Raw genomic sequence first — 57,671 nt, 5'->3', positions numbered from 1 at the left:
CCGTGAGCTTCTATCACATTGTGGCGCAGGGCAAACCCCATGCGGGCCGCCAGCGTATGCATGATATCTTCCACCCCTTCCGCCGCTTCTTCTTTTACCACGCCGCAGCGGTCGCAGATAAACATGGCCGAGCTATGGGTCGGCTGGTCGAACAGATGGCACAGCACATAGCTATTGGTTGACTCTACCTTATGGACAAAACCCTGCTCGAGTAAAAACTCCAGCGCACGGTAAACCGTCGGCGGCTTCGCCTGCGGCTCTTTTTCACGTAGCAAGTCCAGCAGATCGTAGGCGCTGATTGCCCCTTGCTGCAGGCTCATCAGGCGCAACACTTCCAGACGCTGTGGAGTCAGGCGTACGCCGCGCTGTGCGCAAAGCTTTTCAGCATGCGCTAACATCTCTTGCGAAGGGGTCTTATCCATGAGCATCCTCGGATTGCGTGAATTTGAATCTGTTACTTTATCACGTTCCTCAGAAAACACCGAGAGCCGGCAGGTGATACGGGTCATACTTCAGGTTGTCGGCACCGGCGCCCGTCCCGGGCGCTGGCCGCTTATTCTCGAGCAGACTACGCCTTAGCCGCTCGCTAAAACCGCCATGTCCGATTTAATCACAACACGCCCGACCCTGGGTATGCTATATCTGAAGTGTCTCATTTTCGGGAGAAAACGATGAAACGACCTGATTGCATTCGCCACTGGCGCGAACTGGAAGGGCCCGACGATGCTACTTATCCCGACAGCCCGGAGCGTTTTTCAATCGGCGCGCCGCTGGGGCGAGGTTTACGTCTCAACCGGCTGGGGATCCACCACGAGCGGCTGCCGCCCGGGCGGCGCACCTCTTATCCACACGCGGAGAGCGATGAGGAAGAGTTCATCTACGTGCTGGAGGGCTATCCAGAAGTGTGGATAAACGGCTATCTCTGGAAGCTGGAGCCCGGCGACAGCGTGGGTTTTCCCGCTGGTACCGGCATCTGCCACACCTTTCTCAATAACACCGAGCAGGAAGTTCGTCTGCTGGTGGTGGGCGAGGCCAATAAGAAGTACAACCGCATTTATTACCCGCTCAATCCCGGCTATGCCGCGACGCGCCAGGATCGTTGGGTTGACCATCCGCCGCAGTTCTTCGGTCCACACGACGGTAAGCCGCGGAAAAAGTAATCATTTCAGGTGAGGGGCGAAGCGCGGCGCACTATGCGCCTGTGGTGTATCTTTATGCTATAGTAGCGCCCCTTTTTACCCGGATGCTTATTTATTCGCCATGATGCCTGAATCAACGTCACCTGTTTTCCCTGCTCACCGCTTCTCCATCGCGCCGATGCTCGACTGGACCGACCGACACTGCCGCTACTTCCTGCGGCTGCTGTCGCGGCATACGCTGCTGTATACCGAAATGGTGACCACCGGGGCGATTATTCACGGCAAAGGGGACTATCTGGCCTATAGCGAAGAAGAGCACCCGGTTGCTCTGCAGCTCGGCGGCAGCGATCCCCAGGCCCTGGCGCAGTGCGCGAAGCTGGCCGAGGCGCGCGGCTATGATGAGATCAACCTCAACGTCGGCTGCCCCTCCGACCGCGTGCAGAACGGGATGTTTGGCGCTTGCCTGATGGGCAATGCGCCACTGGTGGCCGACTGCATCAAGGCGATGCGCGATGTGGTGTCGATTCCGGTCACGGTGAAAACCCGTATCGGCATTGACGACCAGGATAGCTATGAGTTTCTGTGCGATTTCATTGAGACGGTCTCCGGCAAGGGCGAGTGTGAGATGTTTATTATTCACGCCCGCAAAGCCTGGCTCTCCGGCCTGAGTCCAAAAGAGAACCGCGAGATCCCGCCGCTGGATTACCCCCGCGTCTGGCAGCTGAAGCGCGATTTCCCCCACCTTACGATGGCGATCAACGGCGGCATCAAATCGCTGGACGAAGCCAGAGCACAGCTTGAGCATATGGATGGGGTGATGGTCGGGCGTGAGGCCTATCAGAACCCGGGCATTCTGGCCTCGGTCGACCGTGAAATTTTCGGCGTCGCCGGCGCGGATGCCGATCCGGTAGCGGTGGTGCGAGCCATGTACCCCTATATTGAGCGCGAGCTCAGCAAGGGCACCTATCTGGGCCATATTACCCGCCATATGCTGGGGCTGTTTCAGGGGATCCCCGGCGCTCGCCAGTGGCGTCGCTACCTGAGCGAAAATGCGCATAAAGCCGGCGCCGATATTGCGGTGCTGGAGCATGCCCTGAAGCTGGTGGCAGATAAACGTTAATTTCTGACCAAAACCTGGTGAAATTGACCACGCCTCGCGCACCGTCGCGGGGCGTTTTGTTTTAAAGTCAAAAGCTTATGGTTGGCATGCTTTTTGTAATACCTGCAGAGTGAAGTATTCATTCTTTGGGGAGAGAACCATGCTGGAACTGCTATTTGTCATTGGATTTTTTGTCATGCTGCTGGTTACCGGCGTATCGCTGCTGGGGATTATCGCGGCAATCGTGGTGGCGACGGCGCTGATGTTCGTCGGCGGGTTGTTCGCCTTGATGATCAAATTACTGCCGTGGCTGCTGCTGGCGGTGGCGGTGGTGTGGATTATTCGGGCGCTGAAATCCCCGAACGGAAACGCTTTTCGCGACAATAACCGTTGGCGTTACTAAGGTATTGAGGGGTGCGTCACAACCTGAACAATTTTGCAGACAACCGCGTAGGCATTGCTGCGCAAATCTGTCACTATTAGCGCGTTAACGAATTCATCGCGCTGTACCCTACATACAGCCGAACTAAAAAAAAGTAAGGGCTTCCCAGGTGGAAGCCCTAAACTTTTGCCCCTTCTGCCAACTTATGGCAGCAGCAAACTCGAACCCTGCGTCACCCGGCTCTCCAGAACTTCATGCGCCCGCCGCGCTTCGCTCAGCGGATAGATCTGACTTTCAGCCACGTCCACTTTAATCACCCCGCTGGCGATCAGCGAAAACAGTTCACTGCAGGCTTCCTCCAGTTCTTCCCGGTTGGTGATATAGCCCTGCAGCGATGGGCGAGTGACGTACAGGGAGCCTTTTTGATTCAGGATCCCCAGATTAACGCCGGTCACCGGACCGGAGGAGTTACCAAAGCTGACCATCAGGCCGCGGCGCTGCAGGCAGTCCAGAGAGGCCTCCCAGGTATCTTTCCCCACCGAGTCGTAGACGACGGCCACTTTCTTACCGTCGGTGAGCGCCTTGAGCCGCTCCACGATAGACTCCTCGCGATAGTTAATCACCTGCCAGGCGCCCGCCTCTTTGGCGCGCTGCGCTTTCTGCGCGCTGCCGACGGTACCGATAAGTTTCGCCCCCAGCGCTTTCGCCCACTGACAGGCTATCAGCCCCACGCCGCCAGCGGCCGCGTGAAACAGGAACATCTCATCAGGCTTAATTTCATAGGTTTTGCGCAGCAGATACCAGACCGTTAATCCTTTGAGGAACGACGCGGCGGCCTGTTCGAAAGAGATAGCGTCCGGCAGGACCGCCGCTTTGTCGGCCAGCACATTGTGTACCGTGCTGTAGGCGCCGAGCGCCGACTGGGCGTACACCACCCGATCGCCTACCTTAATATGCGTGACCCCATGGCCAACTTTACTGACGATGCCGGCCGCCTCGGTGCCCAGGCCGCTCGGCAGCGACGGCGGCGGATAAAGGCCGCTGCGAACATAGGTGTCGATATAGTTGATGCCGATGGCTTTGTTTTCGACCTGAATCTCATGTTCTGCGGGATCGCGTGGCGTGAACTCAACCGCCTGAAGCACCTCCGGTCCCCCGTGTTTCGAAAATTCGATGCGTGTTGCCATGTTCGCTCCTGTGTTGTTCCGAGATTATTCAGTAAGCTTAACAGCCTGCGCCGGCGGCGACGGATTTTCTTACCCGCCTCAGGCCTGCCACGCTTAATGGGTTCTTTAGCGGCAATGGCTTTCTCGCTATACTGTCACGCTCTTTTCCGGATCGGTGAAATGTTAGGCTATGGCAGGAAATAAACCCTTCAACAAACCACAGACAGAAACCCGCGAACGCGATCCGCAGCTCGCCGGGCTGAAAGTCCCGCCGCACTCGATTGAAGCGGAGCAGTCGGTGTTGGGCGGTTTAATGCTGGATAACGAGCGCTGGGACGACGTCGCCGAACGCGTCGTTGCCGACGACTTTTATACCCGTCCGCACCGTCATATTTTTACCGAGATGGCGCGCCTGCAGGAGTCCGGCAGCCCGATTGACCTGATTACGCTCGCCGAGTCGCTGGAGCGTCAGGGGCAGCTGGACAGCGTGGGCGGCTTCGCCTATCTGGCCGAACTGTCCAAAAACACGCCCAGCGCGGCTAACATCAGCGCCTATGCCGACATCGTGCGCGAACGCGCGGTGGTGCGCGAAATGATTTCGGTGGCCAACGAGATCGCCGAAGCCGGCTTCGACCCACAGGGGCGAACCAGCGAAGATCTGCTCGACCTCGCCGAATCCCGGGTTTTCAAAATCGCCGAAAGCCGGGCCAACAAAGACGAAGGGCCGAAGAACATCGCCGATGTCCTCGATGCCACCGTCGCCCGTATCGAACAGCTGTTCCAGCAGCCCCATGACGGCGTCACCGGGGTCAATACCGGCTACGACGACCTCAACAAAAAGACCGCCGGCCTGCAGCCGTCGGATCTGATTATCGTCGCCGCCCGTCCATCGATGGGTAAAACGACCTTCGCGATGAACCTCGTGGAAAACGCGGCGATGCTGCAGGACAAACCGGTATTAATCTTCAGTCTCGAGATGCCCTCGGAACAGATCATGATGCGTTCTCTGGCCTCGCTGTCGCGCGTCGATCAGACCCGCATTCGTACCGGTCAACTGGACGACGAAGACTGGGCGCGGATCTCCGGCACCATGGGCATCCTGCTGGAAAAGCGCAATATCTATATCGATGACTCCTCCGGCCTGACGCCGACGGAGGTGCGCTCCCGCGCGCGGCGTATCGCCCGCGAGCACGGCGGCATCGGACTGATTATGATCGACTACCTGCAGCTGATGCGCGTGCCGTCGCTCTCCGACAACCGTACCCTTGAGATTGCCGAAATCTCCCGCTCGCTGAAGGCGCTGGCGAAAGAGCTGCAGGTGCCGGTGGTGGCGCTGTCGCAGCTTAACCGCTCGCTGGAGCAGCGCGCCGATAAGCGCCCGGTCAACTCCGACCTGCGTGAGTCCGGCTCTATCGAACAGGATGCCGACTTAATCATGTTCATTTACCGTGATGAGGTCTATCACGAGAACAGCGATCTTAAAGGCATCGCGGAAATTATCATTGGTAAACAACGTAACGGCCCGATCGGCACCGTGCGACTGACCTTTAACGGCCAGTGGTCGCGTTTCGATAATTATGCCGGTCCTCAGTATGATGATGAGTAATCCTTCCGCCTTCTTTTATTAAGGAATTCAAATGCAAGCGGCAACTGTAGTTATCAACCGCCGCGCTCTGCGACACAACCTGCAACGTCTGCGTGAACTGGCGCCCGCCAGCAAACTGGTTGCGGTAGTGAAAGCGAACGCCTACGGACACGGTCTTCTCGAGACCGCGCGAACGCTGACCGACGCCGACGCCTTTGGCGTCGCCCGCCTGGAAGAGGCGCTGCGCCTGCGAGCGGGGGCATCGCCCAGCCGATCCTCCTGCTGGAAGGCTTTTTTGCTGCGGAAGACCTGGCGGTGATCGCCGCCCAGCGCCTGCATACGGCGGTGCATAGCCCGAACAGCTGGCGGCGCTGGAGCAAGCCGATCTCCCCGAGCCGGTGACCGTGTGGATGAAGCTGGATACCGGCATGCATCGCTTAGGGGTGCGCCCGGAGGAAGCCGAGGCGTTTTATCAGCGTCTGAGCCAGTGTAAAAACGTCCGCCAGCCGGTGAACGTGGTGAGCCACTTCGCGCGCGCCGATGAGCCGACCTGCGGCGCCACCGAACGCCAGCTGGATATCTTCACCACCTTTACCGAAGGCAAACCGGGGCTGCGCTCTATCGCCGCCTCGGGCGGCATTCTGCTGTGGCCGCAATCGCATTACGACTGGGTGCGCCCCGGAATTATCCTGTATGGCGTGTCGCCGCTGGACGATCGCTCCACCGGCAGAGATTTCGGCTGCCAGCCGGTGATGACTCTAACGTCCAGCCTGATTGCGGTGCGCGAGCATAAAGCAGGGGAGCCCGTCGGCTACGGCGGCACCTGGATCAGCGAACGCGATACCCGTCTCGGCGTGGTGGCGATGGGCTATGGCGACGGTTATCCGCGCGCGGCACCGTCGGGCACGCCGGTGCTGGTCAATGGCCGGGAAGTGCCGATTGTCGGCCGGGTGGCGATGGATATGATCTGCGTTGACCTCGGACCGCAGGCCCAGGATAAAGCCGGCGACGCGGTAGTGCTGTGGGGAGAGGGGCTCCCGGTAGAGCGCATCGCCGAGATAACGAAAGTAAGTGCTTACGAACTTATTACGCGACTGACCTCCCGCGTCGCCATGAAATACTTCGACTAAGCCTCTGGCGTACCGGATAGCACAGAGGCTGATCCGGTACGCACCAGGCCTGCGGCGCTCAAAAAAGCGGTTTATACCGCTGCGGGGTCACTTTCCCCTCAACATCCTCTCGACCTGCCGTCATATCCGGTTTATTGTGTAAGAACCTGCCCCATGTAAACCTGGAGATACATCGCGTGTTTCAAAAAGTTGACGCCTACGCCGGCGACCCTATTCTTTCTCTGATGGAACGCTTCAAAGAAGACCCGCGAAGCGACAAAGTCAACCTGAGTATCGGGCTGTACTACAACGATGACGGCATTATCCCGCAGCTGCAGGCGGTGGCGGAAGCGGAAGCACGCCTGAACGCCGAGCCGCATGGCGCCTCGCTGTATCTGCCAATGGAAGGGTTGAGCGGCTACCGTCAGGCGATTGCGCCGCTGCTGTTTGGCGCAGAGCATACCGCGCTTAAGCAAAATCGCATTGCCTCTATTCAGACGGTCGGCGGTTCGGGCGCGCTGAAGGTCGGGGCCGACTTCCTCAAACGTTACTTTCCTGAGTCTCATGTCTGGGTCAGCGATCCGACCTGGGAAAACCACATCGCCATTTTTGAAGGGGCTGGCTTCGAAGTAAGTACTTACCCCTGGTTTGATAAAGCCACCAACGGCGTGCGCTTTGAGGACCTGCTGGCGACGCTGCAAACGCTGCCGGCCCGCGATATTGTGCTGCTGCACCCTTGCTGCCACAACCCGACCGGCGCCGACCTGACGCCAGCCCAGTGGGACCGCGTGGTTGAGGTATTGAAAGCGCGTCAGCTGATCCCCTTCCTCGACATCGCCTACCAGGGCTTTGGCGGGGGGCTGGAAGAGGATGCCTACGCTATTCGCGCCATCGCCAGCGCCGGGATGCCGATGCTGGTCAGCAACTCGTTCTCCAAAATTTTCTCGCTGTACGGGGAGCGCGTCGGCGGTCTGTCCGTGGTCTGTGAAGACAGCGAAACCGCGGGCCGCGTGCTGGGGCAGCTGAAGGCCACCGTGCGCCGCAACTACTCCAGCCCGCCGAGCTTTGGCGCGCAGGTGGTGGCGACGGTGCTGAACGATGCCGGGCTGAAAGCCACGTGGCAGGCGGAAGTGGACGCCATGCGCGCGCACATCCTGACCATGCGCCAGGCGCTGGTCGACGCGCTGCAGCAGGTTGCCCCGGGCAGCAAAGTGGATTACCTGCTCAAGCAGCGCGGGATGTTCAGCTATAGCGGATTTAGCGCGGCGCAGGTGGATCGTCTGCGCGATGAGTTTGGCGTCTACCTGATTGCCAGCGGACGCATGTGCGTGGCGGGGTTAAACTCACGTAATGTTCAGCAGGTAGCGAAAGCTTTTGCCGCGGTAATGTAAGCCGCTCTCCAGCAGGTTGTCTCTGCCGGTCAACGGGCAGGGGCAACCCCCTCGGATGTGATCATCCTCTTTTTCTATGACATCTGCGCGAAAAAGGCTTTTCATCCATGCCGCCGGCGGGTAAGGTCGGGACGTTGATAAGCATGCACATTATTGAAAACAATAATGATTGATAGATTTAGGGATAAATATGCGCAAACTTACTCTCGCCCTTGCGGCGGCTTCTCTCCTGTTCACGCTGAACAGCGCCGTTGTGGCGCGCGCCTCCACGCCGCAGCCGCTGTGGGTCGGCACCAACGTGGCCCAGCTGGCCGAGCAGGCGCCGATCCACTGGGTTTCGGTGGCGCAAATTGAGAACAGCCTGCTGGGGCGGCCGCCGATGGCCGTCGGCTTTGATATCGATGACACCGTCCTCTTCTCCAGTCCGGGTTTCTGGCGCGGGCAAAAAACCTTCTCTCCCGGCAGCGAGGATTACCTGAAAAACCCGCAGTTCTGGGAAAAAATGAACAATGGCTGGGATGAATTCAGCATGCCGAAAGAGGTGGCGCGCCAGCTGATTGCGATGCATGTGAAGCGCGGGGACAGCATCTGGTTCGTCACCGGCCGCAGCCAGACCAAAACCGAAACCGTTTCTAAAACCCTGCAGGATGATTTTCTCATCCCGGCCGCCAATATGAATCCGGTGATTTTCGCTGGCGATAAGCCTGGCCAAAACACCAAGACCCAGTGGCTGCAGGCGAAGCAGATAAAGGTTTTCTACGGCGATTCGGATAACGATATCACCGCCGCCCGCGAAGCGGGCGCCCGTGGCATCCGCGTGCTGCGGGCCGCCAACTCCTCCTATAAGCCGTTGCCGATGGCTGGCGCGCTGGGCGAGGAAGTAATCGTCAATTCCGAATACTGATGACCGCCTGAACGCGATAAACGGCAGCGACGGCGCTGCCGTTTTTTTATGCAAAATCAGGGGTGGAAGGTTTTACCTTTTCACGTATTGCTGCACACTTAGAAGGATTCATTCGCAAAAGGAGTCAATGATGTGGTATCAGCAAACCCTGACGCTTGGGCCAAAATCCCGCGGTTTTCATCTGGTCACCGACGAAATCCTTGGCCAGATCCGCGGGCTGTCCGGGGTGAAGGTTGGCCTGCTGCACCTCCTGCTCCAGCATACTTCCGCTTCCCTGACGCTCAACGAAAACTGCGATCCCACCGTCCGCTATGACATGGAGCAGTATTTTCTCAACGCCGTACCGGACAATGCGCCGTATGAACATGACTATGAAGGCCCTGACGATATGCCGTCGCACATCAAATCATCGATGCTTGGCGTGTCGCTAATGCTGCCGGTCGAGGACGGACGCGTCAGGCTGGGAACCTGGCAGGGCATCTGGCTGGGGGAGCATCGGATACACGGCGGTTCGCGGCGCATCGTTGCGACGCTCATGGGGGAATAAAAGATGACAATTTCGGAGTTATTACAGTACTGCATGGCGAAACCGGGAGCAGAGCAGAGCGTCCACAGCGACTGGAAAGCCACGCAGATTAAGGTCTCAGACGTGCTGTTTGCCATGGTGAAGGAGGTTGAGGACCAGCGGCCGGCGGTCGCGCTGAAGGCGAGTCCGGAGCTGGCTGAGCTGCTGCGTCAGCAGCATCGCGATGTCCGGCCCAGCCAGCATCTCAATAAAGCGCACTGGAGCACCGTCTATCTGGATGGCTCGCTGCCGGATTCGCAAATCTACTATCTGGTCGATGCGTCTTATCAGCAGGCGGTGAAAATGCTGCCGGAGCCGGTCCGGCAGCAGCTTACCCGCTAATTATTTCAGCATGGGCTTGAGGAAGCGCGCGGTGTGCGAGGCTTCGCACTCGGCGACGGTTTCCGGCGTACCGGAGACCAGGATTTCGCCGCCGCCGCTGCCGCCTTCCGGGCCGAGATCGACAATCCAGTCGGCAGTTTTAATCACATCGAGGTTGTGCTCAATCACCACGATGGTATTGCCCTGATCGCGCAGCTGGTGCAGCACTTCCAGCAACTGCTGGATATCGGCGAAGTGCAGACCGGTGGTCGGCTCATCGAGGATATACAGCGTCTGGCCGGTACCGCGCTTGGACAACTCGCGCGCCAGCTTCACGCGCTGCGCCTCGCCGCCGGACAGGGTCGTCGCCGACTGGCCAAGGCGGATATAGGTCAGGCCGACGTCCATCAGGGTTTGCAGCTTACGCGCCAGCGCCGGTACGGCATCAAAGAATTCACGCGCCTCTTCAATGGTCATATCCAGCACTTCGTGGATGGTCTTACCCTTGTACTTAATCTCCAGCGTTTCGCGGTTATAGCGTTTGCCTTTGCACTGGTCGCACGGCACGTAGATATCCGGCAGGAAGTGCATCTCAACCTTAATGACGCCGTCACCCTGGCAGGCTTCGCAGCGCCCACCGCGAACGTTAAAGCTAAAGCGCCCCGGCGTATAGCCGCGTGAGCGAGACTCCGGTACGCCGGCGAACAGCTCGCGCACCGGGGTAAACACCCCGGTATAGGTTGCCGGGTTGGAGCGCGGCGTCCGGCCGATCGGGCTCTGGTCGATATCGATCACTTTATCGAAATGTTCCAGCCCCTGGATATCGCGATACGGCGCTGGTTCGGCGATGGTCGCGCCGTTGAGCTGGCGCTGGGCAATCGGGAACAGGGTATCGTTGATCAGCGTGGATTTACCCGAGCCGGAGACGCCGGTGATGCAGGTAAACAGGCCCACTGGCAGGGTGAGCGTTACATCCTTCAGGTTGTTGCCGCGCGCGCCGGTCAGTTTGAGGACTTTCTCCGGGTTGGCGGGCACGCGCTGTTTCGGCACTTCAATTTTGCGTTTACCGCTCATGAACTGGCCGGTCAGGGATTCCGGGACCGCCATAATGGCCTCCAGCGGCCCTTCCGCTACTACCTGGCCGCCGTGAACGCCAGCGCCGGGACCGATATCGATCACATGGTCGGCGGCGCGAATGGCGTCTTCGTCGTGCTCAACGACGATCACCGTGTTGCCTAAATTACGCAGGTGGATCAGGGTGCCGAGCAGGCGTTCGTTATCACGCTGGTGCAGGCCGATAGAGGGTTCATCCAGCACGTACATCACGCCAACCAGCCCGGCGCCAATCTGGCTTGCCAGACGGATACGCTGGGCTTCGCCGCCGGAGAGCGTTTCCGCCGAGCGGGAGAGCGTCAGGTAGTTGAGGCCGACGTTGACGAGGAATTTCAGACGATCGCCAATCTCTTTCAGCACTTTTTCGGCGATTTTCGCCCGCTGGCCGGAGAGCTTCAGATTGTTGAAGAAATCCATCGCATGGCCGATGCTCATATCGGAAATGGTCGGCAGCGGGGTGTTTTCCACAAACACGTGGCGCGCCTCGCGACGCAGACGCGTGCCGTCGCAGCTGGCGCACGGACGGTTGCTGATGAACTTCGCCAGCTCTTCGCGCACCGCGCTGGATTCCGTCTCTTTGTAACGGCGCTCCATGTTATGCAGCACGCCTTCGAACGGATGGCGGCGCACCGAGGTATCGCCGCGGTCGTTCATGTATTTGAATTCAATACTTTCTTTACCTGAACCGTACAGCACCACTTTCTGCACGTTGGCGCTGAGGGTGCCCCATGGCGCTTCGACGTCGAATTTATAGTGCTCCGCCAGCGACTTCAGCATCTGGAAGTAGTAGAAGTTACGCCGATCCCAGCCGCGGATGGCGCCGCCCGCCAGCGACAGCTCGGGATTTTGCACCACGCGATCGGGATCGAAATATTGCTGCACGCCGAGGCCGTCGCAGGTCGGGCAGGCGCCCGCCGGGTTGTTAAAGGAGAACAGACGCGGCTCCAGCTCGCGCATGCTGTAGCCGCAGATCGGGCAGGCGAAGTTGGCGGAAAACAGCAGTTCTTCCGCTTTCTCATCATCCATATTAGCCACAATGGCGGTCCCGCCGGAGAGCTCCAGCGCGGTTTCGAACGACTCGGCCAGGCGCTGCGCCAGATCGTCGCGCACCTTGAAGCGGTCGATGACTACCTCAATGGTGTGCTTCTTCTGCAGCTCCAGCTTCGGCGGATCCGACAGATCGCAGACCTCGCCGTCGATCCGCGCGCGGATGTAGCCCTGACTGGCGAGGTTTTCCAGGGTTTTAGTGTGCTCGCCTTTGCGCTCTTTAATAATGGGCGCCAGCAGCATCAGGCGCAGGCCTTCCGGCTGGGCGAGGACATTATCGACCATCTGACTGACGGTTTGCGCCGCCAGCGGCACATCGTGATCCGGACAGCGTGGTTCGCCGACGCGGGCGTACAGCAGACGCAGATAGTCGTGAATTTCGGTAATAGTACCCACCGTCGAGCGGGGGTTGTGAGAGGTTGATTTCTGTTCGATGGAAATCGCCGGCGACAGCCCTTCGATATGGTCGACGTCCGGCTTCTCCATCAGCGACAAGAACTGTCGCGCATAGGCGGAGAGCGATTCGACGTAGCGACGCTGGCCTTCGGCATACAGGGTGTCGAAAGCGAGTGAAGATTTGCCAGACCCGGAAAGCCCGGTGACGACAATGAGTTTGTCGCGCGGGATAACGAGGTTGATGTTTTTGAGATTATGGGTGCGGGCGCCCCGAACTTCGATCTTATCCATTCACCTTTCCCGGTAGGTAGATACACGGATTGCCTGGTTTGCTTGAAGGACAAACGGCAGAAACGGCTAATTATGACACAATTTAACCTGAATGAATATACAGTATCGGAATGCAAATTCGGGTCGAGTGTGCAACAATGTCGTAGCCGGGTACTATCTCTGGAATCAGCCTCGCAGCTATTAAAATGCTACGTGGAAATGGTACACTCGCGCGTTTACACTATTAAGAAACGTATTCAGGAGACACGAACATGGCCAGCAGAGGCGTAAACAAGGTGATTCTCGTCGGTAATCTGGGGCAGGACCCGGAAGTACGCTACATGCCAAGTGGCGGCGCTGTCGCCAACTTCACGCTGGCAACTTCCGAATCCTGGCGTGACAAGCAGACCGGCGAAATGAAAGAGCAGACCGAGTGGCACCGCGTTGTGCTGTTCGGCAAACTGGCGGAAGTCGCTGGTGAGTATCTGCGTAAAGGCTCACAGGTGTACATTGAAGGCCAGCTGCGTACCCGCAAGTGGACCGATCAATCCGGTCAGGACAAATACACCACCGAAGTGGTGGTGAACGTGGGCGGCACCATGCAGATGCTGGGCGGCCGTCAGGGCGGCGGCGCACCGGCAGGCGGCGGCCAGCAGCAGGGCGGTTGGGGTCAGCCGCAGCAGCCGCAGGGCGGCAACCAGTTCAGCGGCGGCGCGCAGTCCCGTCCGCAGCAGCAGGCCCCGGCAGCGCCTTCCAACGAACCGCCGATGGACTTCGACGACGACATCCCGTTCTAAGGCTTGCCTTAGGCGCACTGTCTGCGTAGTCGAAAACAGAAAGCCCCGGTTTCGCCGGGGCTTTTACTTTATTATTCCTGCTCCGTCATTTCAGGATGAGATTTGACCCGCGGTGACGGGCGATTCAGATGACGGGCACCTGAGCGGTGGCGGCTGTCGCCACGCTGGGCTGCGGTTTGACTGGCTGCGCCACCGGCTCCTGCCGCGGTACGGCCGTCGCTTTCTGTTTGCGGGCCATGTCATCGACGATCAGCCGATAGGCGATGTAATACTTATAGATATTGCTGACGTAGGTTACCGTCTCGGCGCCAATTTTTTCTGCCGCCATATTTTCGACGTTACCGAACCAGACGTTCGGGTCAAATCCTCGCTGTTTAGTCATGGTGCGCAGGCGGGCGATACGCGCCGGACCCGCGTTATAGGAGGCAAAGGTAAACAGCGCTTTATCGAGCCGGGTCATGGGCTCATCGGCATAGTACCGATCCATCATCCAGCGCATGTATTTCACGCCGGCATGGATATTGGGATCCAGCTGTTTAATATCACCCACCTTCAGCTCTTTTCCAGTGCTGGGCATCACCTGCATAACGCCGATGGCGCCGACGTGGCTCCGTACCGACTGATTCAGCCGCGACTCCTGGTATCCCTGGGCCGCCATCAGCAGCCAGTCGACGTCATAACGATCGCCGTACTTGCGGAAGACATCTACCATCGCGAGGAATTTGCGTCGTTCCTTATTCGCTGCGGCATTTTTGACATATTTAGCATTTTTCAGGTAACGCAGCAGGAGAGTATTGCCCAGCGTGGTGCCCTGACGATTCTTTTTGACGAAGTTGTTCAGTACCGTCAGCAGCTGCGGGCTGTCTTTGCGTACCGCCCAGGCAATGTCGCCGCCGTCGCGCAGCACCACGTTGTCATGGACTTGAATTTTTGGAAACACCTGTTTCCAGAACAACGCCTTATGCTGATCGACGACGATCAGCGGAATCAGCCCGGCGTTGAGCATTTCCAGCAGATCTTCATCCTCCAGCGCTTCCGGCGCCGCCTCCAGTATCACCGGTGGGCGCGACTCACCGGCAAATCGGGCGTTCAGCGCTTGCAGGCTGTCGTAATAGCTGGAGGAGCGGCGAACAAAGACGGTTTGACCAGAGAGTTGCTCCAGGCTGTCGACCTTCGGTGAAGCCGGGCCGGAGATCAGTAATTCTTTCACGTTGCTGTAGAGCGGCTGGGCGAAATCGACCTGGGCTTCCCGCGAGGGCGTGATAGTCAGATTGGCAGCCGCAATATCGCCTTTACCTTCATTAAGCGCGATAAAGAGATTATCCCGACTGACCGGCACAAAAACGATATGCAGCTTCAGGTGGCGCTGTTTGAGCTTTTTATCCTTCGCTAGCTGTTTATTCAGATCGTTTTCCAGCGCGATAAAAATGTCGTGCGTCGCCCCGCGCTGGGTGCCTTTATCAATAAAAAAGAAGGTCTTGCTGTAGGTGGTTAATACCCGAATGGTACGACGGTCGATCATGCCAGGCAAATCGCCTCTCCATGGCCGTAGCATATCGTCAATATGAATCGACAGTGTGTTGTCTTCGGCTGCTGCCGGCGGCGCTTTTTCCGCCTCTACTGCCGGCAGCAGAGGAGCGAATAACAGTGTCGCGAGGCAGGTGAGCCAGGCGATAAACAGACGTGATAGCGAGTAGGCGTTCATGGAGGAATACTCCGCAGGGGATGTGATTATTTTAGCAGAACGGCCGCCGTTAGCTGGGAACGACAAGGGCGTAAAAAACATAACAATGCCGACAAATAGTTTTCTCCCATTTTATCGCTTACTATTAATGTGTTTTTATCTTTAATTTAACTATGGAGATAATATGGCGAAAATGTGTGTTTTTAATGATAAATAGAAAATAATGATGATGTTTTTATTTTATTTCTCCCCATCTGTTTTGTTGTAACATTTTGATTGTTAGTGTTTATTTTATTTTTCTCCGATATTGATTATTATCATCTTGATAATGAATCTCATTTTTATTACCGTAACACGGCACATTACTCTAATGACACGCTGTCTGGATTACGCTATCAAAGAATAGCGCGCAGCGCTTTTTCTCTAATGATGAAACAGGGCACTTAATTTTATTATGCCTCACGCTTTTTTTATTCCCATTAATGCCGGGAAGGCGCTGACCTGCGCCAAAATCTGGCGACGCGCTGAGGCAAGTATTTTATCCCATTGTTTTTTCAATTGGGGAAGGCGTTATGCCCGACAGCAACAGAAAACAGGGCATATTCTATGAAATACACGTCTCACTTCCCGCTGGGGATCGTCATTCCTCTGCTCGCCTGTAGCGTGCCGCTGCAGGCGGCAGAGAACATGACCGAACAATCGACGCCTGACGAGAGCGCCGCCACTGCCGAAAATCACGAGGAGACGATGGTCATAACCGCCGCCAGGCAGAACCTGCAGGCGCCGGGCGTGTCGACCATCACCGCAGAAGAGATCCGCAAACATCCCCCCGCCCGCGATGTGTCGGAGTTAATTCGTACGCAGCCCGGGGTAAACCTGACCGGCAACTCCACCAGCGGGCAGCGCGGCAACAACCGGCAAATTGATATCCGTGGCATGGGGCCCGAGAATACGCTGGTGCTGGTCGATGGTAAACCGGTGACCAGCCGTAACTCGGTGCGGTATGGCTGGCGCGGCGATCGTGACTCCCGCGGCGATACCAGTTGGGTGCCAGCGGAGATGATCGATCATATCGATGTGATCCGCGGCCCGGCGGCGGCGCGCTATGGTAATGGCGCGATGGGCGGGGTCGTCAACATCGTGACCAAACCGACCACGCGAGAATGGCACGGGTCGTGGAATACCTATATGAATGCTCCGCAGCACCGTAAAGAAGGGGCGACGAAACGTACTAACTTTAGCCTCAATGGTCCGCTGTCGGACAGTGTCAGCTTCAATCTCTGGGGTAATCTGAGTAAAACCCAGGCCGATGCACAGGATATTAACGCCGGGCATGAAGCGGAACGTACCGGTTCCTACGCCGGTTCTTATCCCGCCGGACGTGAAGGGGTGGTGAACAAAGATATTCACAGTAAGCTGCGCTGGGAGTTTGCCCCGATGCAGGCCCTGGAGTTTGAGGCCGGTTACAGCCGCCAGGGTAATCTCTATGCCGGCGACACACAAAACACCAATACCAGTACGCTGGTGAAGAGTATGTACGGGAAAGAGACCAACCGTCTCTACCGGCAAACTTACGGCGTAACATGGACCGGCGGCTGGGATAATGGCGTGACCAGCAACAGCTATGCCCAGTACGAACACACCCGTAACTCGCGAATGGATGAAGGGCTGGCGGGCGGTACGGAAGGGATCTTCTCCAGTAGCGAGTTTTCAGATATCGATCTGGCCGATGTCCTGCTACATAGTGAAGTGAATATTCCGTTTACGCTGGGGGTCGATCAGAATCTGACGCTGGGGGCAGAATGGAATCAGCAGCGGATGAAAGATGGCGTATCGACAACCCAGGCGCTCTCTTATGGCACTATCGATGGCGTATCGGCTACCGGTCGTAGCCCGTACTCCAGTGCCGAGATCTTCTCGCTGTTTACCGAAGATAATATGGCGCTAACGGACAGCACCATGCTGACACCCGCTCTGCGCTTCGATCACCACAGCATCGTCGGCAATAACTGGAGCCCCTCACTGAACCTGTCTCAGGAGCTGACGGACGACTGGACGCTGAAGCTGGGCATTGCCCGTGCTTACAAGGCGCCTAACCTCTACCAGTTGAACCCGAACTATATTCTCTACAGCAACGGTCAAGGCTGTTACGCCAGTAGTTCCGCCTGCTATCTGATGGGGAATAGCGATCTGAAAGCGGAGACCAGCGTTAATAAAGAGATTGGTCTTGAGTACAAGCATGATGGCTATCAGGCGGGGATCACCTGGTTCCGTAACGACTATCACAATAAGATTGAGTCAGGGTATGCGGCGGTGGGTACCGCCAGCAACGGCACCACCAATATCTATCAGTGGGAAAACGTACCAAAGGCGTTAGTGGAAGGCCTGGAAGGAACGCTGAATCTGCCGGTGGGGGAGGCGGTTAACTGGAGCAATAACCTGACCTGGATGCTGCAGAGCAAGAATAAGACGACCGGCGACCGGCTGTCAGTGATCCCGCAGTTTACCCTGAACTCGACTTTGAGCTGGCAGGTTCGTGAAGATCTCTCCCTGCAGAGCACCTTTACCTGGTATGGCCGACAGAAACCAAAACGCTTCAATTATAAGGGCGAGGCGGTCAGCGGCAGCGAACTAAACGAAGTCAGCCCATACAGCATTGTCGGCCTCAGTGCGACCTGGGATGTGAACAAAAATCTGAGCTTCACCAGCGGGATAGATAACCTGTTTGATATTCGCCACTACCGGGCAGGGAATGCGCAAACGACCGGCAACGCGACGACGGGAGCTTATCTGTATGGCGCGGGTGCCGAGACCTATAACGAATCGGGGCGGACCTTCTTTATGAGCGTTAATACTCATTTCTGATGATCCTGATGAGGAGTAAACCGGGTGCAATGCGACCCGGTTTTTTTATTTCAGATGAGAGCGGAGGAGGCGGTTATAAATCGTGACAAAATCTTCACGCCCTCTACATTATTAGCTCAACATATCCTTTTATACTGATTTCCGTCGCGCAAGGTCGTTGATCCCGACCGGGTTCGATAATAGCATCCTGCTATTTCCCTTCTGTAATATCCCCTGTCCCCCTTCCATTCCCAACCGCAGCGATGCGGAGGAGGGGGACCTCCTTATTTTTGCCGCGTGATCTGATAGCGATACTGAGTGGGCGTGAGCGCATGATATTTTTTGAAGGTACGATTAAACGCACTGAGATCGTCATAACCGACCATCATACAAATATCGACGATTCGGTAACCAGGCGTTGTCAGCAATAAACGGCGACACAGCGACATGCGCTGCTGGCGGATATATTCCATTGGCGAACGATCAAAATAATGACGGAAGAGCCGAAACAAATGCCAGGGGGAATAACCAGAGATATCGCTCAGATCGTCGACGGTCAGTTTCTTATCCAGATTATTATCGATCCACAAGAGCAGGTCGCTTAAGACCGATTGCTGGAGCGTTTTGCTACGCATAATTGCGGCCAATCCCATAACGCAGGGCTCCTCAGTGAGGAGCCCAGGGGTTTATTGAACAGTGAGTATGCCGTGGCGAACCTGATAATTTTTTTGATTATCAGGGCCAATATAGTCGCTGGCGGGTTTTGCCAGCTGCAGATGACCAAAGGCGGTAGTTTGCTCTGCATGATAATTTTCGCCGTCATTCACGTCGCCGCGCCCGTTATAATGGGCAATGGCCGGGAAGGGGTACACCGGGCGAGTCGCGATAACGGCCGGAGCGGCGTCAGCGTAAGGCTGACTGACTTTCTGCACGCCGTGAAACTGCGTTTGCGCATCTGGTTTTTCTGTCATCGGCGGCAGGTCGGCAGCGGCTGTTGCCCGTTTGCCGGCCATGATCTCCTGCGGCGCGATACCTTCCTCGGTCCAGCGCATCAGCGGAGTAAGGAGATCAATTTGATCGTAACCTTCGCCATTACCGCAATGGGCTACCCCAGGCAGCAGGAATAACCGCAGGAAGGTATCCGTTGCGGCAAGGCCCATCTCTGCTTCTACGCCGCGATAATAGGCGATAGAAAAGGCCGGACTGACGGAGTCATCGGCCAGACCGTGCCAGAGGATAAGCTTGCCGCCGCGCTGTTGATAGGCATGAAGATTGGTATTTGCCGCGTTATAGAGCGGCGCCAGTTGGGCGACGGCGTCAAAATTCTGCTGGTTAAGCGGGAAATCCCGCATCGATTGGATCTTCTGTTTTTCTCCTGGCAGGAGCACGGATTGCAGAGCCGGTAGTACCATCATTTCCGACATTGAGTGGCCGGTCGGCGTCTCGGGCACCGGCCAGCGTAGCTCGGAACCCAGCGGCAGACCGCCCGCGACGAACTGGGCGCCGTGGCTGTCGTAAGCGCCGCGGTAGAGCTTTTTCACCACCTCGATCTCTTCCTGCGTCAGGCAGGTAGAACGGTCCCGAGCATCGGCAGGACAGCGGGGGAGCCATGACTCAGAGAACTGACAGGCATACGGATTTTGCAGGATACCATCCTGCACGCCGGAAAGCGTCGGGCAGTGAGCCAGCACGGCCTGGTGAATCAGAGGAAGGCGATTTTTCAGCAGGATAGCGGTACCGTCCGGGCGCTGATTGGCGGCCACATTCCAGCCGTGGAAGAAGGAGTTCTGAAACTGGAAAAAGGCCGCTGGCGCGCCAGCGCTGATACCGTCAAAATCCTGCGGAAAGCGCTGCGCTTCCATCAATGCTTCGCGACCGCCGTCTGAGCAGCCCATAAAGTAGGCATACTTTGGCGGCTGGCGGTAAAGCGTCTGCATCACCGCTTTGGCCAGCACGGCGGTCAGGTGGTTGGCGCGCCAGGCAAAATCGATGCGCTTTTGCGGATCTTCGGCCCATGACGCATCCATCATACTGCCATGGTGCCCCATATCGGTTGCTGCCACCACAAACTCGCCGTTCATTGCCGGCAGGCAGCCGCTGGCATTCGACAGACTCAGGTTAATACTCCCGCACAGTCCGCCACAGCCGACCTGCAAAAAACGTTGACTCCAGCGTTGGGTCGGCAGGGCAATCTGCACGCCAATCTCAGGGGCGATAGTGGCGCTCACCTTGCACCAGCTTCCCTGCGCGGAGGTCTGCATTTCAGTGTGATTGATAGTGACCTTTGCGCCAACGGCCGCGCTGAAGTCGGTAGCGCTTAGCGCATCGCATGTCAGCGCGGGAAGAACGATCGGCAGACTGGCGACAGCCTGTGTGGGTGAAGCGAACGATAACCCGAAGAGGGCGCAGAGGATGATGGGCAAGATTGTCTTGAGTAAGCGTGTCATACGCAGTTCCCTGTGGCTGATGATGGGAGGCGGCAGGATGGCGAAACCTATGCCTCACCTTCCCTGGCGAGGCGCCACTGCTTGGCTATTGTAGATAACGATAGACTTTCCTTGATGCCTTGATAAGGCGACCCTACTGTATTCTGCTATTTTGAGGAAAATATGGAGATGTTTGCCAACGGCGTCTGGCGGTGAATTCGGGGTAGAATGTTGTGATATCAGTTGCATAATTTATTCAATTTCTCTTCATTAAATCTGCTGGGTTGCAGGTTATTTTTCTCCCTGTTCCTGGTGATCCCAGAGAGCATCATTCCTAACGAGATCCTTCCCCCTTCCATTAATAAGAAAGGGGGCTTTTTATTAATAAAACGTTCAGGCAAATCTAAATATAGTACTGGTGTTGGCCATTAGAACCATGCGCTTCAGAAAAAGTTCCATCATTAAATATATTTTTAAAGATGCTTTAACATCCATTTTTTCTCCATTTTGTCGCCATAATTGCATGTAATTCTGCGCCTCGCTCAGGTTATTTTCTGTCGCATATTTTAGAGATGCATCCTGAACAAATAAGCTCAACGCCAGCAGGACACTGCTATTGCTCATTATCTCGTAGACGACACATTCATGTTAAAAAAGACTCATATCATCAGCGGATTATTGATCGCCCCTTTAACGTTATATGCCGCAACATCATATCAAGTTGATGATATCCGTTTTGAAGGGCTACAGCGCGTGACCGTCGGGGCGGCGCTATTAAGTATGCCATTGCACGCGGGAGATGCGGTGACGCCAGAAGATGTCAGCGAGGCAGTGCGCGCGCTGTATGCGAGCGGCAATTTCGAAAATGTGCAGATCCTGCGCGATGGGAAAACGCTGGTGGTGCAGGTTAAGGAACGGCCCACTATTGCCAGCGTCAGTTTTTCCGGGAATAAGGCAGTGAAGGATGATGCGCTAAAGGAAAATCTCACCGCGTCCGGTATTTCTGCAGGTAGTGCACTGGATCGAAATTCGCTTAGCGAAATAGAAAAAGGGTTACAGGATTTCTATTACAGCGCGGGGAAATACAGTGCGCAGGTTCACGCGGTGGTGACCCCGTTACCGCGTAATCGCGTTGACTTAACGTTCGTTTTTCAGGAAGGCATCTCGGCGAAAATCGCACAAATAAACATTATCGGTAATCAGGCGTTTCGGGAAGAGACGCTCCTGGACCAGCTTCAGCTACGTGATAATGTGCCGTGGTGGAACGTGGTAGCCGATAAAAAATACCAGAAGCAGAAGCTGGAAGCCGATCTGGAAACGCTGCGCAGTTTTTATCTCGATCGCGGCTATGCGCGCTTTGCTATCGAGTCCACGCAGGTCAGTATGACCCCAGATAAAAAATCCCTGTATATCACTATCGCCCTCAATGAAGGCGAACGTTATCGGGTCGACCGAACTCAGGTGACAGGCGATCTGGCTCAGCATGGGCCGGAGATCGAGGCGCTTGCCCAGCCGCTGGCGGGGGCATGGTATAGCGGGGCGCAAGTCACCACGGTTGAAAATGAGATCAAAAAGCATTTTGGTAAGTATGGTTATGCCTGGCCGCAGGTGACGACCACACCGGAAATCGATGATGCGCATCACCGCGTGGTGCTGCATATTCAGGTCAACGCGGGCCGCCGCTACTCGGTACGCCAGATCCGCTTTTCCGGTAACGACACCTCCCGGGACGCGGTGCTGCGTCGTGAAATGCGCCAAATGGAAGGGGCGTGGCTCAACAACGAAAAAGTCGATCAAGGGAAGGTACGTCTTGATCGAACGGGTTTTTTTGAGAACGTTGAACAGCAGATCGTTCCGGTCAATGGAACGGCGGATCAGGTCGATGTGGTCTACAAGGTGAAGGAGCGCAACACCGGTTCATTCAACGTGGGCCTGGGATTTGGTACGGACAGCGGCGTGAGCTATCAGCTTGGCGTGACGCAGGATAACTGGCTGGGAACGGGTAATAGCGTTAGCTTCAACGGGACGCGCAACAGCTACCAGTCTTATCTTGAACTGGGGGCGACGAACCCGTGGTTTACCGTAGATGGCATTAGCCTGGGCGGAAAGATTTTTTATAACAGCTATGATGCTTCTGATGCGGATGCCGGGAGCTACAACCAGCAGAGCTATGGTTTAGGTAGTACGCTAGGGTTTCCCATTAGCGAAAATAACTCCCTGAACCTGGGACTGGATTATGTCCATAATCGCCTGACCAATATGGATCCGGAGCTGACGACCTGGCGCTACCTCAGCTCTCGGGGAATCGAGCCCAGCGTGGTGACGAAAGATGGCGACAGCGGCGCAAAATATAGCGCCAACGATTATTTTGTGAGTCTTGGATGGGGCTACAACGATCTCGATCGCGGCTTCTTCCCGCGTGCGGGAAACAAGAGCAGCCTGAGCGGTAAAGTGACGCTCCCCGGTTCGGATAATAGCTACTACAAACTCTCTTTTGACACCGCCCAGTATCTGCCGCTGAGCGAGAACAAGCGCTGGGTCTGGATGGAACGCCTGCGCGCAGGCTATGCCGGCGGGTTAGACGGCAAAAGTGTGCCGTTCTACGATAACTTTTACGCAGGCGGTTCGTCGTCAGTGCGCGGATTTTCTTCTAACACTATTGGGCCTAAAGCGGCCTATTACCGCTGTAACGGTAGCGAAAGCAGCTATAGCGCCTGCCCGCTGGACGCCTCGTCTGATGCGGTCGGCGGGAATGCCATGGCGGTGCTGAACAGCGAATTTATCATTCCAACCCCCTTTGTGAATGACAAATACGCCGATAGTCTGCGAACCTCGCTGTTTGTTGACGCGGGGACGGTCTGGAGTACATCCTGGCACAACACCGCGCAGACGCTGGCGGCAGGGATCCCTGACTACGGCGATCCGAGTCATATTCGTCTCTCCGCGGGGATTGCCGTGCAGTGGATGTCTCCCCTCGGTCCACTGGTCTTCTCCTGGGCAGAGCCGTTTAAAAAGTACGATGGTGATAAAGCAGAACAGTTTCAGTTTAATATCGGCAAAACCTGGTAGGGCTCCAACGGGGCCTGATAGACCGGCGTGGCTATATTCTGTGGACTGTCCTCCGACATAGCGATTGAGCAGAATATACTCAACCGCTATGTCGATATTATCGCTAAGGAATGCGATCTGGCGGGACACCCACGACATTTACCCGAGCGCGGTCTGCGGGCCTCGCGGACCTGGTGACGTACGACGAGGTAACCGCGCAATAAATAGCTGCCTGCTATGGTCCTCTCTTCTTGCCAAACCGCGGGTAATACTCAATGCTGCATCATCTAATACCAATGACTGAGGCCTCATCCAGAGGGACTAAGACGTATTGTAAATTAAGTTTATATTATCTTATTTTTTATTATATTTTCTTTTTTAAGGGTAATTTGGCTGTTTTTCATCAGGCCTAACCATAAATTTAGAGAGGGAAATGAAACGTTACTAATAATGGAGTATGTCGTTAGGAATTGTCTTAAATCACATAATTGTCAGGGTGCTTGCGATTTATAACAATGAATGCTATCACTATATATTGTAATAATTTGTAGCATCTTTATAAGGAAGGAATATGAAATGGACTATTCTTAATACCCTGATCTGCCCGCAATCTGGTATCGCCTTCTCGGCTATATCCAGTCTGCGTTTCTTGAAATTTATCATGTGGTACGAGGCCGATGTAATCCTGTTGCCCGGTGAGTCGATAAGACTCTATTCCTCGAGAGTTTTAATTAATGACCAGTATCATTCATTAAAAATCTATAATATTACGGTGTACGACGAGGCGCAGTGGGAAAAATTACGCGAGCGACCATCGTGCCCTTACCATGCCGGTGGCGAGCGGTCTGACTCCTGTTTTTACCAGTCCTTTTGCACGATTAAGCGTTGCCCGAATAATATTCCCCGCAGTGAACCCTGGCGTTAGCCAGTCCACGCCGCCGGTCAGATACCGACGGCGTGGCGTCATTTCGCCAGCAGGGCGGCCAGTCGAGGCTGGACGCTTGCGCAGCCGGCCAGCACGAGGTTGCCTCGCCGCAGGCCCGCATTGGCGAGAAACGCATTGCACGTTCCGCCCGCCTCCTCAATCAATAGCATGCCTGCCAGCGCATCCCAGCTGTTCATATGCGCTTCATAATAGGCGTGGAGCTGACCGGCGGCGACATGCGCCAGCATCAGGGCGCCCGCGCCAAAACGGCGATACTCCAGACCGGCGTCGAGCAGCGTGTCGATGGCCCGGGCGTAGTCGCTGGCCGGGGCCCGGCTGGAGCGCCCCATGCCGATCACCACCGCATCGGGCTCCGGCTCGCGTAGCGTCAGGCGCCGACCGTTGAGATACGCGCCTTCGCCGCGGGCGGCGAAGAAAAATTCATCGCGATCGGGGGCGTAAATGATGCCGAGCGACAGTTCACCCTGGCACACTCGCGCCAGTGAGATGCACCAGTAATCCATGCCGAGGATAAAGTTGGTGGTGCCATCGACAGGATCCAGCACCCAGACGGTCTGGTCGTCGCCTTCAAAACCGCTCTCCTCGCCGAGGAAACCCTCCTCGGGAAAGTGGGCCTGCAGCCAGCCTTTAATCTCTTGTTCTACCGCGAGATCCGCCTGCGACACAAAGTCCTGGCGCGCTTTTTTATCGACCTGTAATCCCGCATCGCGCAGCGCCTGGGCGTGGGCGCCTGCCTGGCGAATCAAGGCGCATAATGACTCTCGTTGTGCTTCCGTCATAGTCCTGCTCTCAGATAACAAAGGGCGACGTGCGCCGGTGAATTAAGGTTACCTCCACCCAGGTGGTGCGTGAAGGTTGCGAAGGGTCGGCGGCGCGCTCCAGAAGCCGGGCGAGCGCCTGGCGGGCGATCGCCGCCACATCCTGATGTAGCGTGGTGAGCTGATAGCTATATTGCGCGGTCGTCGGCGTGTTATCAAAACCAATCAGCTGAAAATCCGCCGGAGCCTCTCTGCCGCGCTGGCGCATTCCATCGAGAAAGCCACAGGCAAGCTGGGCGTTGGCGCAGAAGATCCCCTCCAGCGCCTCGTCGGCGAGCGCCGCAGCCTGTAACCCGCCCGCGTAACCTTCTTGCTGACAGGCGAGGATCGCCAGGTGGCGTTCGACGTCCACTCCGCGCGTTTGCAGCGCCCGGCCGAACGCTTCCCCGCGCATGCGGCCGGCCCAGGTGGAAGGATGGTGGTTGAGCCAGCCAAAGCGCTGACAGCCGCTGCGCAGCAGCTGGTCGGCGGCCAGTTCGGCGCCGGCGGCGTTGTCAGAACAAACGTAATCCACACCGGGGATCGTCGGCTGACGATTAATGCCCACGACCGGAATATGCTGCTGGACGCACTCGTTCACCAGCGCCTCCGGTGGCTGGCCGGAGGTGACGATAACGCCGGAGACGCGAAACTGAGCGAAACGGCGCAAGGTCTGCGCCAGATCCTGCTCGCTGTGGATCTCGCTCACCAGCGCCTGAAAGCCCTGGCGCTGGATCTCGTTAAGCAGCGCATCAAGCAGGGTACTGCGAAAAGGATCGCTGATGCGCGAGACGATCACGCCGATTAAGTGGCTGCGCTGACGGTTCAGCCCCTGGGCGAGGAAGTTAACCTGATACCCCAGCTCTTCGGCGGCGCGCAGTACCCGCGCCCGGGCGTCGGGAGAGATGCTGCCGTTGTTGCTCAACGCCCGGGACACCACTGCCCGGGAGACGCCCGCTCGCCGGGCAACATCCTGGGCGGTGACGCTGGGTTTGCGTGGGTTCATAGGAGGTACGTCTCGTCAGTGGGCGTGGGGCGCGGCAGCGTTAAGGTGAGTCCATCCCGGGAAACGAATAAGCCCGGCCACGGCTGACAGGCCTGCTTTAGCGCCGACAGGGAAGCATCCTCGCAGTGATAGAGCCCCATCGCCGGGAGCTGCAGCGTTCTGAACAGCATCAGGCAGGAGGGGAAATCGCCATGCGAGGCGTCATCGTCCAGGGCTGCTACCGAGGCGCACTCCTGAAACGCCAGCCCGGCGCCGGCCATCAGGGCTATCGAGTCGGCGGTCGGTCGGCCATCGCCGCTGTAAAACAGCGTCTGCCCGGCAATGGTGATGCGGATGGCGCGATTACTCAGCTCATGCTGGGTGGGGGCAGTGCGGATCTGCCAGTCCTGCCACGTCCAGGCTTCGCGGCATTCCTGCCAGTCGATGGTGAAACCAAGGTCCGCCTGCGGCCAGTTCGCCAGCGCGGCCAGCTGCATGAGCACCGGCTGCTGCGCCGGCTGGCAGTAGATAATGACTGGCTTCTGACGGGAATAACTTTTCCAGTGGTTCAGTAGCGCCGTCAGGCCGGTGCAGTGGTCCGGGTGAACGTGGGTGAAGTAGATCGCGTCGATATCGTTGACCTCGCCGCCGCGCTGCCAGAGCGCGCGGGGAACGGTGGGGCCGCAGTCGATTAACCACTGTTTGTTGTCCGCATCGATCACCCGCAGCGCGGAGGTATTTTGCGTGCAGGAAAAGGCGCTCCCGCAGCCAAGCACATCTATTTTCATTTACCCTCGCCAAAATTTTTTGCCGCTTAATTAAATTGTCATAAATACCCGACAAAGTAGGCTCACATCATGTCGAGTCAACGTTGCATTTTTTTTACAGCCAAATGAACACGTGTTCACCTTGCTAAAAAAAATGCCGCAGCAGCGCTTTCAGGTAGCGAATATGAGTTATTTACAGATCTCCGGCCTTAAAATTAGTTATGGCGATAAGGTGGTTTTACATAATATCGATCTGGCGGTAGAGCAGGGAGAGATGATTGCTCTACTGGGCCCGTCGGGATGCGGAAAAACCACGCTGCTGAACGCCCTCTGCGGCTTTATTCCGGTGCAAAGCGGCGAGGTGGCTATTGCCAGCCGAACGATCACTCATCTTGCGCCGGAGCAGCGCAATATCACCATGGTATTTCAAAGCTACGCCCTGTGGCCGCACCTGACGGTAGCGCGCAATATCGGCTATGGCCTGAAGCTGCGCAAATGGCGCGGGGCGGATATCGCGCGGCGGGTGGCGGAGCTGCTGCGAATAGTCAATCTCGAAGGGCTTGGCGAGGTGAAAGTGACCGAACTGTCGGGCGGCCAGCGGCAGCGGGTGGCGCTGGCGAGAGCCCTGGCCATAGAGCCCCAGGTGCTGGTGTTGGATGAGCCGTTATCTAATCTGGATGCCAAAGTGCGCCTGAATGTGCGCCATGAAATTAAATCTCTGCAAAAGAGACTGGGGTTCACGTCATTAATTGTCACCCACGATCAGCAGGAAGCCTTAGTGATGGCGGACCGCATTGCGGTATTAAATCAGGGGCGTATTGAACAAACCGGCACGCCGGAAGAAATATATCAACGCCCCGCGACGCCCTTCGTCGCTGATTTTATGGGGGCCGATAATAAAATAATTTCCGGTGAATTATCCGCTGCCGCAATATCCGGTTTATCTGCCGCTCAGCAGGGTGACAACGTTATTTATTTTCGCAGCGCCGATGCCGCGCTCGCTGAATTAACGCAGCCTGCGCCGCAGGAGGGACTCGCTCTGGAAGGCGTGGTGGAGCAAAGCGCGTTTCTGGGCAATCTGTATCGTCACAGCGTGCGCTGCCATGACCGCCTGCTGCTGGCGGATACCGCGCAGTGCTGGCCGACAAAAAGCCGCGTTCGGCTCCATGTGCCAACGCCGGCCCTGCATATTTTTCCTTTACCACTATCACAGTGATATCAGCGTGTTCATTCTGGGGACAATCCATGTTGACTAAGACGAAAGCAGCGATCGTAACGACCCTCTTCCTGAGCCTTGGCGCACAGGCCGACACCATTCTCAACATCGCCACCGCGGGCGATCAGAATATGGTGGATTATGTAAAAACCTGGCTGGGGCCAAAATTTGAAGCCGCTCATCCCGGCGTCAAGGTGCGGGTGATCGGTACCGGCCCCGGCGACGCCGGGTCGAATAAAATTAGCGAGAAGCTAACGGCCCAGCAGGAGAGCGGCGCGCAGCAGTGGGATATCGACGTCGCGGTAGTGCACCAGAAGGCGGGCGGTGAGCAGGTGGCAAAGGGATTGCTGCAAAAATACCGTCAGGATATTCAGACCGGCGGCATGGTGAGTTCGCCGAGCGCCACTCAGGCGCTGGGCGTTAACGTTGACGGATACGTGATGCCGATGTTCTTAAGCCAGACCGCTATCGCCTGGAACAGCGATCTGGTCACTACCCCGCCGGCGTCGTATGACGAGCTGGTGGCTTGGACGCAGAAACACCCGCAGGCTTTTGGCTATAACGGCATCAAGAACGGCATGTCCGGCGTCAGCTTTGTGGTGGGCTGGATCTACGCCTACGGGACCGACGCCCAGCGTCTCTCCGCCGGGCCCTATGATAAAAGCGTCGAAAAAGGCTGGCAGCAGGCCTACGAGAAGCTAAAGGCGTTCAATAAAAACGTAACTTTCACCCCGGGCAACGCCGGGACGCTCGATATGCTGAGCCGGGGGGAAATCGCCATGGGCCCGGTGTGGGTCGATATGTTCTATAGCTGGAAAGATCAGGGCAAGCTGCCGCCGTCGATCAAGCTTGCTTTACTGGCGCCGGGCATGCCGGGCCAGCCGATGTATTACGTCATCCCGGCGAAGGCGGCGAATCCGCAGCTGGCGCGCGACTTTATCGCGCTAGCCACCAGCCCGGAAGTGCAGGCGCAGGGGATCGTCAAGCAGTTCAACTGGTATCCGGGCATCGACGCCGGGCAGGTGAAGCCGAAGCTGGATGCGGCGACCTGGCAAAAGCTGTTTGCCGAAATCTCGCCGGAAGCGCTGGCGAAGTATGGCAAAAGCTTCCCGATCGCCCCCTACTTTGACGATATCAAAGAGGGTTACGAAAGCCAGGTGGCTAATTAAACCTTTTTCCAGCCCGGGCCGCCGTCCCGGGCGCTTGCTTGTGCTGACGCCAGGTTTATTATGTCCAGTTCATTAAAATATCTGCTGCTGGTTGCCCCGGCGGCGCTGATGATCGCGATCCTGTTTTTGTATCCGCTGGGGTTTTCGCTGGTCTCGGCGTTTACCGCGCCGGGACAGCCGTTCACCCTCGATCACTTCCGCAAGGTCTATGCGCTCTACGCCAGCGATGTGCTCTTTTCGCTGCTTATCGTGCTGATCTCAGTGGCGCTGTTAGCGCTGCTCGCCATTACCCTGTCGGCAGTGATTGCGCTGTCACCCTGCCGACCCGTTGTGCGTTTGCTGGGTTTTTTGTATCGCCTGCCGCTGTTTATTCCTTTTATCGTTGTTGCCCAGATGATGCGCACTTTTCTCGCCAAAAATGGCCTGATGAACAATGCGCTGGTGGCGGCCGACCTGGTCACGCCGCTGGAGACGCTCTCCTGGCTGGGATGGAAAGGGATAGTGATCACCTTTGTCTGGAAGCAACTGGCCTTTGCCACGCTGCTGATCTGCGGGGCGATGGCGGCGCTGGAGTCGTCGCAGATCCTTGCTGCACGTAATCTTGGCGCCTCCCGGCCGCGGATCCTGTTCGATATCATGCTGCCGCAGGTCCTGCCGACTATCGGCGTGGCGCTGGTGCTGTCGACGGTGACCATGATGTCGGTGCTGTCGGTACCGTTGATGATCGGCGTGGGGACCCCGACGATGCTAACCGTGGATATGGCATTTCGCGTCAATTCCTATGGTGATTACGCGGTGGCGAATGCGCTTGGCGTGGTGTCGCTGGCGATCTGCGGCGCGCTGTCGTGGTTTTACCTGCGCCACAGCCTGCAGCAAAAAGGCGGTGAATCATGAAAGCGCTGGCCCTCGTATCAACCCCGGCATGGTGGGTGAAAGGGCGCCGTAAAGTGCGCGCCAGTCCGGTGCTGCAGACCCTGCTGCTGCTGTTTATGCTGCTGGCGATGTTTGGTCCGCTGCTGAACCTGTTGATCTGGACCGTAGCGGAAAGCTGGTATTTTCCCCATTCGCTGCCCAGTCGGTGGGGGCTGAAGTACTGGTATCAGGTTTTCAATCCATACAGCGATGTCTCCAGCTCGCTGTTAACCAGCGTGCTGATCGCTCTGTTATCGGTGGGGGTCTGTTTGCTGATTTCCGTACCCGCCGGCTATGCGCTTTCCCGGCGGAAAATGCCATTACGGATGCTGTTCATGCTGCTATTTCTTATCCCGCAGGCCTTTCCTAACCTGACGGTATACATGAATGTTGCCCGATTGTTTTATCAGTGGGGATTGAACGGCAGTATCGCAGGGGTGGTGCTGGTGCATAGCGTCCACGGTCTGATGTACTCGGTGTGGATCTGTGTGGCCGCGTTTTCAGCCATCGACCCGCTGCTGGCGCGGGCATCGCGTAACCTGGGCGCCGGGCCGGTGTATACCTTCTGGCACATTGTGCTGCCGCAGGCGGCGCCGGGGATCGTTGCCGCCAGCATCTTTGTTTTTCTGGAGTCGCTGGATGAGTTTACCGGCACTTTCTTCGTCGGGGCGCCGGATATCACCACGCTGCCGCTGCTGCTCTATAACGCCAGCATGTCGGGTAACTATCAGGTCTCGTCGATTACCGCGCTGATTTTGCTGGCCCCATCGCTGCTCTTTATGGTGGTGATCCATAAATTTATGCGTCCGGAGATGATGGCGAAATTAGGGAAATAAGGGCTGCAGAAAACGAAAAAGCTTCCCGTCGGGAAGCTTTTTAACCTCAGGTCATCATCATTGGCCATTCTGGCGGTGTCTGACTCATGACTTCAATCATCACATCTTTGATATTGCCCCAGATTTTGGCCATATCAAGCAGGGTGATACCGAGCAAACCGGTGGCGAACCAGCAGGCGGCGGCCAGGCCGAGGCAGCTGCAGATCACCGCCAGACCGGCGTAATCGCTTTTGCGAAGCTGAATATTCAGTGAGCTGGCGAGAAACATCAGTACCGCGCTCACCAGGGGCCAGCGCAATAATACGACACTGGTAGTAATGGAAGCCATTAACCTATCCTCAAAGAAAGTCGGGAGCCATGGACGACCTGACGCGACTGACGATGGCATAGCGCTCTGGTCTCAACTGGCGTACTAGAGAGTGATGAAACGCCATTTCTGTTTCATCAACTTGTGTGAACTATATCACACTTGGCGCTTTATTCACCAGTCAAAAAATGAGCTTTTGCTGCGTTTAATAACCATGAATTTTGTGTGGATATTGGTGAGCAACCCCGGGAAACATATTTTCATTCACTGCCTAATGATTATTATTCTGCGGGTTTTATTACCTGTTCTTGTTTATTACACGGAGAAACCGAGTCAGATGCGCGTCTATTCTTAATCTTGCCGGAATATCTTCCGAATACCTGATAAATAAGTATTATTCATCACCATCAGAGGTAAAACTGACGCTCGTGAGGGCTGTCGGATGTCAGCTGATGTCTATCGCAATCGCGATTGCTAACGTGTTCGGGCTACCTTAATTAAGGCATATCGCATGGATGTAAGCGTAAATGGGTGACAGTGCGCCGCATAAGGCGCTAAGACTCATCGGAACAGGTTTGGTTATTTTATTGCCAGTGGTGCTGGCATTGTGGTTTGCCCAGCTGCGGGCTAAAGCCGAAACCATTGATCAATTACACTCATTTTCGCAGCTGGCGCTGCAAAAAACGGAAATGGTCATCCGGGAAGCGGATCAGGCTCGGGCTAAAGCCAGCCAGTATCGCGGTGAGTTGTGTTCAGCGGATCACCAGCGTTATTTACTGCATATTGTGCGCGGCCTGCTGTATGTGGAAGATCTGATCTACGCTAACGGCCAGCGCTTTATCTGTTCAACGTCCGTTCATCAGCAAACCGGCTGGCGGATGCCGGCGGCTAATTACACCAAAAAGCCGGATGTCGCGATTTACTATTACCGGGACACGCCGTTTTATCCGGGCTTTGCCATGAATTATATGCAGAAGGGGCCCTATGTTGTGGTGGTTAATCCCTTCTCGTACAGCTCGGTGATCGCCAGCGACCGCGATTTAGCCTATGGCGTTTTCGATACCAAAACCAACCTCTTTTTCTCGGTAAGTAACAATGTCGAGCCCGCGGAACTCCATGCGTTAATTCGCGAAGGCGATACCTTTTTTAATCAGAATGGCCGGGTGTATACGATCGCCCGCTCCGCTATTCGCCCCATCGCCGTCATTATGTCCACCTCGCGGGCCAGCTACTATCACAACTTTTGTGACCAGGCCAGTCTGACGCTGCCGCTGGGGATAATTTGCAGTATTTTACTGGTGCTGGTGTGGTCGCGCACCCGCCGACAGTATCACTCGCCGCGCAATATGCTGCAGCGGGCTCTGAGCTGCCGCCAGCTGCGCCTGCACTACCAGCCGATTATCGATATTAAAAATAACCGCTGCGTTGGGGCGGAAGCGCTGCTGCGCTGGCCTGGGTTTGACGGTCCGGTGATGAACCCGGCGGAGTTTATTCCGCTGGCGGAAAATGAAGGCATGATTGCCCAGGTCACGGACTACGTGGTGGATGAACTGTTTTATGAAATGGGTGAGTTTCTGGCCAGCCATCCACAGTTGTATATAGCCATCAATCTCTCTGCGTCGGATTTCCATTCGGCGCGGCTGATTTCACAGATCAGTGAGAAAGCGCACAGCTACGCGGTCTGTATCGGACAAATCAAAATCGAAGTGACCGAGCGCGGGTTTATCGACGTACCGAAGACCACGCCGGTGATCCAGGCGTTCCGCGAAGCAGGCTATGAAATTGCCATCGACGATTTCGGCACCGGCTACTCGAATCTGCATAATCTGCACGCGCTGAACGTCGATATCCTCAAAATCGATAAAACCTTCGTCGATACGCTCACCACCAACAACACCAGCCACCTGATTGCTGAACATATCATCGAGATGGCGCGCGGGTTGCGGTTAAAGACGATTGCAGAAGGCGTGGAGACGCCGGAGCAGGTAAGCTGGCTCTACAAGCGCGGCGTACAGTATTGCCAGGGCTGGCTGTTTGCGAAAGCGATGCCGGCGCGGGAGTTTATGCAGTGGTTAGCCAATGCTCCCGCGCCCGCGAACGTGCCTCAGCCGCCGCGTCACGCGGAGATCTGATGGCGATAGTCGCTGGGAGTGCGGTCAAACTCGCGGCGGAACACCCGGGAGAAGGTTTGCTGCGAGACGTAGCCCAGATCCATGGCGATATCAAAGATCGGCCGCTGGGTGGTTCGCAACGCTTCCGCCGCCAGCAGCAGGCGGCGCTGGCGAATATAGTCCCCCAGCGTCTGATGCATCACGGTACGGAACATCCGCTGCAGGTACCACTTCGAGTATCCTGACTTTCTGGCGACTATATCAATGTTAAGTGGTTGATCGATATGTTCATCAATCCATTCAATCAAAGTTTGAATAATATCCTGATGGGACATAAAGCGGCCTCTCTCAATTCTCGATTCGTCGTTTTGTCTGCAGGCGAGTATAATTCCTCAAGTTAACTTGAGGTAAAGCGCTTTATGGAAAAGAAATCACCCCGCATCAAAATGCTGTTGACGCCTGGAGAAGTGGCAAAACGAACCGGCGTGGCGGTCTCGGCCCTCCATTTTTATGAGAGTAAAGGATTGATCCACAGTCAGCGGAATGCCGGCAATCAGCGGCGCTACCGGCGTGACGTTCTGCGCGCGGTGGCGATTATCAAAATTGCGCAACGTATTGGCATCCCGCTGGCCACTATCGGCGACGCGTTTGGCGTGCTGCCGGAAGGGCACAATCTCAGCGCAAAAGAGTGGAAGATGCTGTCATCGCAGTGGCGTGAGGAGCTGGATCGGCGCATTCATACCCTGACGGCGCTACGCGACCAGCTCGACGGCTGTATCGGCTGCGGCTGTTTATCGCGACGCGACTGCCCGCTGCGCAACCCGGGCGATAAACTGGGGGAAGAGGGAACCGGCGCCCGGCTGCTGGAAGACGAGTGATAAAACTAAAGCGCCACAACTGGGCGCTTTAGTTGTTTTCCGGTCTTGGTCTTTCGCATTATCTCGCTGGTTCGCGAGAGGGTTTCCCCCGACGTCGACGTCCCTCAGTATTGCGCAATCTGTTGATGGAGGTTCCGGTTTGCGTCGACACTTTAACTATGGCATCTGCCGTCGCTTTTTCCTCACTATTTTGCTGAAATTTTCCCGGCAATGAGCGCCTGTTCCTATAGTTAATTTGAACAAACTACGGGAGAGGCTCATGCTGACGGTTCATCATCTTAATCAATCACGATCGCAACGCGTACTGTGGGCACTGGAAGAGCTGCAGCTGCCTTATCAGATAGTCCGCTATCAGCGGGAGAAAACGATGCTGGCGCCGGCGGCGCTGAAAAAAATCCATCCGTTGGGCAAATCACCGGTACTGGAAGACAACGGCTATGTGCTGGCGGAGTCCGGGGCGATCCTCGAGTATTTGCAGGAAACCTGGGACAGCGGCGGGTTGTTGAAGCCGCAGGGAATTGACGACAAACTGCAGTACCGCTTCTGGCTGCACTATGCCGAAGGCTCGCTGATGCCGCTGTTGTTAATGAAGCTGGTGTTCGCCAGCCTTGGCAAACCCCCTGTGCCCTTTGGCGTTCGCTCGCTGGGTTCGCTGCTGGGCAAGGGGATACAGAAAACGTGGCTCGATCCGCAGCTGGCCACCCATGCGCGGTTCATTGACGACCATCTTGCCGCACGGCCATGGTTCGCTGGCGAGCGGCTGAGCATGGCCGATATCCAGATGAGCTTCCCGGTGATGGCATTGTTGGCGCGCGGCGGCATGCATGACCTTGTCCATATCGAGGCCTGGCGTCAGCGAGTGGAACAGCGACCGGCCTGGCAACGCGCCATCGAGCGCGGCGGCCCCTTCACCTTACCCGGCGCCTGAGATATCAGCGGATCCGATGACGTCGATAAATGAAAGCAACTCACTAAAAAATTGTTAGCGGATTGCGCATGGACGATAACGTTTGCGCATCGTCTGGTCATTTTCTGTTCGTCATAAGCGAAATTTAGCGAAATACGATAAACATCGGTTGAAAAGGGTTATCTAAAGGCCGGATAATCGTTTGCCTTTCTGTTTCGCTCCCCCTTTTTTCTGCTGTCCGGGGGAGGCGATAAGGTTGACCACCGTAGTGTATGCGCGGAGTTAAACGTTTGCTTTTTTGCGGCCCCCCTGGCGCTGCGATTCGGTACATGGAGATCGCGTTTAACTGGCAGTGGACGGTCCACCACGCATATCAACGAACGATAAAAATTTTCAGGGGAAGTTTTCTATGTCTACGCCTTCAGCGCGTACCGGCGGTTCATTGGACGCCTGGTTTAAAATTTCGGCGCGCGGCAGCACCGTGCGTCAGGAGATTGTTGCAGGTCTTACTACCTTTCTGGCGATGGTGTACTCCGTCATCGTGGTGCCGGGCATGCTCGGTAAAGCGGGCTTCCCGCCGGCCGCGGTGTTTGTCTCGACCTGTCTGGTAGCGGGCGTTGGCTCGCTGGCGATGGGATTATGGGCGAATCTGCCGATGGCGATCGGTTGCGCTATCTCGTTGACCGCCTTCACCGCCTTCAGCCTGGTGCTGGGCAGCAGATCAGTATTCCGGTAGCCCTCGGCGCAGTATTCCTGATGGGGGTCCTGTTTACGGTGATCTCGGCAACCGGCATCCGCAGCTGGATCTTGCGTAACCTGCCGCAGGGCGTGGCGCACGGTACCGGGATCGGCATTGGCCTGTTCCTGCTGCTGATCGCCGCCAACGGCGTTGGTCTGGTGATCAAAAACCCGCTGGACGGTTTGCCGGTGGCGTTGGGCAACTTTGACAGTTTCCCGGTGGTGATGTCGCTGATTGGCCTCGCGGTGATCATTGGTCTGGAAAAAATGAAGGTGCCGGGCGGCATTCTGCTGACCATTATCGGCGTGTCGATTGTCGGCCTGATTTTCGATCCCAACGTCCATTTCTCCGGCATTTTCGCTATGCCATCCCTGAGCGATGGCCAGGGTAATTCCCTGATCGGCAGCCTGGATATCGTCGGCGCGCTCAACCCGGTCGTGCTGCCAAGCGTGCTGGCGCTGGTGATGACGGCGGTCTTTGACGCCACCGGTACCATCCGTGCCGTGGCTGGCCAGGCGAACCTGCTGGATAAGGACGGACAGATCATCAACGGCGGTAAAGCGCTGACCACCGACTCCCTGAGCAGCGTCTTCTCCGGTTTAGTCGGGGCGGCGCCGGCGGCGGTTTATATCGAATCGGCGGCGGGTACCGCGGCCGGTGGTAAAACCGGTCTGACCGCAGTGACGGTCGGTGTCCTGTTCCTGCTGATCCTGTTCCTCTCCCCGCTTTCTTATCTGGTGCCGGCCTACGCGACCGCGCCGGCGCTGATGTACGTTGGCCTGCTGATGCTGAGCAACGTGGCGAAAATCGATTTCAATGACTTTGTTGACGCGATGGCTGGCCTGATCACCGCGGTGTTTATCGTGCTGACCTGTAACATCGTGACGGGCATCATGATCGGTTTCGCGACCCTGGTTATTGGCCGTCTGGTCTCCGGCGAGTGGCGCAAACTGAACCTCGGCACGGTGATTATCGCTGTGGCGCTGGTGGTGTTCTACGCCGGCGGCTGGGCGATTTAAACCCTTCGTGCTCCTCACGGGCGGCTCAGGCCGCCCGTTTTATTTTTAAGCCACATCCTGTTTCCATTTGCGTTAATCTGGGTAGCGTATGATTCACAGGCATGACGCCTTACAGGTATAAAAGAAAACGCAGCAAACAGGGAACACATGGAAATATTCTTTACCATCCTCATCATGACCCTTGTGGTCTCACTCTCCGGGGTAGTGACGCGCGTACTGCCCTTTCAGGTTCCACTTCCACTGATGCAAATCGCCATTGGCGCGCTTCTGGCGTGGCCGACCTTTGGTTTGCACGTTGAATTTGATCCAGAGCTGTTTCTGGTACTGTTTATCCCGCCGCTGCTATTCGCCGACGGCTGGAAAACGCCAACCCGCGAATTTATTGAACACGGGCGCGAGATCCTCGGCCTGGCGCTAGCGCTGGTGGTCGTGACGGTGGTCGGCATCGGCTTTCTGATCTACTGGATTGTGCCGGGCATTCCGCTGATCCCGGCGTTCGCGCTGGCGGCCGTGCTGTCGCCGACCGACGCCGTGGCGCTTTCGGGCATCGTTGGGGAAGGGCGGATACCGAAGAAAATCATGGGCATTCTGCAGGGGGAGGCGCTAATGAACGACGCCTCCGGCCTGGTCTCGCTCAAGTTTGCCGTCGCGGTGGCGATGGGCACCATGGTCTTTACCGTTGGCGGCGCCACCGTAGAATTTCTGAAGGTAGCGATTGGCGGCGTGCTGGCCGGGTTTGTGGTGAGCTGGTCGTATGGCCGCTCGATGCGCTTCCTCAGCCGCTGGGGCGGGGATGAACCCGCCACGCAGATTGTCCTGCTGTTCCTGCTGCCGTTTGCCTCCTATCTGATTGCCGAACATATCGGTGTCTCCGGCATCCTGGCGGCGGTGGCGGCGGGGATGACCATCACCCGTTCCGGCGTGATGCGCACCGCGCCCTTGGCCATGCGCCTGCGCGCCAACAGCACCTGGGCAATGTTGGAGTTTGTCTTCAACGGCATGGTCTTCCTGTTGTTGGGCCTGCAGCTGCCGGATATCCTCTCCAGTTCGCTGGTGGCGGCGGAGGCCGACCCCAACGTTGAGACCTGGATGCTGTTTACCGACATTATCCTGATCTATGCCGCGCTGATGCTGGTGCGTTTTGGCTGGCTGTGGTCGATGCGTAAGCTCAGTCAGCGCTTCCTGAAGAAGAAGCCGATGGAGTTTGGCTCCTGGACTACGCGCGAGCTGCTGATCTCCTCCGTTGCCGGGGTGCGCGGGGCGATTACCCTCGCCGGTGTGCTCTCCATTCCTCTGCTGCTGCCTGACGGGAATGTCTTTCCGGCGCGCTATGAGCTGATTTTCCTCGCCGCCGGGGTGATCCTGTTCTCGCTGTTCGTCGGGGTGATTGCGCTGCCGATCCTGCTACGTCACATTGAATCGAGCGATAATGTGCAGCAGCGGAAAGAGGAGCGTCTGGCGCGCGCGGCAACGGCTGACGTGGCGATTGTGGCGATCCAGAAGATGGAAGAGCGTCTGGCGGCGGATACCAAAGAGAATATCGATACCCAGCTGCTGACCGAAGTCAGTTCGCGGGTGATCGGTAACCTGCGCCGGCGCGCCGATGGGCGTAACGACGTGGAAACCTCTATGCTCGAAGAGAGTCTGGAACGCCGCTTCCGCCTGGCGGCGCTGCGCTCTGAGCGCGGCGAGCTGTATCATCTGCGCGCCACCCGGCAGATCAGTAACGAGACGCTGCAGAAGCTGCTCCACGATCTCGACCTGCTGGAAGCGCTGTTAATCGAAGATCAATAACCTGTAATCCGGATAGCGCGACGCTTATTCGGACTACTGGCGAGACTGCAGTAAATGTGTAGCCCCGGTAAGCGTTAGCGCGACCGGGGGAAACCCGGGCAGCGGCGCAAGCGCCTGACCCGGGCTACCCCTTCCCTTGCGGAACGCGTTGTCACCAGAGAATTATTCCAGCCAGAACGCTTTGCTGCACGTCAGCCAGGCTTCAGCGCTGCGCGACATATATACGCCTTCCCGCCAAATCATCCCCAGCTCCCAGCGCAGCTCGCTTTGCAACGGGATCCAGCAAAAATTCTGCCGGTCGAGACGCTGGCAAATCGGTTCCGGCAGGATCGCTACGCCAATGCCCGCCTGCACCATGGCGGCGAGAAAATCCCACTGGCCGCTGCGCACTGCGATACGTGGCTTCACGTCATGCTCGGCAAACAGCCGCATCAGCTGCTGGCTAAGGGCAAATTCCTCGTTGTAGATAACCAGCGGATGCGACGCCAGCTCGGCCGGCGAGAGCGAGGTTTTACCTTCCCACTCCGCGGTCCTTGGCGTCAGGACGCACAGCGGGTGATTGAACAACGGCAGAATGGTGAGGCTGCTATCCTCCTCGACAGGCAGGGCGGTCATCGCCATATCAAGTTCGCCATTGCTGACCGCCTGCTGGACCGTCAGGCCGCCAAACTCGGCGATCTTCAGCTCGACGCCCGGATAGCGCTGGCGGAAGCGACTGATCGGCTCGGCCATCAGCATCCCGACCATCGGCGGAATGCCAAGCCGCAGCACCCCTTTATGCAGGTGATTGATATCGCTCAGCTCTGACTCCAGCTGGCTGAACTCGCCCAAGATCGCCTGGCCGCGTTCAAAGACGACGCGCCCGGTATCGGTGAGCAGCAGTTTGCGGCCGTCGCGGATCAACAGCGTGCAGTTCAGCTCATCTTCGAGATTCTTGAGCATCTTGCTGATGGTGGGCTGTGTGACAAACAGCTTTTCCGCCGCGCGAGTAAAACTCTGCTGACGAACCACTTCAACGAAATAGCGCAGCGTTCGGATATCCATAATTATTCCCTGAGACTATACCTGCGATGATTTTAATTCATTTCTGTCCGCTTCGGCGGCTCTCTATACTGCTCGCCTGACTTCTTTTTTTCAGGACTATCGCACATGGCCTTCGCGCCAGCTCGCGTTGCCCCCGCCGTGGCGCAACGACTTCAGATCCCGGTACAGGTACTTCTCTACGTCGGGTTATTCATCTTCGCACAATATCTGGTGAACAGGTGGCAGGTACCGCTGCCGGCTAACCTGGTCGGCATGGTGATGCTCCTGCTGCTGATCGTCTGCCGGGTGATACCGGTAAGCTGGGTGCGCGCCGGCGCCCGCTGGCTGCTGGCGGAGATGCTGCTGTTTTTCGTCCCGGCGGTGGTCGCGGTGGTGAACTACGCCCAGCTGTTGATGGTCGATGGTTGGCGGATTTTTCTGGTGATTGCCTTAAGCACGCTGATGGTGCTCGGTGCCACCGCCTGGGTCGTTGACAAGGTCTATCGTTACGAAGTGGGCAGGTTAAAAAAATGAGCGATGCCGTGCTGAGTATCCTGTGCCTGGTGGCGACGCTGGTCCTCTATTACGCCAACAAAAAACTGTATCGCCGTTTTCATAAACTCCCTCTGATGCCGCTGGTGTTCACGCCGATCCTGCTGGTGCTGATTCTGGTGGTAGGCCACATCTCTTATCAGAGCTATATGGGAGAGACCCACTGGCTGCTGTGGCTGCTGGGCCCGGCGACCATCGCCTTTGCCGTTCCGGTGTATGAAAATGTCGCGGTGATTAAACGCCACTGGATGTCGCTCAGCGCCGGGGTGGTGACGGCGGTAGTGGTGGCTGTCACCAGTTCCGTATGGCTGGCGCGCGGGTTTATGTTGTCTGATGAAATTCAGCGTAGCCTGGCGGTGCGCTCGGTGACCACGCCCTTTGCGCTGGCGGCGGCGAAACCGCTCGGCGGTCAACCCGATCTGGTGGCGCTGTTTGTGGTGATCACCGGCGTGTTTGGCATGGCGGTGGGAGATATGCTGTTTTTACGTCTTGCTATCCGGGAGGGGATGGCGAAAGGAGCCGGGTTCGGCGCGGCTTCCCATGGTGCGGGAACGGCGCGCTCGTATGAGCTGGGCCAGCAGGAGGGCGTGGTGGCCAGCCTGGTGATGATGCTGTCAGGCGTAGTGGTGGTGCTGGCTGCGCCGGTCGTGCGCTGGCTGCTGTTTTAACATTATCGCCAGAGTGAATGTTAATAAATATTGAGGAGAGGAATAGCTATCGGCTATTCCCTGTTTTTGTTATTGATGCATTTAACGGTTCATCATAAAAGATTAAGCTAATTCTTATATCAGCGTTGACTTTGTAACTAAATGTTTCTCTGCATGCCCGTATTTAATTATGGGGCAAATATTATATAAATATCCAATTATCTTTGCGAATTTTATAACTTTATAACTCTTTGATTTTTATGGTTTTGAGTATGGCCACGCATGCGTTGCGATGTTATGTCGCAAAAAATCAATTTTTACATTAATAATTGAGTTCTTACCTCATGCTAGTTATTATTTTTACGCGAGCTTGTATTATTGAATGGATTCAAATGCTGGTCGTTTATTTATGAATAATATTAATTGTCATAAACCATATGTCATGTAAATACATGCATGACGCCGCGCTGCTTGAATTTCATTCTCTAATATCGCTGCATAAAGCAATTGACGGACTGATTGTCGTTTATAATGGATATGGGAATAAATATGAAGATGAGTAAAAAATTTATGGCGGGTGCCCTGATTTTCTCTGCCTGCAGCGCGCTGTCTACCGTTGCGCAGGCTGATAACACCATTACCTTTAATGGTATTGTTTCCGATACCACCTGTACGGCGACCATTGATGGCGGTGTAACGGCTATTGATATGGGCACCACCTCAGTGGCGGATCTGAAAGCGTATACCTTCGGCGCTGCCAAGAACTTCTCCTTTAGCTTAGCTGATTGCCCGACCGCGGAAGAAGGTGGCAACAGTATCGCCCGCGTCACTTTTGGCGGTGTTTCCGATACCGCGAACAGCGATTATTTTAAAAACCAGGCAACTGATGAGCCGGCAACCGGCGTCGCTGTGGCCCTTTTCGACGAAGCGGGCAATGTGATGAAGAATAACGAAGAGGGTTCTGATGTTGATATCTCTTCGGGTGCAGCAACCATTCCGTTCACCGTAAAAATGGTGAAATCGGGTGATGCCGATCCGACGAAAGGTACCGTTCAGACAACCGTGACTTATAACGTGACCTATCATTAATTCGGCTTCTTGTTGAATGGAGAAAGGGGAATCGCCTGCTATTCCCCTTAAATTAAACATATGAGATATCCTTTTTTTGCGATCGGTTTATTGCTGTCTTCTTCCTTCGCGCAGGCCAGCGTGGTCGTTGGCGGTACGCGTCTGGTTTTTGATGGTACGAAAAATAACGCTGTAATAACGGTTGAGAATAAAGATCAGAACAGCAATATCGTTCAGTCCTGGCTCTCGGTGGTTGATGCAGCCTCACCCGCCAAAGACGCATTTATTATTACGCCGCCGCTGTTTCGTCTCAAAGCCGGGGAGAAAGGATTTGTCCGCGTAGTTCGATCAGGAAAGAAATTACCCGACGATCGCGAGTCGATGTTTTGGCTCAATATTAAAGGGATCCCGGCAACAGAATATGTACCTGATAAAAATGTCGTACAGTTTGCGATTAATTCGAAAATAAAATTGATTTATCGACCCGCTGCGTTAAAAGGTAATACACCGGAAGCGTACGCTGAAAAATTACAGTGGGGGAAAGAGGGGACGTCGGTGACGGTAAAAAATAACTCACCGCTGTATATGAATTTCTCACAGGTTAGCCTTAACGGTAAAAATATTTCTGGCGCATGGTTTGCTGCCCCGTTTTCCACCTTAAAAATACCCGTGCAGAGTAGCCTGTCGGCGACAGGAAAAAAAGAGATCACATGGAGCGTGATTAATGATTATGGTATGTCAGGGAAGAAATATACCGCTATCATTCAGTAGCGTTGAGCTGCTATTTTCAACTAAAAGTATCTGCGTCGCTATTATTCTGTGCCTAAGTACTCTGCCCTCTCGCGCGGAGGCCGGCGAATATTTCAACCCAAATTTACTCGAAGTCGCTGAGAGTCCTGCGGCTTCGGTTGATCTATCCTATTTTTCGCAAGATGGCATACCGCCGGGCACCTATCACCTGGATGTTTACATCAACGATAAGTACGTCAGTTCAGACTCGCTGACTTTTCAGGAAATTAGCCATGACGCAGGCGCGACTGCTTCTCCCTGTCTGTCCGCAGAGTATCTGAATTCATGGTTGATTAATACCACCGCCTATCCGCAGCTGTTCGAGGCAGGGGAAACCTGCGCCCGGCTGTCGGCGATCCCCGGGATGACGTTCTCGGTATCTCTTGCCCAGCAGCGGATTGATTTTACCGTGCCGCAGGCCGCCATGCTGAATCGCCCCAGAGACTATATTCCCGAGAGCCAGTGGCAACAGGGGATCAACGCCGGTCTTCTCAACTATAGCGTCACCGGGCAGCGTAATGCGCCGCGGCATAACGGCGCCACTATCGACAGTCAGTTCGTCAGCCTGCAGCCAGGGCTGAATCTGGGACCATGGCGCCTGCGCAACTACAGCACCTATAGCCACAGCGATAACAACAGCCGCTGGGAGTCGGTTTACTCCTATCTTGCCCGCGATATTCACACCCTACGCAGCCAGCTGGTGGTCGGTAATACGTATACCTCTTCCGGCATTTTCGACAGTTTGAGTTTTACCGGTCTGCAGCTCAGTTCGGACAAAGAGATGCTGCCGGATAGCCTGCATGGCTTTGCGCCGACGATTCGAGGGATCGCGCGCACCACCGCGGAGGTCTCGGTTTATCAGAATGGTTACAGCATTTATAAAACCACCGTCGCTCCCGGCGCCTTTGAAATTAACGATCTGTACGCCACCGGCAGCGCCGGCGACCTGTACGTCAACATTAAAGAGTCTGACGGCAGCGAGCAAAACTTTGTGGTGCCTTTCGCGTCGCTGGCGATCCTGCAACGTGAGGGCCAGCTGGACTATGCGCTGAGCAGCGGCAGGACGCGATCGGGCAGCTCCGACGATAAAGAATATAACTTTATTCAGTCTTCCCTGGCCTATGGCGCCACCAGCAACATCACTCTTTATACTGGTTTCCAGCAGGCGGAAGATAAATATACCAACCTGTTGTTAGGCGCTGGCTTTAACCTCGGTACTATCGGTGCGCTGTCGTTTGATGGCTCTCAGTCGTGGGCCGACGTGAAAACCAGCGATACGGCCTCGTCAACCAGTAAAGAGCAAGGGCAATCGTATCGCGTCCGCTTCAGTAAAAGCTTTCTGCAGACGGGCACCAGCTTTTCCGTGGCTGGTTATCGCTACTCCACCTCGGGATATTATTCGTTTCAGGACTTTGTCGATAACTCTTCCACACAGCGCGACTGCTGTACGCAGAGCGGCAGAACGAAAGGCCGGTTTGACGCATCGCTGTCGCAGACGCTGTTTGGCTATGGTTCGCTCTCGCTTTCGTTGGTCAATGAGACCTACTGGGACAGTTCGCGTATGGAATCGGTGGGCGTGGGTTATAGCGGGTCGATTGGCAAGGCCTCCTACTTTATTAACTATTCCTATAACCGCAATGTGCAAAGCAGCGATGACAGCGACAATAACCGGCCGGCCAGCGATACGGTCGTCTCCCTGACGTTAAGTATTCCGCTTGGCGAGACGCTCTCGGCAAATTACACCATGAACCATGGTCGGCATAACGACACCACGCACAGCGTGGGGCTCAACGGCTCGGCGTTCGAGGATCGTTCCCTGAACTGGAGCGTACTGGAAGGGTACAACACGCAGGATAAAAGCACCTCCGGTAACCTCAGCGTCAACTACCAGGGTTCGAAAGGGGATGTGGCTGGCGGCTATGGCTACGACCGCTACAGCAATCACTACAACTATTCGCTGCGCGGGGGCATGGTCGCCCATGCGGGCGGACTCACGCTATCACGCTTTCTGGGCGAGAGTTCTGCGCTGGTCGAAACGCCTGGCGTCAGCGATGTGACAGTGCGCGGTCAGACAAACGTGACGACGGATGCCGCCGGATATGCGGTGGTGCCTTACGTCCGTCCGTACCATCGTAACAGCCTGGCGCTGGATGAACAGGAAATACCTGGCGCTGAAGTGGATAACGTCGCCAGAACGGTGGTTCCGACGCGCAATGCGATCGTCAAAGTGAAGTACGACACGCGAATTGGCTATAAGGCGATGCTCACTCTGCGTACCCGCAATGGCGTGGTGCCTTTCGGCGCGCTGGTGACCCTCGATAATGATCACGGTAGCGCGTCGCGCAGCAATATCGTTGGCGATGAGGGGCAGGTGTATCTGACGGGGCTGCAGAAAAAAGGCCAGCTGTTAGCGCGCTGGGGGGAGAAAAGCAGTGAGCAGTGCACCGTTCATTATGACTTCTCCGGCATGGCCCTTGGCGACGATATTCTGTTCTATCAGGCCGCATGTCGGTAATGGATGCAGGTTTTCAACATGGAAGAGGGGCTGATATGAATATGCGAGACGGCAGCACAAGGGGCCTCCTGGTGGCCAGCCTTTTGCTGCTCTCCCTTCCGGCGCTGGCTTATGAGGGCAGCAGCACGGTCAATTTTAACGTCACGGGCACCATCGAAGCGCCTTCCTGTGAGGTGGCCGTGGAGCCGTCGAACAGTATCGATTTAGGCACCGTCTCCTCGCAGACGTTCTCCGGACATGCCGGGGCGAGCGGCGCCAGCGTGCCGGTTAAGCTGGTCTTTTCCAGCTGTTCCGCCGATGCGTCGGCGGTGACCATCGCGTTTAGCGGCACCAGCTTCGATAGCACCCACGCTTCAATCTATAAAAACTTCCAGACTGGCAGCAGCGGTGCCAGCGGCGTCGGTTTGCAGCTGCAGAGCATGACCGACCAGCAGCCCCTTGGCCCCGGCGACCAGTATCTCTATACCTTTGGGGACGATGCGGATATCCATACCTTTAATATGGTGGCACGTATGTATTCGCCCTATGGCCAGGCGAACCCCGGCATCGTCGGGTTTACCGCCACGTTTGATGTGGTCTACAAATAATATTTCGACAGGGATGAGTATGAAAAAACTGATCTTCTTATGCATGCTGGTACTGTGCCCCCTCTATAGCTGGGCGACCTGCAGCGGAACTAACTCTGGCGATGTCTCAATGACCAACCTGCCGGAAAAGATCCTGGTCAACGCCGGGAGCTATACCGCCGGCACCGTGCTGTATGACTCGGGAAAAATTACCCGCGCGCAAACAGCATTTACCAACTGTCAGGGCAACGTCTATGCGGTATTTGCCTGGTCCTCGAACAATGCCGGGGCGCTGATAGGGGATAATATCTATGCCACCTCGGTGCAGGGGATTGGCCTCCGCGTCAAGGTGTGGCTCAATATCAGCGGTGAATATGAAGGTGATACTGATGATTTCAGCCCCGACTCGCAGGTACATTATATCGGGGATGTGAACTATTACCTCGGTAAGCCTACCGGTCTGTTTGATTATTATGCCTCGACCCATTACACCCCGGCATATCAGCTGCAGCTGGTGGCCACCGGCGGCGCTATTGCCAGCAACAGTCAATTATCGTTCAGCGATCCGGTGGCCACGGTATCGGCAAAAGATAATGGCGGGACAATCTCCATTTCCCGGCTGCACATTAGCGGCACCACCAGCATCCAGATGATCCCGATGGGATGCATCGTTAGTAGCAATAATCTCAGTTTTTCCATGGGCAGCATCAATGCCAGCGAGTTTAACACGGCGACGAAAGTGGGGTCAGCACGCCAGTCTTTGACTCTCTCCTGCGAACCGGGGACCAACGTCTCAATGCGAGTGGCGGCGGCGCAAGCGAGTGGGGATAACCCTGGCAACACGGTGATGGCCTTAACGGCAGGGGAGAATGTCGCCACCGGGGTGGGGGTTCAGTTGAATATGGATGGCGAAGCGCTGCCGTTAAATACCGATATCAGCCTCTATACTTCGAGCCGCACGACGGTGACCAACAGCGGCGCGGACGCCAGCTACAGCTATTTCACCAATCCCGACAGCCCAGCGGCGCAGCGGCCATGCAGACGCTCGCCTTATCCACTAACTATTACAGGACGGGGAGCGCGGTGACCGCGGGGACAGCCAACGCCACCGGGGTGATCACCTTTACTTATAACTGAGGGGAGAATCCCTTCCCGAACGATGCCGGGGAAGGGAGAAGACGATTAATGCGCCTGGCCGCGTTCGATACCGATCCCGGTTTGTGAACGGATAAACTGGGCGCGGAACTGCTCGCGCTCGCGCATCCCTTCCGGTGAGTTATCGGTGGCGGAGAAGACCCAGATGCCAATGAACGCGATGGCAATGGAGAACAGCGCCGGATATTCATACGGGAACAGCGCTTTCTCATGGCCGAGGATCTGCACCCAAATGGTAGGACCGAGGATCATCAGAATGACCGCAGTCAGCAGGCCCAGCCAGCCGCCGACCATCGCGCCGCGGGTGGTCAGCTTCGACCAGTACATCGACAGCAGAATAATCGGGAAGTTACAGCTGGCGGCGATGGAGAAGGCCAGGCCGACCATGAAAGCAATGTTCTGATTTTCAAACAGAATACCCAGCAGAATGGCCACCACCCCAAGGATCAGTACGGTGATCTTGGAGACCTTCAGCTCCTGACGCTCGGTCGCGCCCTTGCGGAAGACGTTGGCGTACAGGTCGTGCGACACCGCTGACGCGCCGGCGAGGGTCAGGCCCGCCACCACCGCCAGGATAGTGGCGAAGGCTACCGCAGAGATAAACCCGAGGAACAGGTTGCCGCCAACCGCATCCGCCAGGTGCACCGCCGCCATGTTATTGCCGCCGATAAGCTGTCCGGCCGCGTCTTTAAACGCCGGGTTCGCGCCGACCAGCATGATGGCGCCGAAGCCGATGATAAAGGTCAGGATATAGAAATAGCCCATAAAACCGGTGGCGTAGAAGACGCTTTTACGTGCTTCTTTGGCGTCGCTCACGGTAAAGAAGCGCATCAGAATATGCGGCAGGCCAGCGGTACCGAACATCAGACCCAGACCCAGAGAGAGCGCGGATATCGGATCTTTCACCAGTCCGCCGGGACTCATAATCGCCGCCCCTTTCGGGTGGACCGCCATCGCCTCGGTAAACAGGTTATTGAAGCTGAAGCCGACGTGCTTCATGACCATAAAGGCCATAAAACTGGCGCCGCACAGCAGCAGAACCGCTTTAATAATCTGCACCCAGGTGGTCGCCAGCATGCCGCCGAACAGGACATAGAGCACCATCAGCACGCCAACCAGCACTACGGCGACATGGTAATTAAGGCCGAACAGCAGCTGGATCAGCTTGCCGGCGCCCACCATCTGGGCAATCAGATACAGGGCCACCACCACCAGCGAACCGCAGGCGGAGAGGGTGCGGATCGGCCCCTGCTTCAGGCGGTAAGAGGCGACATCGGCAAAAGTATAGCGGCCAAGATTGCGCAGACGTTCAGCAATTAGAAACAGGATAATCGGCCAGCCGACGAGAAAGCCCAGCGAGTAGATCAGCCCATCGTAGCCGGAGGTATACACCAGCGCGGAGATACCGAGGAACGACGCCGCTGACATAAAGTCGCCGGCAATCGCCAGCCCGTTCTGGAAGCCGGTAATATTGCCGCCGGCGGTGTAGTAATCGCTGCGCGAACGCACCCGTTTTGAGGCCCAGTAGGTGATGTACAGCGTCAGGGCAACGAAAATCAGGAACATGACAATCGCCTGCCAGTTGGTCGGCTGGCGCTGTACCGCGCCGGTAATAGCGTCTGCGGCGTGAGCGCCGAGGGGCAGCAGCGTGGCGGCGAGCGCCGTCAGGACTCTCTTGATCATGCTTTTACCTCGTTGAGAACGCTTTTGGTCAAACGGTCGAATTCACCGTTAGCTCGCCAGACATAAATACCGGTCAGGATAAACGAAATGACGATCACGCCAATGCCGAGCGGGATCCCGCGGGTGACGCTGGTTCCGGCGTGCAGCGGGGTGCCGAGCCAGCCGGGTGCAAAGGCGATAAGCAAAATAAAGCCCACGTAGATCACTAACATAATCACTGACAGAATGGCGGCAAACCGTTGCCGTGATGCAACTAACTCCCTGAAATGCGCACTATTTTCTATCCGCTGACAAAGTTGTTCATTCATCTTAGCGTCTCCAGAGGTCTCCCTTTCGTCATCCACTCGGCGGACGCTGGCGACAGCAACCCCTCCGGCGACGGAGCCGGGACAGGTTTTGCTGACGGCGTTCCTGCGAGTGAAATCCTGGGGGAGGGACTTATTTTTATCCTCTCCCCGGAAGGGGAGAGGGTGTAGGGAATCGGTCCTTACTTACGATGGCATGGTAATGGCCTGCTTCTCTTCGAGCAGTTTTTCCACGACGCCAGGATCGGCGAGGGTCGAGGTATCGCCGAGGTTGCTGGTGTCGCCTGCGGCAATCTTACGCAGAATGCGGCGCATGATTTTGCCCGAGCGGGTTTTCGGCAGCGAATCGGTCCAGTGCAGCACATCCGGCGTCGCCAGCGGACCGATCTCTTTGCGTACCCAGTTACGCACTTCGGCATACAACTCCGGCGTCGGTTCTTCGCCGTGATTGAGCGTCACGTAGGCATAGATGGCCTGACCTTTGATGTTATGCGGGATCCCCACCACCGCCGCTTCGGCGATTTTTGGGTGCGAGACCAGCGCCGATTCGATCTCGGCGGTCCCCAGACGGTGTCCGGAGACGTTCAGGACGTCATCGACCCGGCCGGTGATCCAGTAATAGCCATCTTCATCACGACGCGCGCCGTCGCCGCTAAAGTACATATTTTTGAAGGTGGAGAAGTAGGTTTGCTCAAAGCGCTCATGGTCGCCGAACAGGGTACGCGCCTGGCCGGGCCAGGAGTCGGCGATGGCGAGGTTGCCCTCGGTGGCGCCATCCAGCGGCAGGCCTTCGTTATCCACCAGCACCGGCTGGACGCCGAAGAACGGACGCGTCGCGGAGCCGGCCTTCAGCTCAATCGCGCCCGGCAGCGGAGTGATCATAAAGCCGCCGGTTTCGGTCTGCCACCAGGTGTCCATCACCGGGCACTTCTCGTTACCGATCTTCTTCCAGTACCACTCCCAGGCTTCCGGGTTAATCGGTTCGCCGACCGAGCCAAGAATGCGCAGCGAGGAGCGGTCTGTGCCTTCGATAGCTTTGTCGCCTTCCGCCATCAGGGCGCGAATAGCCGTCGGGGCGGTATAGAGAATGCTGACCTTATGCTTATCGACGACCTGGCACATGCGCGCCGGCGTAGGCCAGTTCGGCACCCCTTCGAACATCAGGGTGGTGGCGCCGCAGGCCAGTGGGCCGTACAGCAGATAGCTATGGCCGGTGACCCAGCCCACGTCGGCGGTGCACCAATAAATATCGCCCGGATGGTAGTCGAAAACGTATTTAAAGGTGGTGGCCGCATAGACCAGATAGCCGCCGGTGGTGTGCAGCACCCCTTTCGGTTTACCGGTGGAGCCGGAGGTATAGAGGATGAACAGCGGATCTTCGGCGTTCATTTCGACGGGCCGGTGTTCGGCGCTGGCGTTCGCAATCAGGTCGCTCCACCACAGATCGCGGCCTTCCTGCCAGTCGATATTGCCGCCGGTGCGTTTCAGGACCACCACGTGCTCAATGCTTTTCACGTTCGGGTTTTTCAGCGCGTCATCGACGTTTTTCTTCAGCGGGATGGCGCGACCGGCGCGCAGCCCTTCGTCAGCGGTGATCACCAGGCGTGAGCTGGAGTCGATAATGCGTCCGGCCACCGCCTCCGGCGAGAAGCCGCCGAAAATGACCGAGTGGATTGCCCCGATGCGGGCGCAGGCCAGCATCGCCACCGCGGCTTCCGGCACCATCGGCATATAGATAGCAACCACGTCGCCTTTTTTAATCCCGAGGTCGAGCAACACATTGGCGAAACGGCACACGTCTGCATGCAGTTCACGGTAGGTGATGTGCTTGCTTTGGCTGGCGTCGTCGCCTTCCCAGATGATGGCGGTTTGATCGCCGCGTTCGGCGAGGTGGCGGTCGAGACAGTTAGCGGCGAGGTTCAGGGTGCCATCTTCATACCATTTGATGGAAATATTACCCGGTGCGAAGGAGGTGTTCTTTACACGGGTATAGGGCCGCATCCAGTCAAGGATCTTGCCCTGCTCGCCCCAAAATGTATCAGGGTCGGTTATGGATTGTTGGTACTGCGCCTTGTACTGATCCGGGTTAATCAGGCAACGTTCCGCAATATTAGCGGGAATAGGGTGTTTGTGAATTTGGCTCATGGCTTTTTTTCTCCTTTGAACTTGTTAAATATATGTCAAACAAACGTTAAGAGTAGGGGTTTTGACAGCTTTGTTTGTTAATTGGGGGGCAGATCACGCAATGATTAAACTGGGTGAAATTTCATCAAATGAAACTTTGAAGCGAAATAATTACGCAAATGAATTTATAGAAACGGAAGCTGTGAAAATTTTTTTATTACAAATGCTTATGCAATATAACTGGGGGAAATTCGCTGCTTTATGCATAAAAGCAGAGGAAAGCCCTGTTCTTAAAGGCTTGCGCAGCATGCCGTGCAAATGATACTGATATTGCGCGTTAAATAACCCCACAAAGCAACGCAACACAATTCATACCCCCTGCAGTGGGTACCATGACGAAAAGGAATGGTGCCTTTCATTGAGGAAGTCAGTAGTGAAGAAAACAAAAAAAGTCAGTCTGGCCTGGCAAATTTTGCTAGCCCTGGTGCTGGGTATCCTTCTGGGCAGTTATCTGCATTACCACGCTGAAAGTCGCGATTGGTTAATTAGCAATTTGCTGACGCCGGCGGGCGATATCTTTATCCATCTGATTAAAATGATCGTGGTCCCGATTGTCATTTCGACCCTGGTGGTCGGGATTGCCGGCGTGGGTGACGCCAAACAGTTAGGGCGGATCGGTGCCAAAACCATTATCTATTTCGAAGTGATCACCACGGTGGCGATTGTGCTGGGTATCACCCTGGCCAACGTCTTCCAGCCGGGGACGGGCATTGATATGTCGCAGCTGGCGGCAGTTGATATTTCGAAATATCAGAACACCACCGCCGAAGTGCAGAGCCATGCGCACGGCCTGATGGGCACCATCCTGTCGCTGGTGCCGACCAATATCGTGGCATCGATGGCGAAAGGCGATATGCTGCCGATTATCTTCTTCTCGGTGCTGTTTGGCCTGGGGCTCTCCTCGCTGCCGGCGACCCACCGTGAGCCGCTGGTGACGGTCTTCCGCTCTATCTCCGAGACCATGTTTAAAGTCACCCATATGGTGATGCGCTATGCGCCGGTCGGGGTATTCGCCCTGATTTCGGTAACCGTCGCCACCTTCGGTTTCGCCTCGCTGTGGCCGCTGGCCAAGCTAGTGTTGCTGGTTTACTTTGCGATCCTGTTCTTCGCGCTGGTGGTGCTGGGGATTGTCGCGCGCCTGTGTGGTTTGAGCATCTGGATCCTGATCCGCATCCTGAAAGATGAGCTGATTCTGGCTTATTCTACCGCCAGTTCGGAGAGCGTACTGCCGCGCATTATTGAGAAGATGGAAGCCTACGGCGCACCGGCGTCGATCACCAGCTTTGTGGTGCCGACCGGTTACTCCTTCAACCTCGATGGTTCAACGCTGTATCAGAGCATCGCGGCGATCTTTATCGCCCAGCTGTACGGTATTGACCTCTCTATCTGGCAGGAGATTACCTTGGTGCTGACCCTGATGGTGACCTCGAAAGGGATCGCCGGCGTGCCGGGCGTCTCTTTCGTGGTGCTGCTGGCCACCCTGGGTAGCGTCGGGATCCCGCTGGAAGGGCTTGCCTTTATTGCCGGCGTCGACCGTATCCTCGACATGGCGCGTACCGCGCTGAACGTGGTGGGTAATGCGCTGGCGGTGCTGGTTATCGCCAAGTGGGAGCATAAGTTCGACCGCAAAAAAGCGCTGGCGTATGAACGCGAAGTGCTGGGCAAGTTTGATAAAACCGCCCAATAAAACACAAAGCCCGGCGCGATAGCGCCGGGCTTTTTCTTATCCTTTACTAATCCGGTCAAACTCTTCGCAGCCGGTATCAAACCCCTCCAGGCAACTGACGTTGAGCCAGTGCAGCGCCTTCTGCTTATTCGGTTCGATAAAGCCTTTCTCTCCCTGCTGGAACATCATCCCGGCCCAGTATTCGGCATAGCCGGTGCGGGAAAGTGATGAACTGCCTTTAAAGTATTCACTTGCTTTCACATCATCCTCCGGGCCGTGTACGCCGCTGGCGTAGATCAGCCCCAGCAGCATCTGGGCATCTACCGCCGCATCGCTTTCGCTATCCCGGGCAGCATCCTGCAGCAGCGTGATGGCGTGCGCTACGTCGGTGGCGCCAGCCTGACGGTTGACCAGCACCCGCGCGAGGACGATCTCTCCGGATTTACTGCCGGCCTCGACGGCTTTTTCCGCCAGCTGGCGGGCCTGCGGATAGTCCGCCTGTTGGGGGTTACGGATTTTGAGCTGCGCCAGCAGCGCCAGCGCATCGCCATCGCCCTGGGCGGCCGCCTTCTGCGCCCAGTATTCGGCTTTTTGATAATCGCCGGAGCTGACCCAGGTATCGGCAAGGTAATATTGCGCGCGTCGATCGCCGGCTTCGGCCTGCTGTTGATACTGACTGCCAGGTTCGGTGGCCACCGCTGCGCCGCTGGTGAAAACCAGTAGAAATAAAAAGAGGTATTTCATTTGTATTTATTATCAGTAAGGAACATAGCGCGCAGTATAAAGGGAGGCGAAAAAGAAGAAAATGGCGGGTATCGGTAGGTAGGGCCGATTTGCGTTACCTGACCGTAGGCCCGCGCCAGCGCAGCGCCGCCGGGCGACAGACTGTGGACACGGAGCCGTTTATGTGCCGGGTGGCGGCTGCGCCTGACCCGGCCTACGCATCGCGCGAGCCGGGTCAGACCGCCGAACCTTAACCCATCGCGCTTTCGCGCAGGCGGGATTTCAGCTTGTTGTACTCGTCGATCACGTACTGTTCCGCGGCGCGCTGATCGGCAATCCGCTCAACGTTGACCGCGCAGTACTTGTACTCCGGCGTTTTGGTTATCGGACTCAGGTTCTCTGAGACCAGTTCGTTACAGGCGCCGATCCACCACTGGTAGGTCATGTACACCGCGCCTTTATTCGGCCGATCGCTGACCTGCGCGCGGGTGATGATGCGCCCCTTACGCGAATTGACCCATACCAGCTCTTCATCTTCGATGCCTAGCCGTTCGGCGTCGGCGGTGTTGATTTGCGCATAGCCTGGTTCATCCGCCAGCGCCGCCAGCGCCGCGCAGTTACCGGTCATTGAACGGCACGAGTAATGGCCGACCTCGCGCACCGTCGACAATACCATCGGGTACTCATCGGTAAGCTTATCGATCGGCGCGACCCAGTCGCAGGTGAAGAACTGCGCCAGTCCGTTCGGGGTATCGAACTTCTCTTTAAACAGATACGACGTTCCCTGATCGGCGTCGGACTCATCGCGGCACGGCCACATGACATAGCCGAGCTCACCCATTTTCTCGTAGGTGGCGCCGTAGAAGTCCGGGCACAGATGCCGCAACTCGTCCCAGATCTCCTGGGTGTTATTGTAATGCATCGGATAGCCCATCCGGGTGGCGATTTCGCTGATGATCTGCCAGTCGGTTTTCAGGTCCCACTTCGGCTCCACCGCTTTAAAGAAGCGCTGGAAGCCGCGGTCCGCTGCGGTATACACGCCTTCGTGCTCGCCCCACGAGGTGGACGGCAGGATGACGTCGGCCGCGGAGGCGGTTTTGGTCATGAAAATGTCCTGGACGATAACCAGTTCCAGATCGTCGAACGCTTTGCGGACCGCCGAGAGTTCGGCGTCGGTCTGCAGCGGATCCTCACCCATAATGTACGCCGCCCGCACTTCACCGTGCGCCGCGCGGTGCGGCAATTCGCTGATGCGATAACCGGTATGCGCAGGCAGGCTTTCCACGCCCCAGGCTTTGGCGAATTTCTCGCGGTTCTCCGGGAACTTGACGTACTGATAGCCCGGATAGGTATCCGGTAGCGCACCCATATCGCAGGCGCCCTGAACGTTGTTCTGGCCGCGTACCGGGTTGACGCCGACGCTCGGCTTGCCGAGGTTGCCGGTGAGGATCGCGAGGCTGGTCAGCGACCGCACCGTCTCCACGCCCTGGTAGAACTGGGTGACGCCCATGCCCCACAGGATGGCGGCGGATTTGGCGCTGGCATACATCCGGGCGCAGGCGCGGATCTCCTGGGCGCTGACCCCGGTGATCTCCTCCACCGACTCCGGCGTATAGCCTTCAACGATTTTGCGATACTCCTCGAAGCCTTCGGAACGGCTGGCGACGAAGGATTTATCGTACAGATCCTCTTCAATAATCACGTGGCCAATGGCGTTGAGCAGCGCGATGTTCGAGCCGTTCTTCAGCGCAATGTGCATATCGGCGATGCGCGCGGTTTCAATTTTGCGCGGGTCGCAGACGATAATTTTCGCCCCGTTGCGTTTAGCGTTAATGACGTGATTCGCCACGATAGGGTGGGAATCCGCCGGGTTGTAACCGAAGATAAACACCAGATCGGTGTTATCAATCTCCGTGATGGCATTACTCATGGCGCCGTTACCGACCGACTGGTGCAGACCTGCAACCGAAGGGCCGTGTCAGACGCGAGCGCAGCAGTCGACGTTATTGGTACCAATAACGGCGCGCGCGAATTTTTGCATCACATAGTTGGTTTCATTACCGGTGCCGCGGGAGGAGCCGGTGGTTTGGATCGCATCCGGGCCATATTTGGCTTTAATGGCGCTGAGGCGGGTGGCGACGTAATCCAGCGCCTCGTCCCAGGAGACGGCTTCCAGCTTGCCGCCGCGTTGACGGCGGATCATGGGGGTTTTCAGGCGCGGCGTTAGGATCTGGGTATCGTTAATGAAGTCCCAGCCATAATAGCCCTTCAGGCACAGGGTTCCCTGGTTGGTTTTCCCCTGCGCCGCTTCAGCCCGAACGATTTTGCCGTTATCGACCACCAGGTTGATTTTGCAACCTGATGCGCAATATGGGCAAACCGTGACGACTTTTTTCATCGGTCTTGCTCCAGTTATTCAATGGGCGCGTTTGCGCTATCGCGCCGTCACTATGCATCTTCTATGCCATATTTTCATTGTGGGTATTCCTTGATGATACGCGGGTTTTTTGGGCGGAATGCTGACGAAAAACAGCCTGTCGACAGATTTGACGTGTCGATACCCTGGAGATGTGACGGCGCTTGAAAAAATGTCACCGGGAGAGGAATTTGTCGGCGCAGGCTTGCAGAATCGATCAGACTGACACTAATTCCCGGCGGGCAGAGGCAAAAATGAAACCAGTCATTTTAGTGGTGGATGATGACAGGGCAATGGGCGAGCTGCTCAGCGATGTGCTCGGCGCGCACGCGTTTGAAGTGCTTGTCAGCCAGACCGGCAACGACGCGCTGACGACGGTGGCGCAGCGGGCGGATATCGCGCTGGTCTTACTGGATATGATCCTGCCGGATACCCATGGCCTGCAGGTGCTCCAGCAGCTGCAGCGCACGCGGCCTGAGCTGCCGGTGGTGATGCTCTCCGGTCTGGGCAGTGAGTCTGATGTGGTGGTGGGCCTGGAGATGGGCGCCGATGATTACATCGCCAAACCGTTCAGCTCGCGGGTGGTGGTCGCCCGGGTGAAAGCGGTACTGCGACGCAGCGGGGCGCTGGCCGGCGAGGCGTCGGGCGCCGGTGCTGGCCTGACGTTTAACGGCTGGCGGCTGGATACCACGCGCTGTGAACTGTATAACCCGCAGCAGCAGGCGATCCCGCTGACCCAGGGAGAATATGGCCTGCTGCTGGCGCTGGCGCAGAACGCGCGCCGGGTATTGAATCGCGAACAGCTGCTGGCGCTGACTCATAATGAAAGCACCGAGGTATTCGACCGGACCATCGATGTGCTGATCATGCGCCTGCGGCGCAAAATTGAGCTCAACCCGCATCAGCCGACGTTGATTAAAACCCTGCGCGGTCTGGGCTATGTCTTTTCCGCCGACGTGACCCACAGCGAGAAGGCGGCGTAGGGCGGGAAGCTGTCTAACCGGCCCGCCCGGCGCTGGAGTATCTAACCATTCTGCAATTGTATAAACGCCTGCAGCTCAGGGAGCGTTTTGGCGCCGTCGATCGCATTGGCGGCCTGCAGGCTGGCGCGGGCGCAGGCGTGAGCCAGCTGCAGACTGGCGGTTAACGGCCAGCGTTCGTGGCTGCCGTACAGCAGGCCGGCGCAGAAGGCGTCCCCCGCGCCGACGCTGCCGATAATCTCCTCCGGCGGCAGCCGCCATGACGGTACCCAGCGCCCGGCTTCGGTACGGGAGACGCCCCATGCCCCCTCCGGACAATGGATCACTACCCGCTGGCGTACGCCGGCGTCAAGCAATGCGCTGGCGGCGCGGGCGATATTGGCGACGTGCGGCTCGCCGTTGGGTAGACGAATCTCCAGCCCGCTAAACTCGCTGGCTTCCAGTTCATTGATGGCCAGGTAGTCAAGATGCTTCAGCGCCGGCAGGACCAGCGGCCGGTAGCGCGGGTCGCCCTTGCGCGACACCAGATCGAGGGACACCTCATAGCCTCGCTCGCGCATCTGCGCCAGCAGTCGCGCGCTGCGGGTGCCGTACACTTCATCGGGGCGATCGAGGCTTTCGAGCAGCAGCAGATAGCCGAGATGGAAAATTTTCAGCGGCGCATCCAGCGGCTCAAAAGCCGGGAGATCAAGCAGGCGGTTGGCGCCGGGAGAGTGAAAGAAAGTGCGCT

Annotated in this window: 48 protein-coding genes and 3 pseudogenes (2 of these 51 running past the window's edge); 32 read left to right on the top strand and 19 right to left on the bottom strand. The window is 56.6% G+C overall.

Annotated elements, in window-relative coordinates; genetic code table 11:
* On the bottom strand, window positions 1-422 hold the 5' portion of the coding sequence (zur, locus tag LPQ25_RS24395) for a zinc uptake transcriptional repressor Zur (protein WP_002884931.1). 94 nt of this gene lie to the left of the window's left edge; 422 of the gene's 516 nt are visible here — the first part of the coding sequence; it begins with the start codon at window positions 420-422; the stop codon falls past the left edge of the window.
* A 249-nt stretch (window positions 423-671) separates the two neighbouring features.
* On the opposite strand from zur, the gene LPQ25_RS24390 reads away from it, so the two are divergent.
* The 3 genes from LPQ25_RS24390 (at window position 672) to pspG (ending at window position 2,641) form a co-directional block, all read left to right on the top strand.
* Window positions 672-1,160, top strand: a complete 489-nt coding sequence (locus tag LPQ25_RS24390; protein WP_002884935.1) for a cupin domain-containing protein — start codon at window positions 672-674, stop codon at window positions 1,158-1,160.
* 100 nt (window positions 1,161-1,260) lie between these two features.
* Complete coding sequence (gene dusA, locus LPQ25_RS24385; RefSeq protein WP_025368550.1) at window positions 1,261-2,259, top strand: tRNA dihydrouridine(20/20a) synthase DusA; 999 nt, start codon at window positions 1,261-1,263, stop codon at window positions 2,257-2,259.
* A gap of 139 nt (window positions 2,260-2,398) precedes the next feature.
* Window positions 2,399-2,641: an envelope stress response protein PspG gene (pspG, locus tag LPQ25_RS24380; RefSeq protein ID WP_004894969.1), complete on the top strand. Its 243-nt coding sequence runs from the start codon at window positions 2,399-2,401 to the stop codon at window positions 2,639-2,641.
* 182 nt (window positions 2,642-2,823) lie between these two features.
* Here pspG and LPQ25_RS24375 read toward each other — a convergent pair whose 3' ends face one another.
* Window positions 2,824-3,807: a quinone oxidoreductase gene (locus tag LPQ25_RS24375; RefSeq protein ID WP_002884941.1), complete on the bottom strand. Its 984-nt coding sequence runs from the start codon at window positions 3,805-3,807 to the stop codon at window positions 2,824-2,826.
* 169 nt (window positions 3,808-3,976) lie between these two features.
* Here LPQ25_RS24375 and dnaB point away from each other — a divergent pair, with 169 nt between their 5' ends.
* The 6 genes and pseudogenes from dnaB to LPQ25_RS24345 all read left to right on the top strand — a co-directional run bounded on the left by dnaB (window position 3,977) and on the right by LPQ25_RS24345 (window position 9,682).
* Entirely contained in the window at window positions 3,977-5,392 is a 1,416-nt protein-coding gene (gene dnaB, locus LPQ25_RS24370; protein WP_002884942.1) for a replicative DNA helicase, read from the top strand.
* 31 nt (window positions 5,393-5,423) lie between these two features.
* Window positions 5,424-6,501 (top strand): annotated as a pseudogene (alr, locus tag LPQ25_RS24365) (alanine racemase).
* 176 nt (window positions 6,502-6,677) lie between these two features.
* Window positions 6,678-7,871 (top strand): aromatic amino acid transaminase, encoded by a 1,194-nt coding sequence (gene tyrB / locus LPQ25_RS24360; protein ID WP_014908106.1) that lies wholly within the window; start codon window positions 6,678-6,680, stop codon window positions 7,869-7,871.
* Between the two features lie 190 nt (window positions 7,872-8,061).
* Window positions 8,062-8,775: an acid phosphatase AphA gene (gene aphA / locus LPQ25_RS24355; RefSeq protein ID WP_004151745.1), complete on the top strand. Its 714-nt coding sequence runs from the start codon at window positions 8,062-8,064 to the stop codon at window positions 8,773-8,775.
* A 130-nt stretch (window positions 8,776-8,905) separates the two neighbouring features.
* A complete protein-coding gene (locus tag LPQ25_RS24350) occupies window positions 8,906-9,322 on the top strand; it encodes a secondary thiamine-phosphate synthase enzyme YjbQ (RefSeq protein ID WP_002884951.1) in 417 nt (138 codons plus the stop codon).
* Between the two features lie 3 nt (window positions 9,323-9,325).
* Complete coding sequence (locus LPQ25_RS24345; protein ID WP_002884953.1) at window positions 9,326-9,682, top strand: MmcQ/YjbR family DNA-binding protein; 357 nt, start codon at window positions 9,326-9,328, stop codon at window positions 9,680-9,682.
* Here LPQ25_RS24345 and uvrA read toward each other — a convergent pair whose 3' ends face one another.
* The gene (gene uvrA / locus LPQ25_RS24340; protein WP_004146620.1) at window positions 9,683-12,508 is read right to left on the bottom strand and encodes an excinuclease ABC subunit UvrA; all 2,826 of its coding nucleotides are present in this window, start codon (window positions 12,506-12,508) and stop codon (window positions 9,683-9,685) included.
* A gap of 251 nt (window positions 12,509-12,759) precedes the next feature.
* On the opposite strand from uvrA, the gene ssb1 reads away from it, so the two are divergent.
* Window positions 12,760-13,284 carry a single-stranded DNA-binding protein SSB1 gene (gene ssb1 / locus LPQ25_RS24335; RefSeq protein ID WP_004151744.1) on the top strand — a complete coding sequence of 175 codons (525 nt, stop codon included), beginning with the start codon at window positions 12,760-12,762 and terminating at the stop codon, window positions 13,282-13,284.
* Between the two features lie 124 nt (window positions 13,285-13,408).
* Here ssb1 and LPQ25_RS24330 read toward each other — a convergent pair whose 3' ends face one another.
* Window positions 13,409-14,989: an MltF family protein gene (locus LPQ25_RS24330; protein ID WP_004178276.1), complete on the bottom strand. Its 1,581-nt coding sequence runs from the start codon at window positions 14,987-14,989 to the stop codon at window positions 13,409-13,411.
* A gap of 585 nt (window positions 14,990-15,574) precedes the next feature.
* On the opposite strand from LPQ25_RS24330, the gene LPQ25_RS24325 reads away from it, so the two are divergent.
* Complete coding sequence (locus tag LPQ25_RS24325) at window positions 15,575-17,833, top strand: TonB-dependent siderophore receptor (protein WP_012737162.1); 2,259 nt, start codon at window positions 15,575-15,577, stop codon at window positions 17,831-17,833.
* Between the two features lie 263 nt (window positions 17,834-18,096).
* Here the strand turns inward: LPQ25_RS24325 and LPQ25_RS24320 are convergent, their stop codons facing one another.
* From LPQ25_RS24320 to LPQ25_RS24310, 3 genes are all read right to left on the bottom strand, one after another.
* The gene (locus LPQ25_RS24320) at window positions 18,097-18,465 is read right to left on the bottom strand and encodes a helix-turn-helix transcriptional regulator (RefSeq protein WP_004177844.1); all 369 of its coding nucleotides are present in this window, start codon (window positions 18,463-18,465) and stop codon (window positions 18,097-18,099) included.
* A gap of 33 nt (window positions 18,466-18,498) precedes the next feature.
* Entirely contained in the window at window positions 18,499-20,259 is a 1,761-nt protein-coding gene (locus tag LPQ25_RS24315) for a tannase/feruloyl esterase family alpha/beta hydrolase (protein ID WP_014908105.1), read from the bottom strand.
* Between the two features lie 372 nt (window positions 20,260-20,631).
* Window positions 20,632-20,862 carry a potassium:proton antiporter gene (locus LPQ25_RS24310; protein WP_004192625.1) on the bottom strand — a complete coding sequence of 77 codons (231 nt, stop codon included), beginning with the start codon at window positions 20,860-20,862 and terminating at the stop codon, window positions 20,632-20,634.
* 21 nt (window positions 20,863-20,883) lie between these two features.
* Between LPQ25_RS24310 and bamA the strand changes: the two genes are divergently transcribed.
* Together bamA and iraM are read left to right on the top strand one after the other, a co-directional pair.
* A complete protein-coding gene (bamA, locus tag LPQ25_RS24305; RefSeq protein WP_012737165.1) occupies window positions 20,884-23,307 on the top strand; it encodes an outer membrane protein assembly factor BamA in 2,424 nt (807 codons plus the stop codon).
* A gap of 550 nt (window positions 23,308-23,857) precedes the next feature.
* Window positions 23,858-24,211: an anti-adapter protein IraM gene (gene iraM / locus LPQ25_RS24300; protein ID WP_002885039.1), complete on the top strand. Its 354-nt coding sequence runs from the start codon at window positions 23,858-23,860 to the stop codon at window positions 24,209-24,211.
* 38 nt (window positions 24,212-24,249) lie between these two features.
* On the opposite strand, the gene LPQ25_RS24295 is transcribed toward iraM, so the two are convergent.
* Genes LPQ25_RS24295 through LPQ25_RS24285 form a run of 3 tightly spaced genes read right to left on the bottom strand, consistent with a single transcriptional unit; the run spans window position 24,250 to window position 26,802 of the window.
* The gene (locus tag LPQ25_RS24295) at window positions 24,250-25,011 is read right to left on the bottom strand and encodes an inositol monophosphatase family protein (RefSeq protein WP_004177841.1); all 762 of its coding nucleotides are present in this window, start codon (window positions 25,009-25,011) and stop codon (window positions 24,250-24,252) included.
* 10 nt (window positions 25,012-25,021) lie between these two features.
* A complete protein-coding gene (locus LPQ25_RS24290; RefSeq protein WP_002885046.1) occupies window positions 25,022-26,035 on the bottom strand; it encodes a LacI family DNA-binding transcriptional regulator in 1,014 nt (337 codons plus the stop codon).
* Complete coding sequence (locus LPQ25_RS24285; RefSeq protein WP_002885048.1) at window positions 26,032-26,802, bottom strand: MBL fold metallo-hydrolase; 771 nt, start codon at window positions 26,800-26,802, stop codon at window positions 26,032-26,034. Before LPQ25_RS24285 ends, LPQ25_RS24290 begins: the two co-directional genes overlap by 4 nt.
* Window positions 26,803-26,965: 163 nt before the next feature.
* On the opposite strand from LPQ25_RS24285, the gene LPQ25_RS24280 reads away from it, so the two are divergent.
* Genes LPQ25_RS24280 through LPQ25_RS24265 form a run of 4 tightly spaced genes read left to right on the top strand, consistent with a single transcriptional unit; the run spans window position 26,966 to window position 30,914 of the window.
* Window positions 26,966-27,997, top strand: coding sequence for an ABC transporter ATP-binding protein (locus tag LPQ25_RS24280; protein ID WP_012737166.1), 1,032 nt, complete (start codon window positions 26,966-26,968; stop codon window positions 27,995-27,997).
* A gap of 29 nt (window positions 27,998-28,026) precedes the next feature.
* A complete protein-coding gene (locus tag LPQ25_RS24275) occupies window positions 28,027-29,166 on the top strand; it encodes an ABC transporter substrate-binding protein (protein WP_014908103.1) in 1,140 nt (379 codons plus the stop codon).
* A gap of 60 nt (window positions 29,167-29,226) precedes the next feature.
* A complete protein-coding gene (locus LPQ25_RS24270) occupies window positions 29,227-30,060 on the top strand; it encodes an ABC transporter permease (RefSeq protein ID WP_004177833.1) in 834 nt (277 codons plus the stop codon).
* The gene (locus LPQ25_RS24265) at window positions 30,057-30,914 is read left to right on the top strand and encodes an ABC transporter permease (protein WP_004186517.1); all 858 of its coding nucleotides are present in this window, start codon (window positions 30,057-30,059) and stop codon (window positions 30,912-30,914) included. The genes LPQ25_RS24270 and LPQ25_RS24265 overlap by 4 nt, the downstream gene beginning before the upstream one ends.
* A gap of 46 nt (window positions 30,915-30,960) precedes the next feature.
* Here the strand turns inward: LPQ25_RS24265 and LPQ25_RS24260 are convergent, their stop codons facing one another.
* Window positions 30,961-31,242 carry a YjcB family protein gene (locus LPQ25_RS24260; RefSeq protein ID WP_004177826.1) on the bottom strand — a complete coding sequence of 94 codons (282 nt, stop codon included), beginning with the start codon at window positions 31,240-31,242 and terminating at the stop codon, window positions 30,961-30,963.
* A gap of 506 nt (window positions 31,243-31,748) precedes the next feature.
* Here LPQ25_RS24260 and LPQ25_RS24255 point away from each other — a divergent pair.
* Entirely contained in the window at window positions 31,749-33,353 is a 1,605-nt protein-coding gene (locus LPQ25_RS24255; protein WP_004177824.1) for an EAL domain-containing protein, read from the top strand.
* On the opposite strand, the gene soxS is transcribed toward LPQ25_RS24255, so the two are convergent.
* Window positions 33,338-33,667 carry a superoxide response transcriptional regulator SoxS gene (soxS, locus tag LPQ25_RS24250; RefSeq protein WP_004151738.1) on the bottom strand — a complete coding sequence of 110 codons (330 nt, stop codon included), beginning with the start codon at window positions 33,665-33,667 and terminating at the stop codon, window positions 33,338-33,340. The genes LPQ25_RS24255 and soxS overlap by 16 nt on opposite strands.
* A gap of 84 nt (window positions 33,668-33,751) precedes the next feature.
* Between soxS and soxR the strand changes: the two genes are divergently transcribed.
* The 4 genes and pseudogenes from soxR to LPQ25_RS24230 all read left to right on the top strand — a co-directional run bounded on the left by soxR (window position 33,752) and on the right by LPQ25_RS24230 (window position 38,669).
* Window positions 33,752-34,210, top strand: coding sequence for a redox-sensitive transcriptional activator SoxR (gene soxR, locus LPQ25_RS24245; RefSeq protein ID WP_002885077.1), 459 nt, complete (start codon window positions 33,752-33,754; stop codon window positions 34,208-34,210).
* A gap of 259 nt (window positions 34,211-34,469) precedes the next feature.
* Window positions 34,470-35,138, top strand: coding sequence for a glutathione S-transferase family protein (locus LPQ25_RS24240; protein WP_002885078.1), 669 nt, complete (start codon window positions 34,470-34,472; stop codon window positions 35,136-35,138).
* 388 nt (window positions 35,139-35,526) lie between these two features.
* Window positions 35,527-36,875 (top strand): annotated as a pseudogene (locus LPQ25_RS24235) (NCS2 family permease).
* A gap of 147 nt (window positions 36,876-37,022) precedes the next feature.
* Window positions 37,023-38,669: a Na+/H+ antiporter gene (locus LPQ25_RS24230; protein WP_002885082.1), complete on the top strand. Its 1,647-nt coding sequence runs from the start codon at window positions 37,023-37,025 to the stop codon at window positions 38,667-38,669.
* A gap of 162 nt (window positions 38,670-38,831) precedes the next feature.
* Here LPQ25_RS24230 and LPQ25_RS24225 read toward each other — a convergent pair whose 3' ends face one another.
* Window positions 38,832-39,713 (bottom strand): LysR family transcriptional regulator, encoded by an 882-nt coding sequence (locus LPQ25_RS24225; protein WP_002885085.1) that lies wholly within the window; start codon window positions 39,711-39,713, stop codon window positions 38,832-38,834.
* Between the two features lie 105 nt (window positions 39,714-39,818).
* On the opposite strand from LPQ25_RS24225, the gene LPQ25_RS24220 reads away from it, so the two are divergent.
* The 7 genes and pseudogenes from LPQ25_RS24220 to LPQ25_RS24190 all read left to right on the top strand — a co-directional run bounded on the left by LPQ25_RS24220 (window position 39,819) and on the right by LPQ25_RS24190 (window position 46,966).
* A complete protein-coding gene (locus LPQ25_RS24220; protein WP_002885086.1) occupies window positions 39,819-40,226 on the top strand; it encodes a CidA/LrgA family protein in 408 nt (135 codons plus the stop codon).
* Window positions 40,223-40,912, top strand: coding sequence for an LrgB family protein (locus LPQ25_RS24215; protein WP_002885088.1), 690 nt, complete (start codon window positions 40,223-40,225; stop codon window positions 40,910-40,912). The genes LPQ25_RS24220 and LPQ25_RS24215 overlap by 4 nt, the downstream gene beginning before the upstream one ends.
* Before the next feature lie 510 nt (window positions 40,913-41,422).
* The gene (locus LPQ25_RS24210) at window positions 41,423-41,980 is read left to right on the top strand and encodes a fimbrial protein (RefSeq protein ID WP_012737168.1); all 558 of its coding nucleotides are present in this window, start codon (window positions 41,423-41,425) and stop codon (window positions 41,978-41,980) included.
* Window positions 41,981-42,040: 60 nt separating this feature from the next.
* Complete coding sequence (locus LPQ25_RS24205) at window positions 42,041-42,730, top strand: fimbrial assembly chaperone (RefSeq protein WP_004210006.1); 690 nt, start codon at window positions 42,041-42,043, stop codon at window positions 42,728-42,730.
* A complete protein-coding gene (locus LPQ25_RS24200) occupies window positions 42,684-45,263 on the top strand; it encodes a fimbria/pilus outer membrane usher protein (protein ID WP_012737169.1) in 2,580 nt (859 codons plus the stop codon). Before LPQ25_RS24205 ends, LPQ25_RS24200 begins: the two co-directional genes overlap by 47 nt.
* A gap of 35 nt (window positions 45,264-45,298) precedes the next feature.
* Window positions 45,299-45,850 carry a fimbrial protein gene (locus LPQ25_RS24195; protein WP_004178295.1) on the top strand — a complete coding sequence of 184 codons (552 nt, stop codon included), beginning with the start codon at window positions 45,299-45,301 and terminating at the stop codon, window positions 45,848-45,850.
* A gap of 19 nt (window positions 45,851-45,869) precedes the next feature.
* A pseudogene (locus LPQ25_RS24190) lies at window positions 45,870-46,966 on the top strand (type 1 fimbrial protein).
* Between the two features lie 45 nt (window positions 46,967-47,011).
* On the opposite strand, the gene actP reads toward LPQ25_RS24190, so the two are convergent.
* The 3 genes from actP to acs all read right to left on the bottom strand — a co-directional run bounded on the left by actP (window position 47,012) and on the right by acs (window position 51,117).
* On the bottom strand, window positions 47,012-48,664 hold the full coding sequence (actP, locus tag LPQ25_RS24185; RefSeq protein WP_024623073.1) for a cation/acetate symporter ActP: 1,653 nt from the start codon (window positions 48,662-48,664) through the stop codon (window positions 47,012-47,014).
* Window positions 48,664-48,975: a DUF485 domain-containing protein gene (locus tag LPQ25_RS24180; RefSeq protein ID WP_004177812.1), complete on the bottom strand. Its 312-nt coding sequence runs from the start codon at window positions 48,973-48,975 to the stop codon at window positions 48,664-48,666. The genes actP and LPQ25_RS24180 overlap by 1 nt, the downstream gene beginning before the upstream one ends.
* 183 nt (window positions 48,976-49,158) lie before the next feature.
* On the bottom strand, window positions 49,159-51,117 hold the full coding sequence (gene acs / locus LPQ25_RS24175; RefSeq protein ID WP_002885145.1) for an acetate--CoA ligase: 1,959 nt from the start codon (window positions 51,115-51,117) through the stop codon (window positions 49,159-49,161).
* 100 nt (window positions 51,118-51,217) lie between these two features.
* Between acs and LPQ25_RS24170 the strand changes: the two genes are divergently transcribed.
* Together LPQ25_RS24170 and gltP are read left to right on the top strand one after the other, a co-directional pair.
* Window positions 51,218-51,418: a hypothetical protein gene (locus LPQ25_RS24170; RefSeq protein WP_087748827.1), complete on the top strand. Its 201-nt coding sequence runs from the start codon at window positions 51,218-51,220 to the stop codon at window positions 51,416-51,418.
* A gap of 111 nt (window positions 51,419-51,529) precedes the next feature.
* Entirely contained in the window at window positions 51,530-52,843 is a 1,314-nt protein-coding gene (gene gltP, locus LPQ25_RS24165; RefSeq protein ID WP_004146659.1) for a glutamate/aspartate:proton symporter GltP, read from the top strand.
* A 36-nt stretch (window positions 52,844-52,879) separates the two neighbouring features.
* Here the strand turns inward: gltP and LPQ25_RS24160 are convergent, their stop codons facing one another.
* Window positions 52,880-53,566, bottom strand: a complete 687-nt coding sequence (locus LPQ25_RS24160) for a tetratricopeptide repeat protein (protein WP_004151733.1) — start codon at window positions 53,564-53,566, stop codon at window positions 52,880-52,882.
* A gap of 229 nt (window positions 53,567-53,795) precedes the next feature.
* The gene (locus tag LPQ25_RS24155; RefSeq protein WP_012737173.1) at window positions 53,796-55,943 is read right to left on the bottom strand and encodes a formate dehydrogenase H subunit alpha, selenocysteine-containing; all 2,148 of its coding nucleotides are present in this window, start codon (window positions 55,941-55,943) and stop codon (window positions 53,796-53,798) included.
* A 272-nt stretch (window positions 55,944-56,215) separates the two neighbouring features.
* Here LPQ25_RS24155 and LPQ25_RS24150 point away from each other — a divergent pair, with 272 nt between their 5' ends.
* Complete coding sequence (locus LPQ25_RS24150) at window positions 56,216-56,944, top strand: response regulator transcription factor (RefSeq protein ID WP_002885152.1); 729 nt, start codon at window positions 56,216-56,218, stop codon at window positions 56,942-56,944.
* A 41-nt stretch (window positions 56,945-56,985) separates the two neighbouring features.
* Here the strand turns inward: LPQ25_RS24150 and LPQ25_RS24145 are convergent, their stop codons facing one another.
* Window positions 56,986-57,671 carry the 3' portion of a carbohydrate kinase family protein gene (locus LPQ25_RS24145; RefSeq protein WP_012737174.1) on the bottom strand. It continues 322 nt past the right edge of the window, so only the last 686 of its 1,008 coding nucleotides appear in the window; the start codon falls outside the window, past its right edge; its stop codon occupies window positions 56,986-56,988.

It is taken from the genome of Klebsiella sp. KPN54798 (assembly GCF_021184225.1).
GTDB classification, from domain to species: Bacteria; Pseudomonadota; Gammaproteobacteria; order Enterobacterales; family Enterobacteriaceae; genus Klebsiella; species Klebsiella pneumoniae.
The sequence above is the reverse complement of the archived record's forward strand: the minus strand, read 5'-3'. Positions and strand labels throughout refer to the sequence as shown.

What these genes read in the sequence shown, in the direction of transcription:
- LPQ25_RS24390 (WP_002884935.1), top strand. Translation starts at nt 672, where the DNA reads ATGAAACGACCTGATTGCATTCGCCACTGGCGCGAACTGGAAGGGCCC.
- dusA (WP_025368550.1), top strand. Translation starts at nt 1,261, where the DNA reads ATGATGCCTGAATCAACGTCACCTGTTTTCCCTGCTCACCGCTTCTCC.
- pspG (WP_004894969.1), top strand. Translation starts at nt 2,399, where the DNA reads ATGCTGGAACTGCTATTTGTCATTGGATTTTTTGTCATGCTGCTGGTT.
- LPQ25_RS24375 (WP_002884941.1), bottom strand. Translation starts at nt 3,807, where the DNA reads ATGGCAACACGCATCGAATTTTCGAAACACGGGGGACCGGAGGTGCTT.
- dnaB (WP_002884942.1), top strand. Translation starts at nt 3,977, where the DNA reads ATGGCAGGAAATAAACCCTTCAACAAACCACAGACAGAAACCCGCGAA.
- aphA (WP_004151745.1), top strand. Translation starts at nt 8,062, where the DNA reads ATGCGCAAACTTACTCTCGCCCTTGCGGCGGCTTCTCTCCTGTTCACG.
- LPQ25_RS24350 (WP_002884951.1), top strand. Translation starts at nt 8,906, where the DNA reads ATGTGGTATCAGCAAACCCTGACGCTTGGGCCAAAATCCCGCGGTTTT.
- LPQ25_RS24345 (WP_002884953.1), top strand. Translation starts at nt 9,326, where the DNA reads ATGACAATTTCGGAGTTATTACAGTACTGCATGGCGAAACCGGGAGCA.
- uvrA (WP_004146620.1), bottom strand. Translation starts at nt 12,508, where the DNA reads ATGGATAAGATCGAAGTTCGGGGCGCCCGCACCCATAATCTCAAAAAC.
- ssb1 (WP_004151744.1), top strand. Translation starts at nt 12,760, where the DNA reads ATGGCCAGCAGAGGCGTAAACAAGGTGATTCTCGTCGGTAATCTGGGG.
- LPQ25_RS24330 (WP_004178276.1), bottom strand. Translation starts at nt 14,989, where the DNA reads ATGAACGCCTACTCGCTATCACGTCTGTTTATCGCCTGGCTCACCTGC.
- LPQ25_RS24325 (WP_012737162.1), top strand. Translation starts at nt 15,575, where the DNA reads ATGAAATACACGTCTCACTTCCCGCTGGGGATCGTCATTCCTCTGCTC.
- LPQ25_RS24320 (WP_004177844.1), bottom strand. Translation starts at nt 18,465, where the DNA reads ATGGGATTGGCCGCAATTATGCGTAGCAAAACGCTCCAGCAATCGGTC.
- LPQ25_RS24315 (WP_014908105.1), bottom strand. Translation starts at nt 20,259, where the DNA reads ATGACACGCTTACTCAAGACAATCTTGCCCATCATCCTCTGCGCCCTC.
- LPQ25_RS24310 (WP_004192625.1), bottom strand. Translation starts at nt 20,862, where the DNA reads ATGAGCAATAGCAGTGTCCTGCTGGCGTTGAGCTTATTTGTTCAGGAT.
- bamA (WP_012737165.1), top strand. Translation starts at nt 20,884, where the DNA reads ATGTTAAAAAAGACTCATATCATCAGCGGATTATTGATCGCCCCTTTA.
- iraM (WP_002885039.1), top strand. Translation starts at nt 23,858, where the DNA reads ATGAAATGGACTATTCTTAATACCCTGATCTGCCCGCAATCTGGTATC.
- LPQ25_RS24295 (WP_004177841.1), bottom strand. Translation starts at nt 25,011, where the DNA reads ATGACGGAAGCACAACGAGAGTCATTATGCGCCTTGATTCGCCAGGCA.
- LPQ25_RS24290 (WP_002885046.1), bottom strand. Translation starts at nt 26,035, where the DNA reads ATGAACCCACGCAAACCCAGCGTCACCGCCCAGGATGTTGCCCGGCGA.
- LPQ25_RS24285 (WP_002885048.1), bottom strand. Translation starts at nt 26,802, where the DNA reads ATGAAAATAGATGTGCTTGGCTGCGGGAGCGCCTTTTCCTGCACGCAA.
- LPQ25_RS24280 (WP_012737166.1), top strand. Translation starts at nt 26,966, where the DNA reads ATGAGTTATTTACAGATCTCCGGCCTTAAAATTAGTTATGGCGATAAG.
- LPQ25_RS24275 (WP_014908103.1), top strand. Translation starts at nt 28,027, where the DNA reads ATGTTGACTAAGACGAAAGCAGCGATCGTAACGACCCTCTTCCTGAGC.
- LPQ25_RS24270 (WP_004177833.1), top strand. Translation starts at nt 29,227, where the DNA reads ATGTCCAGTTCATTAAAATATCTGCTGCTGGTTGCCCCGGCGGCGCTG.
- LPQ25_RS24265 (WP_004186517.1), top strand. Translation starts at nt 30,057, where the DNA reads ATGAAAGCGCTGGCCCTCGTATCAACCCCGGCATGGTGGGTGAAAGGG.
- LPQ25_RS24260 (WP_004177826.1), bottom strand. Translation starts at nt 31,242, where the DNA reads ATGGCTTCCATTACTACCAGTGTCGTATTATTGCGCTGGCCCCTGGTG.
- LPQ25_RS24255 (WP_004177824.1), top strand. Translation starts at nt 31,749, where the DNA reads ATGGGTGACAGTGCGCCGCATAAGGCGCTAAGACTCATCGGAACAGGT.
- soxS (WP_004151738.1), bottom strand. Translation starts at nt 33,667, where the DNA reads ATGTCCCATCAGGATATTATTCAAACTTTGATTGAATGGATTGATGAA.
- soxR (WP_002885077.1), top strand. Translation starts at nt 33,752, where the DNA reads ATGGAAAAGAAATCACCCCGCATCAAAATGCTGTTGACGCCTGGAGAA.
- LPQ25_RS24240 (WP_002885078.1), top strand. Translation starts at nt 34,470, where the DNA reads ATGCTGACGGTTCATCATCTTAATCAATCACGATCGCAACGCGTACTG.
- LPQ25_RS24230 (WP_002885082.1), top strand. Translation starts at nt 37,023, where the DNA reads ATGGAAATATTCTTTACCATCCTCATCATGACCCTTGTGGTCTCACTC.
- LPQ25_RS24225 (WP_002885085.1), bottom strand. Translation starts at nt 39,713, where the DNA reads ATGGATATCCGAACGCTGCGCTATTTCGTTGAAGTGGTTCGTCAGCAG.
- LPQ25_RS24220 (WP_002885086.1), top strand. Translation starts at nt 39,819, where the DNA reads ATGGCCTTCGCGCCAGCTCGCGTTGCCCCCGCCGTGGCGCAACGACTT.
- LPQ25_RS24215 (WP_002885088.1), top strand. Translation starts at nt 40,223, where the DNA reads ATGAGCGATGCCGTGCTGAGTATCCTGTGCCTGGTGGCGACGCTGGTC.
- LPQ25_RS24210 (WP_012737168.1), top strand. Translation starts at nt 41,423, where the DNA reads ATGGATATGGGAATAAATATGAAGATGAGTAAAAAATTTATGGCGGGT.
- LPQ25_RS24205 (WP_004210006.1), top strand. Translation starts at nt 42,041, where the DNA reads ATGAGATATCCTTTTTTTGCGATCGGTTTATTGCTGTCTTCTTCCTTC.
- LPQ25_RS24200 (WP_012737169.1), top strand. Translation starts at nt 42,684, where the DNA reads ATGATTATGGTATGTCAGGGAAGAAATATACCGCTATCATTCAGTAGC.
- LPQ25_RS24195 (WP_004178295.1), top strand. Translation starts at nt 45,299, where the DNA reads ATGAATATGCGAGACGGCAGCACAAGGGGCCTCCTGGTGGCCAGCCTT.
- LPQ25_RS24180 (WP_004177812.1), bottom strand. Translation starts at nt 48,975, where the DNA reads ATGAATGAACAACTTTGTCAGCGGATAGAAAATAGTGCGCATTTCAGG.
- acs (WP_002885145.1), bottom strand. Translation starts at nt 51,117, where the DNA reads ATGAGCCAAATTCACAAACACCCTATTCCCGCTAATATTGCGGAACGT.
- LPQ25_RS24170 (WP_087748827.1), top strand. Translation starts at nt 51,218, where the DNA reads ATGATTAAACTGGGTGAAATTTCATCAAATGAAACTTTGAAGCGAAAT.
- LPQ25_RS24160 (WP_004151733.1), bottom strand. Translation starts at nt 53,566, where the DNA reads ATGAAATACCTCTTTTTATTTCTACTGGTTTTCACCAGCGGCGCAGCG.
- LPQ25_RS24150 (WP_002885152.1), top strand. Translation starts at nt 56,216, where the DNA reads ATGAAACCAGTCATTTTAGTGGTGGATGATGACAGGGCAATGGGCGAG.